This is a genomic window from Nocardia sp. CC201C, assembly GCF_030010695.1.
In the GTDB taxonomy this organism is placed as follows: domain Bacteria; phylum Actinomycetota; class Actinomycetes; order Mycobacteriales; family Mycobacteriaceae; genus Nocardia; species Nocardia otitidiscaviarum.
In genome coordinates this window covers 1-43,225 of sequence record NZ_JASCXP010000009.1, presented here as the reverse complement: position 1 = coordinate 43,225, position 43,225 = coordinate 1, and the positions used below count along the sequence as shown (strand labels likewise).

At 70.1% G+C, this 43,225-nt stretch carries 26 protein-coding genes; 10 read left to right on the top strand and 16 right to left on the bottom strand.

Features of this window, described 5'->3' with window-relative positions:
* The first annotated feature begins 25 nt into the window (after window positions 1–25).
* The 4 genes from QK444_RS02225 (at window position 26) to QK444_RS02210 (ending at window position 19,609) form a co-directional block, all read left to right on the top strand.
* Window positions 26–15,298 carry an amino acid adenylation domain-containing protein gene (locus QK444_RS02225; RefSeq protein WP_349239507.1) on the top strand — a complete coding sequence of 5,091 codons (15,273 nt, stop codon included), beginning with the start codon at window positions 26–28 and terminating at the stop codon, window positions 15,296–15,298.
* A 379-nt stretch (window positions 15,299–15,677) separates the two neighbouring features.
* Complete coding sequence (locus tag QK444_RS02220) at window positions 15,678–16,442, top strand: ABC transporter ATP-binding protein (RefSeq protein WP_029930180.1); 765 nt, start codon at window positions 15,678–15,680, stop codon at window positions 16,440–16,442.
* Window positions 16,430–18,004: a hypothetical protein gene (locus QK444_RS02215; RefSeq protein ID WP_282776526.1), complete on the top strand. Its 1,575-nt coding sequence runs from the start codon at window positions 16,430–16,432 to the stop codon at window positions 18,002–18,004. The genes QK444_RS02220 and QK444_RS02215 overlap by 13 nt, the downstream gene beginning before the upstream one ends.
* Window positions 18,005–18,190: 186 nt before the next feature.
* On the top strand, window positions 18,191–19,609 hold the full coding sequence (locus QK444_RS02210; RefSeq protein WP_282776524.1) for a vanadium-dependent haloperoxidase: 1,419 nt from the start codon (window positions 18,191–18,193) through the stop codon (window positions 19,607–19,609).
* Here QK444_RS02210 and QK444_RS02205 read toward each other — a convergent pair.
* Window positions 19,582–20,721 (bottom strand): GDSL-type esterase/lipase family protein, encoded by a 1,140-nt coding sequence (locus QK444_RS02205; RefSeq protein WP_282776522.1) that lies wholly within the window; start codon window positions 20,719–20,721, stop codon window positions 19,582–19,584. The two genes, QK444_RS02210 and QK444_RS02205, sit on opposite strands and share 28 nt — an antisense overlap.
* A gap of 111 nt (window positions 20,722–20,832) precedes the next feature.
* On the opposite strand from QK444_RS02205, the gene QK444_RS02200 reads away from it, so the two are divergent.
* Window positions 20,833–21,315: a MarR family transcriptional regulator gene (locus QK444_RS02200; RefSeq protein ID WP_282776520.1), complete on the top strand. Its 483-nt coding sequence runs from the start codon at window positions 20,833–20,835 to the stop codon at window positions 21,313–21,315.
* Here the strand turns inward: QK444_RS02200 and QK444_RS02195 are convergent.
* Complete coding sequence (locus QK444_RS02195; protein WP_282776518.1) at window positions 21,312–22,262, bottom strand: YafY family protein; 951 nt, start codon at window positions 22,260–22,262, stop codon at window positions 21,312–21,314. The genes QK444_RS02200 and QK444_RS02195 overlap by 4 nt on opposite strands.
* A gap of 63 nt (window positions 22,263–22,325) precedes the next feature.
* On the opposite strand from QK444_RS02195, the gene QK444_RS02190 reads away from it, so the two are divergent.
* Window positions 22,326–23,489, top strand: coding sequence for an epoxide hydrolase family protein (locus QK444_RS02190; protein ID WP_282776516.1), 1,164 nt, complete (start codon window positions 22,326–22,328; stop codon window positions 23,487–23,489).
* 11 nt (window positions 23,490–23,500) lie between these two features.
* Here QK444_RS02190 and atzF read toward each other — a convergent pair whose 3' ends face one another.
* The 6 genes from atzF to QK444_RS02160 form a co-directional block, all read right to left on the bottom strand.
* Entirely contained in the window at window positions 23,501–25,114 is a 1,614-nt protein-coding gene (gene atzF / locus QK444_RS02185; RefSeq protein WP_282776514.1) for an allophanate hydrolase, read from the bottom strand.
* The gene (locus QK444_RS02180; RefSeq protein ID WP_282776512.1) at window positions 25,111–27,219 is read right to left on the bottom strand and encodes a 5-oxoprolinase/urea amidolyase family protein; all 2,109 of its coding nucleotides are present in this window, start codon (window positions 27,217–27,219) and stop codon (window positions 25,111–25,113) included. The genes atzF and QK444_RS02180 overlap by 4 nt, the downstream gene beginning before the upstream one ends.
* A complete protein-coding gene (locus QK444_RS02175; protein WP_282776510.1) occupies window positions 27,216–27,833 on the bottom strand; it encodes an urea amidolyase associated protein UAAP2 in 618 nt (205 codons plus the stop codon). Before QK444_RS02175 ends, QK444_RS02180 begins: the two co-directional genes overlap by 4 nt.
* Window positions 27,834–27,900: 67 nt before the next feature.
* The gene (locus tag QK444_RS02170) at window positions 27,901–28,653 is read right to left on the bottom strand and encodes a DUF1989 domain-containing protein (protein WP_282776508.1); all 753 of its coding nucleotides are present in this window, start codon (window positions 28,651–28,653) and stop codon (window positions 27,901–27,903) included.
* 62 nt (window positions 28,654–28,715) lie between these two features.
* Window positions 28,716–28,871 (bottom strand): hypothetical protein, encoded by a 156-nt coding sequence (locus QK444_RS02165; RefSeq protein WP_282776506.1) that lies wholly within the window; start codon window positions 28,869–28,871, stop codon window positions 28,716–28,718.
* A complete protein-coding gene (locus QK444_RS02160; RefSeq protein WP_282776504.1) occupies window positions 28,868–30,400 on the bottom strand; it encodes a sodium:solute symporter family protein in 1,533 nt (510 codons plus the stop codon). Before QK444_RS02160 ends, QK444_RS02165 begins: the two co-directional genes overlap by 4 nt.
* A gap of 258 nt (window positions 30,401–30,658) precedes the next feature.
* Here QK444_RS02160 and QK444_RS02155 point away from each other — a divergent pair, with 258 nt between their 5' ends.
* The gene (locus tag QK444_RS02155; RefSeq protein ID WP_029930169.1) at window positions 30,659–31,315 is read left to right on the top strand and encodes a TetR/AcrR family transcriptional regulator; all 657 of its coding nucleotides are present in this window, start codon (window positions 30,659–30,661) and stop codon (window positions 31,313–31,315) included.
* Between the two features lies 1 nt (window position 31,316).
* Here QK444_RS02155 and QK444_RS02150 read toward each other — a convergent pair whose 3' ends face one another.
* Window positions 31,317–33,062 (bottom strand): TerD family protein, encoded by a 1,746-nt coding sequence (locus QK444_RS02150; RefSeq protein WP_282776533.1) that lies wholly within the window; start codon window positions 33,060–33,062, stop codon window positions 31,317–31,319.
* A 251-nt stretch (window positions 33,063–33,313) separates the two neighbouring features.
* Here QK444_RS02150 and QK444_RS02145 point away from each other — a divergent pair, with 251 nt between their 5' ends.
* Window positions 33,314–34,936, top strand: coding sequence for a DHA2 family efflux MFS transporter permease subunit (locus QK444_RS02145; protein WP_282776502.1), 1,623 nt, complete (start codon window positions 33,314–33,316; stop codon window positions 34,934–34,936).
* Here the strand turns inward: QK444_RS02145 and QK444_RS02140 are convergent.
* From QK444_RS02140 to QK444_RS02110, 7 genes are all read right to left on the bottom strand, one after another.
* The gene (locus QK444_RS02140) at window positions 34,926–35,321 is read right to left on the bottom strand and encodes an NUDIX domain-containing protein (RefSeq protein WP_282776501.1); all 396 of its coding nucleotides are present in this window, start codon (window positions 35,319–35,321) and stop codon (window positions 34,926–34,928) included. The two genes, QK444_RS02145 and QK444_RS02140, sit on opposite strands and share 11 nt — an antisense overlap.
* A 28-nt stretch (window positions 35,322–35,349) precedes the next feature.
* The gene (locus QK444_RS02135; protein WP_282776500.1) at window positions 35,350–35,883 is read right to left on the bottom strand and encodes a hypothetical protein; all 534 of its coding nucleotides are present in this window, start codon (window positions 35,881–35,883) and stop codon (window positions 35,350–35,352) included.
* A gap of 248 nt (window positions 35,884–36,131) precedes the next feature.
* Window positions 36,132–36,929, bottom strand: a complete 798-nt coding sequence (locus tag QK444_RS02130; protein ID WP_282776498.1) for a family 1 encapsulin nanocompartment shell protein — start codon at window positions 36,927–36,929, stop codon at window positions 36,132–36,134.
* A 3-nt stretch (window positions 36,930–36,932) separates the two neighbouring features.
* Entirely contained in the window at window positions 36,933–37,937 is a 1,005-nt protein-coding gene (locus QK444_RS02125; protein WP_282776495.1) for a Dyp-type peroxidase, read from the bottom strand.
* A 95-nt stretch (window positions 37,938–38,032) separates the two neighbouring features.
* A complete protein-coding gene (locus QK444_RS02120) occupies window positions 38,033–38,359 on the bottom strand; it encodes a cupin domain-containing protein (protein ID WP_282776493.1) in 327 nt (108 codons plus the stop codon).
* A 117-nt stretch (window positions 38,360–38,476) separates the two neighbouring features.
* Window positions 38,477–38,965 (bottom strand): dihydrofolate reductase, encoded by a 489-nt coding sequence (locus QK444_RS02115; RefSeq protein ID WP_282776531.1) that lies wholly within the window; start codon window positions 38,963–38,965, stop codon window positions 38,477–38,479.
* Window positions 38,966–38,979: 14 nt separating this feature from the next.
* The gene (locus tag QK444_RS02110) at window positions 38,980–39,783 is read right to left on the bottom strand and encodes a thymidylate synthase (RefSeq protein WP_282776529.1); all 804 of its coding nucleotides are present in this window, start codon (window positions 39,781–39,783) and stop codon (window positions 38,980–38,982) included.
* A 62-nt stretch (window positions 39,784–39,845) separates the two neighbouring features.
* On the opposite strand from QK444_RS02110, the gene cobF reads away from it, so the two are divergent.
* Together cobF and QK444_RS02100 are read left to right on the top strand one after the other, a co-directional pair.
* A complete protein-coding gene (gene cobF, locus QK444_RS02105) occupies window positions 39,846–40,607 on the top strand; it encodes a precorrin-6A synthase (deacetylating) (RefSeq protein WP_282776492.1) in 762 nt (253 codons plus the stop codon).
* A gap of 71 nt (window positions 40,608–40,678) precedes the next feature.
* The coding region (locus QK444_RS02100) for an ATP-binding protein (RefSeq protein ID WP_282776490.1) at window positions 40,679–43,225 on the top strand (2,547 nt) is incomplete at its 3' end.

The following is a 43,225-nucleotide window of genomic DNA, read 5'->3' as shown; positions in this document are numbered from 1 at the left end:
GCCCGGAGCGCAGCGGAGGGCAAATATACACAGCATCGACCGCCTGGATCTGTCGGCCTACAGCGACGCCCCGCTGACCGACGCGGAACGCCGTGCGCCGCTGGCCCCGTCGAATATCGCGTACGTGATCTTCACCTCCGGTTCCACCGGTCGCCCCAAGGGCGTCGCGGTGAGCCACGAGGCCATCGTCAACCGCCTCGTCTGGATGCAGGCCGCCTACGGCCTCACCCCGGACGACGTGGTGCTCCAGAAGACCCCGGCCACCTTCGACGTGTCGGTGTGGGAATTCTTCTGGCCCTTGCAGATCGGCGCGACCCTGGTCGTCGCCAAGCCGGACGGCCACCGCGACCCCGCGTACCTGGCCGAACTCGTCACCGCGCACGGCGTCACCACGGCGCACTTCGTGCCGTCCATGCTGTCGGTCTTCGTGGCCGAGGATCGTGCCGCCGAATGCACCAGTCTGCGCCAGGTTTTCGCCTCCGGTGAGGCGCTGCCCGCGCCGACCGCGCAGAAGTTGCGCGAGCTGACCGGTGCGAAGCTGCACAACCTGTACGGCCCCACCGAGGCCGCGGTCGACGTCACCTTCCACGAGGTGACCGACGCCGACATCGCCTCGGTGCCGATCGGTGCGCCGGTCTTCAATACCCGGGTGTACGTGCTGGATTCGCGGCTGCACCCGGTCGCCCCGGGTATCGCGGGTGAGCTCTACCTCGCGGGCGTGCAGTTGGCGCGCGGCTACGTCGGCCGCCCGGATCTGACCGCCGACCGTTTCGTGGCCGATCCGTTCGGCACCGGTGAGCGCATGTACCGCACCGGCGACCTGGTGAAGTGGACCGACGTCGGCGAGCTGGAATACCTGGGCCGCACCGACTTCCAGGTGAAGCTGCGCGGTCTGCGCATCGAATTGGGCGAGATCGAATCCGCGCTCACCGCGCTGGACGCCATCGCGCAGGCGGTGGTCGTGGTGCGCCACGACGACCGCCTCGGCGATCAGCTGGTCGGCTATGTCATCCCGGCCGCGGGCCAGGTCGTCGACAGTGAATCGGTGCGCGCGGCCCTGGGCGACGAGCTGCCCGGCTACATGGTGCCGTCCGCCTACGTGGTGCTGGACGCCTTCCCGCTCAACGCCTCCGGCAAGCTGGACCGCAAGGCGCTGCCCGCGCCGGTGTTCGAGGCCAAGGTGTTCCGGGCCCCGTCCACCCCGATCGAGGAGATCGTCGCCAACACCTTCTCCGACGTGCTCGGCCTCGGCCGGGTCGGCGTGGACGACGACTTCTTCGAACTCGGCGGCAACTCGCTGATCGCCACCCAGGTCACCGCCCGCATCGGTGCGGCCCTGGACACCCGGCTCGCGGTGCGCGACCTGTTCGAGGCGTCCACCGTGGCGGCGCTGGCCGCTCGCGTGGAACGCAATGCCGGATCCGGACGTGCCCGCCCGCGCCTGGTGGCGGGGGAACGGCCGCAGTCGATTCCGCTGTCCCCGGCACAGCAGCGCTACTGGTTCCTCAATCAGTTCGACACCAGCACCTCGGCGGTGGACAACATCCCGCTGGCGGTGCGACTCACCGGCACCCTGGATCTCACCGCGCTGGAGGAGGCCATCGGGGATGTCATCGCCCGCCACGAGGTGCTGCGCACCATCTACCCGGGCGGTGCGGCCGGACCGCGGCAGGAGATCCTGCCGGCCTCGCAGACCGATCTCATGCTCGTCCCCGAGGGCGTGCGTGAGGAGGGCCTACTAGGCAAGATCGTCGAATTCGCCATGACCACCTTCGATGTCACCATCGAGGTGCCCATCGCGGTGCGGCTGTTCCGCATCACCGATGCCCCGGCCGAAGAACACGTACTGGCCTTCACCGTCCATCACGTCTCCGCCGACGGCTCCTCCATGGGCCCGCTGGCACGCGATGTCATGGCCGCCTATATGGCGCGCGTGGAGGGCGACGCCCCGAGCTGGGCTCCGCTGCCGGTGCAGTACGCCGACTACGCGCTGTGGCAGCGCGAGGTGCTCGGCTCCGAGGACGACGCCGAATCGCTTGCCGCACAGCAGGTCGCCTACTGGAAGCAGGCCCTGGCCGAGCTGCCCGACCAGCTGGAGTTGCCCACCGACCGCCCGCGCCCGCCCGCCCAGTCCTTCCACGGCAAGGCGCTGCGCTTCGATATCGACCCGGAGCGGCACGCCCGCCTGCACGAACTGGCCCGCGCCAACAACGCGTCGCTGTTCATGGTCGTGCACGCCGCGCTGGCGGTGCTGCTGTCGCGCCTGTCCGGCACCGACGACATCGCGGTCGGCACCCCGATCGCGGGCCGTGGTGAGCGGGAACTCGACGATCTCATCGGCATGTTCGTCAACACCCTGGTGTTCCGCACCAGGGTGGACGGCGGCGCGACCTTCGCCGAGCTGCTGGCCGAGGTGCGCGAACGCGACCTGGAAGCCTTCGCCCATGCCGACGTGCCGTTCGAACGGCTCGTCGAGGTGCTGAACCCGGTGCGCTCCACCGCCCGCAACCCGCTGTTCCAGGTGGGCCTGTCCTTCCAGAACCTGGCCGAGACCAGCTTCCAGCTGCCCGGTCTGCACGTGGCCCCGGTCCAGTTCGAATCGCAGCTGGCCAAGACCGATCTGCACGTGACGCTCTACGACCGGTACGCCGAGGACGGCACCCCGGCCGAGATCCTCACCGAATTCGGTTACGCCACCGATCTGTTCGACGAATCCACGGTGCGCGGCTTCGCCGACCGGTTCCTGCGGGTGCTCGACGCCGTGCTCGCCGACACCGCGGTGCCGGTCGGGGAGATCGACCTGCTGGACGCGGCCGAGAGCGAGCGCATCCTGCGGGCGTGGAACGACACCGCGCAGCCGGTGGACCGCGACGCCACCCTGGTGTCGCTGCTCGATGCCAGCGTGGCCGCCGATCCGAAGTCGGACGCCATCGTGGCCGACACCGCCGAAGGCACCGTCACACTGACCTACGCCGAACTCGACGCGCGGGTCAACACCCTGGCCCGCCACCTCATCGAGCGCGGCATCGGCACCGAAGACCGGGTGGCCCTGGCCATTCGGCGCTCGGTGGACCTGGTCGTCGCCATGTACGCGGTCGCCAAGAGCGGTGCCGCCTATGTGCCGGTCGACCCGGACCAGCCCGCCGAACGCGTCGGCTACATCCTGGAGACGGCCGCCCCCGCCGCCGTACTCACCACGGGCCGTGAGGGTTTCACCACCGACGTGACCGACGTGGTGCGCATCGACGAGATCGACCTGTCCGCCTACCCGACCGCGCCGATCACCGATGGCGAGCGGGTGCGCGCGCTGACCGCCGCCAACACCGCCTACGTCATCTTCACCTCCGGTTCGACCGGCCGCCCCAAGGGCGTCGCGGTGCCGCACGGTGCGGTGGTCAACCAGCTGCTCTGGAAGAACACCGAATTCGGGCTCGACCCGGCCGACGCGGTGCTGCTCAAGACCGCCGCCACCTTCGACCTGTCGGTGTGGGAGTTCTGGTCCGCCGCGGCCTGCGGTGGCCGACTCGTCATCGCACTGCCCGACGGGCACAAGGATCCGGCGTACCTGAACGAACTCATGGCCCGGGAGTGGGTCACCACGCTGCATGTGGTGCCGTCCATGCTCGACGCCCTGCTCACGGCGGGCTCCGGGACGCCGCATCCGGAGGCCGCGAGCGGCGACGCGCAGCGAGTCGGGCTGCCGGATTCGCTGTGGCGGGTGCTCGCCATCGGTGAGGCGCTGCCCGGTTCGGTCGCGCAGCGGGTGCGCCGCGCCTGCCCGCGCACCGAGCTGTTCAACCTGTACGGCCCCACCGAGGCCGCGGTGTCCATCACCAGCCACCGGGTCACCGACGCCGACGAGATGTCGGTGTCCATCGGTGCGCCGGAATGGAACAGCCGGGTGTACGTGCTGGACGCGCGACTGCGGCCGGTGCCGGTGGGCGTCTCCGGTGAGCTGTACCTCGCCGGTGACCAGCTGGCGCGCGGCTACTTCGCGCGACCTGATCTCACCGCCGACCGCTTCGTGGCGAATCCGTTCGAGGACAACGGCTCCCGCATGTACCGCACCGGCGACCTGGTCGCCTGGACGGAGAACGGCGAGCTGGAGTACCGGGGCCGCACCGACTTCCAGGTGAAGATCCGCGGCTTCCGCATCGAACTCGGCGATATCGAGGCCGCGCTGCTGCGCCAGGACGTCGTCGCGTCCGCCGCCGTCGTCGCCCACCACGATCCGAGCGTCGGCGACCGCCTGGTGGCCTACCTGGTGAGCGCTGCGTCGAGTACGGCGTCCACGGGACCCTCCGTGGTTACGCAGGCTGCCTCCTCCGGGTCCGTCGTTACCGCCGGTGGCGAGATCGACAAGCGCGCCCTGCAATCCGCACTGTCGGCCGAACTGCCGTCGTACATGGTGCCGTCGGTGTTCATGCAGCTGGATGTGCTGCCGCTGAACGCCAATGGCAAGCTCGACCGCAAGGCGCTGCCGGAACCCACCTTCGAGAAGGCGGTCTTCCGCGCCCCGGTCACTCCGATCGAGCAGATCGTGGCCGCGGTGTTCACCGAGGTGCTGCGCGTCGAGGGCACCGCCCGCATCGGCCTGGACGACGACTTCTTCGCCTGGGGCGGAAACTCCCTGCTCGCCACCCAGGTGGCTGCCCGTCTCGGCGAGGCGCTCAACACGCGGGTGCCGGTGCGGCTGCTGTTCGAGGCGTCCACCGTGGCCGCGCTGGCGGCCCGGGTGGAACTCGACGCCGGGGCCGGTGGCCGCAAGGCGCTCACGGCCGGGCCGCGCCCGGAGCACATCCCGCTGTCGCTGGCGCAGCAGCGCATGTGGTTCCTCAACCGGTTCGACACCTCGTCGGCCGCCTACAACGTGCCCGTGGCGGTGCGGCTGTCCGGCGCGCTCGATGTGGACGCGCTGCGCACTGCCGTCGCGGATGTCGTTGCCCGCCACGAGATCCTGCGCACCGTCTACCCGCAGACCGACCAGGGTCCGGTGCAGGTCATCCTGCCGCCCGCCCAGGCGGTGCCGCAGCTCGAGGTGCGCAGCGTCGATATCGAGGATGTCGCCGCCGCCGTGGTGGAGCTGACCTCCACCATCTTCGACGTCACCACCCAGGTGCCGTTGCGGGTGGCGCTGTTCGAGATCGGCGGTGTCGATACGGCGTACACGGCGCCCTCCGTGGTTACGCAGGCTGCCTCCTCCGGGCGCGTCGCTCCCGCCGACGGCGAATACGTCCTCGCCATGGTCGTGCACCACATCTCCGGTGACGGCTCGTCGGTCGGCCCGCTGACCCGGGATCTCATGACCGCGTACGCCTCGCGCGCCATGGGCTCCGAGCCCGCGTGGGCTCCGCTGGCGGTGCAGTACGCCGACTACTCCATCTGGCAGCGCGAACTGCTCGGCAGCGAGGACGATCCGAACTCGCTGGCCACCAAGCAGGTCGCGTACTGGAAGCAGGCCCTCGCCGGGCTGCCGGACCAACTCGACCTGCCCTCGGACCGGCCGCGGCCCGCCGTGCAGTCCTTCCAGGGCGGTCGGGTCGAGATCCACGTCGACGCCGACACCCACCGCGCGCTGGTCGAATTGGCGCGCACCGAGGGCGCCACCCTGTTCATGGTCGTGCACACCGCGCTCGCGGTGCTGCTGGCCCGACTGTCCGGCACCGACGACATCGCCATCGGCACCCCGATGGCCGGTCGCGGCGAGGCCGTCCTGGACGACCTGATCGGCATGTTCGTCAACACCCTCGTCTTCCGCACCCAGGTGGCGGCCGACGAGCCGTTCACCGACCTGCTGCGTCGCCAGCGCGAAACCGATATCCAGGCCTTCGCGCACGCCGACGTGCCATTCGAGCGTCTGGTCGAGGTGCTCAACCCGGTGCGCTCCACCGCCCGGCACCCGCTGTTCCAGGTCGGCCTGTCCTTCCAGAACCTGGCCCAGTCCAGCCTGGAACTGCCCGGCCTGACCGTGTCCGGACTGGATATCGACACCGAGCTGTCCCAGTTCGACCTGCACCTCATCGCCACCGACCGCTACGACGAAACCGGTGCGCCCGAGGGCATTACCGGCTTCTTCACCTACGCGACCGATATGTTCGAGCGCGACACGGTGCAGAGCTTCGTCGACCGCTTCACCCGACTGCTCGGCGAGATCATCGCCGCGCCGCGCACCCCCGTCGGCGACATCGACCTGCTGGCCCCGGCCGAGCGCGCCGAGTCGCTGACTGTGCGCAATGCCACCGCGCACGACACCGATACGGTGGCGACGCTGGCCTCCATGCTGGAGGCGACGGTAGCGGCCAAGCCCACCGCGGTGGCACTCATCGGCCCCGACGGCGAGGCATTGACCTACGCCGAACTCGGCCGCCGGGTGAATCGCCTGGCGCGGCACCTGATCTCGCAGGGTGTCGGTCCGGAGACGCGGGTGGCGCTGGCACTGCGGCGCTCGGTGGACCTGGTGGTGGCGATGTACGCGGTCTCGGTCGCCGGTGGCGCGTACGTGCCGGTCGATCCGGATCAGCCCGCCGAGCGCACCGGCTACATCCTGGAGACCGCCGCGCCGGTGTGCGTGGTCACCAACGCGGCAGCGGAATTCACGACCGAGGTCGCGCCGCTCATCTCGCTGGACGAGCTGGACCTGTCGATGCTGGACGGCGCGGCCGTCACCGCCGCCGAGCGGGTCGCCCCGCTGCGCCCGCACCACACGGCGTATGTCATCTTCACTTCGGGTTCGACCGGCCGCCCCAAGGGTGTGGCGGTGCCACACGCCGCCATCGTCAACCAGTTGCAGTGGAAGACCGCCGAGTTCGATCTCGGTGCCGATGACGCGGTGTTGCTCAAGACGGCTGCGACATTCGATTTGTCGGTGTGGGAGTTCTGGTCGGCGGCGGTCTCCGGTGGGCGTTTGGTGATCGCGTCGGCCGACGGTCATCGTGATCCGGCGTATCTGAACGAGTTGATGGCCCGCGAGCAGGTCACCACCCTGCACGTGGTGCCGTCCATGCTGGACGCGCTACTCACCGAATCCGGTGGCACCCTGGCGGGTTCGCTGCGCCGTGTGCTGGCCATCGGTGAGGCCCTGCCCGCGGCGGTGGCGCAGCGTTTCCGCACCGCCAACGCTCAGGCTCAGCTGTTCAATCTCTACGGCCCGACCGAGGCGGCGGTGTCGATCACCACGCACCTGGTGACCGACGCCGACACCGGTTCGGTGTCGATCGGTGTTCCGGAGTGGAACAGCCAGGTCTATGTCCTGGATGCGCGTTTGCATCCGGTGCCCGATGGTGTCGCGGGTGAGCTGTACCTCGCGGGTGCGCAGTTAGCGCGTGGTTATTTCGCTCGCCCGGATTTGACGGCGGATCGTTTCGTGGCGAATCCGTTCGCGGCTGATGGTTCGCGGATGTATCGCACGGGTGACTTGGTGGCCTGGAACACTGCCGGTGAGTTGGAGTATCGGGGTCGTACGGATTTCCAGGTGAAGATCCGTGGTTTCCGTATCGAGCTCGGTGAGATCGAGTCGGCCCTGCTGGCGTTGCCGGAGGTGGCTCAGGCGGCGGTGTTGGCGAAGTCGGATGCCCGCACGGGTGACCGTTTGGTGGCGTACGTGGTCCCCGCGTCGGGGGAGCGGAACATGTCCACCGAGTCGCTCGCGCTCGGTACGTCGGATGCGTCCGCCGCGTGGGACGCGTTCGATGAGTCCGATGTGGTTGGTGGGTCGTCCTCGGGCCGGGAGCCCTCGGTCGCGCTTGGGCAGTCTGCGCCAGGGGCGCGGGGTGGGCAAGCGCAGCCGCGCACCCCGGGCGCGGATGTGTCTTCCGCGACTGGTCCGGGCGTCCCGGAGCCCGCGCGTGTGGATGTCGCTGGGTTGAAGCAGGCGTTGGCGGCGGCGTTGCCGTCCTATATGGTCCCGTCGGCGTTCGTGGTGTTGGACGCGCTGCCGTTGAATGTCAACGGCAAGCTGGATCGTAAGGCGTTGCCGGAGCCGGAGTTCGAGTCCACGGCGTTCCGTGCGCCGGCGACCCCGATCGAGGAGATCGTGGCGGGTGTGTTCGCCGAGGTCTTGGGTGTCGATCGCGTGGGCGCGGATGATGATTTCTTCGCCCTGGGCGGTAACTCGCTGCTGGCGACCCAGGTCGCGGCCCGGATCGGTGCGGCGTTGGATGCCCGCGTCCCAGTGCGTGTGTTGTTCGAGGCGTCGACGGTCGCGGGTTTGGCGGCGAAGGTGGAGCAGCATGCGGGTGCGGGCGATCGCACGGCGTTGACCGCGCAGGAGCGTCCGGAGCGGGTTCCGTTGTCGTTGGCGCAGCAGCGGATGTGGTTCTTGAACCAGTTCGATACGGCGTCGGCGGCGTACAACATTCCGGTCGCGGTCCGTTTGACCGGCGACCTGGATGTGGAGGCGTTGCAGCAGGCGGTGGCGGATGTGATCTCCCGCCACGAAACCCTGCGCACCATCTACCCCCAGACAGACGGCACGGCGACCCAGCTCATCGTCCCCGCCGCACAGGCGGTCCCGGACCTGACCCCGATCCCGGTCGACGCGACCGAGATCCGCGACCGCATCGCCGCCGTCATCGCGACCGGCTTCGACGTCACAACGGAAGTCCCGTTGCGCGCCAAGCTGTTCCGCGTCGAAACCCCCGAAGAGGTGGGCGAACACGAGGCATCCGCCCTCGGCATCCTGGACGCGGTCGAAGCCGCCACCCGCCGCGCGGTAGGCCCGGACGCCACCGCCGCCCTGAGCGGCGGCCGGACGGCCGAGCCCACCACGGTCGAGCACGTGCTCGTCTTCGTGGCCCACCACATCAGCGCCGACGGCTGGTCCATGGGCCCGCTGACCCGCGACGTGATGATCGCCTACGCCGCCCGCACCAGCGGTGTGGCCCCCGGCTGGGCGCCGATGCCGGTGCAGTACGCGGACTACAGCATCTGGCAGCGCCAGGTGCTGGGCTCCGAGGACGACCCGCAGAGCCTCATCTCCGCACAGGCCGCGTTCTGGAAGACCACCCTCGCGGACCTCCCGGACGAGCTGAACCTCCCGGCGGACCGCCCGCGGCCGACCGCGCAGTCCTTCCGTGGCGGCCGGGTGCTGTTCCCGATCGGCGCCGACCTGCATCAGGGACTGCGGCGCATCGCGCGGGAGCAGAACGCGACCATGTTCATGGTCGTGCACACCGCCCTGGCGGTGTTCCTGTCGCGCCTGTCGGGCACCTCGGATATCGCCATCGGCACCCCGATCGCGGGCCGCGGCGAGGCCGAACTCGACGATGTGATCGGCATGTTCGTCAACACCCTGGTGCTGCGCACCGAGGTGGACGCGCAGCGGGGCTTCGCCGAACTGCTCGCCCACGCCAAGGACGCCGACCTGGCGGCCTTCGCGCACGCCGACATTCCGTTCGAGCGGCTGGTCGAGCTGATCAACCCGGAGCGCTCCACCTCGCGGCACCCGCTGTTCCAGGTGGTGCTGTCGTTCGAGAATCTGCCGGACACCAGTTTCGAACTGCCCGGGCTACGGGTCTCCGCCGTCGATTTCGACAACGACACCGCCAAGTTCGATCTGTCGCTGACCATCCGGGAAGCGTCCGATGACGCGGGCATGTACGCCGAATTCGCCTTCGCGCGTGACCTGTTCGACGAGGCCACGGTGCAGGTGTTCGCGCAGCGCTTCACCCGCCTGCTCGAACAGCTCACCGCGCGGCCGCAGCGGCCGGTCGGCGATCTCGACCTGCTCGCCGAAGCCGAGCGCACCGACCTGCTCACCCGCACCGGCGGCGCACCGGTGGCCCCGGCCACCCTGCCGGAGCTGATGAGCACTGCCGCCCAGGGCAATCCGAACGGCGCGGCCGTGGTGTTCGAGGGCCGGACCCTCAGCTACGCCGAACTCGACGCGGCGTCCTCGCGGTTGGCGCGACTGCTCATCGAACGCGGCGCCGGACCGGATGTGCTGGTGGCCGTCGCCGTACCACGCTCGATCGAGTCGGTGCTGGCGGTGTGGGCGGTGGCCAAGTCGGGTGCGGCCTTCGTGCCGATCGACCCGGCCTACCCGGCCGACCGCATCGCGCACATGGTGTCGGATTCCGGTGCGGTGCTGGGCCTGACCGTCACGGCCGAGGCCGAGAAGCTGCCGCCGGTCAAGAGCCTGGCGGGCTGGCTGTCCCTCGACGACGCCGGGGTGCAGGCGCAAGCCGAGGGCTACGCGGCCGATCCGGTGACCGACGCCGACCGCTGGGCTCCGATCCGGGCCGAGCACGCCGCGTACGTCATCTACACCTCCGGCACCACCGGCATGCCCAAGGGCGTCGTGGTCACCCACGCGGGTCTGGCCAACTTCAGCCTGGAGCAGGTGGTGCGCTACGGACTCGATTCCGGTTCGCGCGCACTGCACTTCGCCTCGCCGTCGTTCGACGCGTCGGTGCTGGAACTGCTGCTCGCGGTCGGCGCGGCCGGTGCGCTCGTGGTGGTGCCCCCGGGCACCTACGGCGGGGACGAGCTGGGCGAGCTGATCTCCCGCGAGCGGGTGTCGGTCGGCCTCATCACGCCGTCGGTGCTGGCCTCGCTGGACCCCGCGCAGCTGTCCGGCATGGAGGTGATCATCGCCGGCGGCGAGGCCGTCTCCGCAGATCTGGTGGCCAAGTGGTCGGAGAACCCGGGTGCGCCGCGGCGCTTCCACAACGCCTACGGTCCCACCGAGGCGACCATCGCCACCAATATCTCCGATCCGCTGTCGGCCGGTGATCCGGTCGTCATCGGTGGACCGGTGCGCGGTATGCGGGCCATGGTGCTCGACGCCCGCCTGCACCCGGTGCCCGAGGGCGTGGCCGGTGAGCTCTACGTGGCCGGTGTGCAACTGGCGCGCGGCTACCACGCGCGCCCGGGTCTCACCGCCGAGCGCTTCGTCGCCGACCCGTACGGTGCGCCGGGCGACCGGCTCTACCGCACCGGTGACGTGGTGCGCTGGCGGCGCGACGCGCTCGACCGCGCCGTGGTGGAGTACGTGGGCCGCAACGACTTCCAGGTGAAGGTGCGCGGCTTCCGGATCGAACTCGGCGAGATCGACGCCGCGCTCACGGCGTTCGAGAGCGTGGACTTCGCGGTCACCCTCGGTCACAAGACCGAGGCCGGAACCACCATCCTCGCCTCGTATGTGAAGCCGGTGGCCGGTGCCACCATCGATATCGCCGCGCTCACCGAACATGCCGCCGCGCGACTGCCGGAATACATGGTGCCGACCGCGATCACGGTCATCGACGAGATTCCGTTGACCGGCGCGGGCAAGCTCGACCGGCGCGCGCTGCCCGAACCGGTGCTCGCTCCGCGCGAATTCCGGGCTCCCGTCAGCGATCTGGAGGGTGAGTTGGCCGCCGTCTTCGCCGAGGTGCTCGGCGTGGAGCAGGTGGGTGCGGACGATTCGTTCTTCGCACTCGGCGGCGACTCCATCCTGTCCATCCAGCTGGTGTCGCGGGCCAAGGCGCGCGGCATCGTGTTCAGCCCGCGCGATGTGTTCGAGCAGCGCAGCGTGGCCGGACTGGCCGAGGTGGCCGTGCGCGGTGGGGACGCCGAACAGCAGCAGCTCGCGGAACTGCCCGGCGGCGGAGTCGGCGACATCCCGCTGACGCCGATCATGACGGCCATTCTGTCGAGTGGTTCGAGCTACGAGCGGTTCTCGCAGTCCATGGCGCTGCGGCTGCCGGACGGCATCGACCGGGAGGCGCTGGTCGGCACCCTCGGGGCGGTCTTCGACCACCACGAGGTGCTGCGCGCGCGCCTGCGCGGAAACGCCACGGACGGTTGGGCTTTCGAGGCGCTGGAACGCGGTGCCGTGGATGTCGACGCGCTGGTGCAGAAGGTCATGGTGCCCGCCGACATCTCCGACGCGGAGCTGTCGCGGGTGGCGTCGGCCGAACTCGACGGTGCGCTGGGCCGCCTCGATCCGGCCAATGCCGCGATGGTGCAGTTCGTGTGGTTCGCGTTCGAGGGTGAACGCCGCGACGTGCTGCTCATCGCCGCCCACCACTTCGTGGTCGACGGCGTGTCCTGGCGCATCCTGATCCCGGACTTCGCCACGGCCTGGTCGCAGCTGGCCTTCGGGCAGCCGGTCGCGCTGCCCGAGAACGGCACCTCCATGCGACGGTGGGCGCACGCCCTGGTGGACGCGGCGTCCGCGCCGGAGCGGGTGGCGGAACTCGAGTTCTGGCAGGGTGTCACGGAGACGCCGGATCCGCTGCTGGGTTCGCGTGCCTTCGATCCGGCCGTGGACACCTTCGCCACGGTCGAGCGGGTCGAGGTCACCATTCCGGCCGAGGTCACCGATGCGGTGCTGACCGCCATCCCGGGCCTGTACCGGGGCGGTGTCAACGACGGTCTGCTGTCGGCGCTGGCCATGGCCGTATCGCGTTGGCGCGGTACGGGTTCGGCATCCCTCGCCCACCCGTCGCCCGCCCACCACCCCGCACCGAGTCGCTCCGCGACGCTGGCCCACCCGTCGCCCGACCACCACCCCTCATGGGGTCGCTCCGCGACGCTGATCAAGTTGGAGGGTCACGGTCGCGAAGAAGGCGTCGTCGCGGGCGCGGACCTCTCGCGCACCGTCGGCTGGTTCACCAGCGCCTACCCGGTGCGCCTGGATCTGGGCGAGGCCGATCTCGACGATGCCTTCGCGGGTGGAAAAGCCCTGGGCGACATCGTCAAATCGGTGAAGGAGCAGCTGCTCGCCGTGCCCGACAAGGGCCTCGGCTTCGGTCTGCTGCGCCATCTCAACCCCGAGACCCGGGACCGGTTGCGCGATGTGGGCCAGATCAGCTTCAACTACCTGGGCCGCGTCTCCACCGGTGAGGTGCCCGAACAGCTCGCCGAACTGGGCTGGGTGCCGGTGGCCGACCTCGGGCAGCTGGACGCGGACATGGATCGCGACATGCCCGCCAACGCCACCCTGGACATCAATGCCATCGTCACCGACGGCGAGGACGGCCCGCAGCTGGGCGCGGCCTTCGCCTTCCCGACGGGGCTGCTCAGCGTGGAACGGGTACGGGAGTTCGCGGACCTGTTCGTGGCGGCGCTGACCGCGCTCGCCACCCACGCCCAGCGCGCCGACGCCGGCGGCTTCACGCCGTCGGATATGAACCTGGTCTCGATCGACCAGGCCGATATCGAGGTGTGGGAGCGCGACTACCCGGCGCTGGCCGATGTCTGGCCGCTGTCGCCGCTGCAGGGCGGCCTGCTCTTCCAGGCCATGATCGCCCAGAGCCAGCAAACCCTGGACGTCTACACCATGCAGGCCGTGCTCGACCTCGGCGGCACGGTGGATGTGGCGCGGCTGCACGCCGCCGCCCAGGGTGTGGTGGACCGGTACCCGAACCTGCGCACGGCCTTCGTCACCGATACCGACGGCAAGCCGGTGCAGGTGGTGCTGGACCGGGCCGAAGCGCCGTGGCGGGAGGTCGACCTCACGGATCTGCCGGAGGACGAGCGGGTGTCGCGCATGCGCGAACTCATCGAGGACGACCGCGCGACGCACTTCGACCTGACCGCACCGCCGCTCATGCGGTTCACCCTGTTCCGGACCGACACCCAACAGTGGCACCTGGTGATCACCACCCACCACATCCTGGTGGACGGCTGGTCCATGCCGCTGCTCATGCAGGACCTGCTGGTGCTGTACGCGGTGCGCGGCGACACCTCGGCGCTGCCGCGGGTCACCTCGTACCGGAACTTCCTCGCCTGGCTCTCCGGTCGCGACCGGGACGCCTCGCTCCAGGCGTGGACCAGGGCGCTGTCCGGCGTCACCGAGCCGACCCAGCTCGCGCCGCAGCCGCGCGGCGAGGAGACCTACGAGATCGGCCGCCACGTCACCGAGATCGACGCCGACCGCACCCGCGCGCTCACCAAGCGCGCCGGTGAACTGGGCGTCACGGTGAACACGGTGGTGCAGACCGCGTGGGCCATCCTGGTCGGCCGGCTCACCGGTCGCGGGGATGTGGTGTTCGGCGCGACCGTCTCCGGCCGCCCGGCGGATCTGCCCGGGGTGGAGACCATGGTGGGTCTGTTCATCAACACCCTGCCGGTGCGCATCCGCATCGACGACCGCCTGAGCGTCGAGGGCATGCTGGAGAAGGTGCAGCGCGAGCAGGCCGATCTGCTCGACCACCACTACATCGGGCTCACCGATATCCAGCGGGCCACCGGCATCGGCAGCCAGTTCGACACCCTGATGGTGTTCGAGTCGTATCCGATGGACAAGGATGCGGTCGCCGCGGCCAGCTCCATCGACGGCATGTCGGTCACCGGTGTGGGCGTCAACGACAACACCCACTACCCGATGACGCTGGTGGTGATGGCCGAGGAGACCATCGAGATCGCCATGCGGTACCTGACCAGCCGGTTCACCGCCGACGAGGTGGCGACGCTGGCGGCGCGCCTGAACCGCGTGCTGGACGCGCTGCTGGGCGATCCGACCGGCCTGATCGGTGACATCGACATCCTCGACGACACCGAGCGCGCCCGCATCCTCGCCGAGAGCACGGCTCCCGCGGTGGAGACCGCCCCGGAGACCACCCGCCTCGGCGACCGCACGGTGGCCAAGGCACTGGCGGCCGTGGTGGAGGAGGACCCGCAGGCTCCGGCGCTGCTGGCCGACGGCAAGGAGATCGCCTACCACGAGCTCGACCGCCGCTCCTCCCAGCTGGCGCGGGTGCTCATCGACCGCGGTGCGGGCCCCGGCGATATCGTCGCCATCGCCCTGCCGCGCTCGGCGGACAGTGTGGTGGCGGCCTGGGCCGTGCAGAAGGCGGGTGCCGCGGCACTGTTCGCGGACGGGCTTTCCTTCGGCGAGATCCTCGCCGCCGGAGCCGGTTTCGGCATCGCCGAGGAACCGGCCGCCAAGAACATCCGCTGGCTGGTCCCCACCGACCCGCAGGTGCGGGCGGATATCGCCGCCGCGGCCACCCACCCGGTCTCCTACGCCGACCGCGTGCGCCCGCTCACCGAGGACACCCCGGCCTTCGTCACCCGCGAAGCCGACGGCACCTGGGCCACCCTCACCCAGACCGACGCCCTCGACCGCGCCGACCGCCTCCGCGAGGTGCACGAGATCGACTACGAGTCGACCCTCTACACCACCGCCGCCACTGGCCCGGCCGCCGTGGACGAGTTCCTCACCGCGGCCACCGCGGGCGCGCTGTCGGTGCTCCCGGGTGAGGACGGTCCGGAGGCCGATCTCGAGGAAGAGGTCACGCACTGGTTCGCCGCGCCGGGCGAGGACACCGCCGCCGCGGGCGACGAGATCCGAGTCGTGGCAACCGACTAGGCCGCGATCCGCCGGTGTGGTGTGAGCTCACCGCACCGGCGGACCCGTCGTCAGCTCGGACCTGAGATCCGGACCGGTTCCTCGGTGCGCGGCCCACGGATTCGTCGTCGATCGGACCTGAGGGCCTCGCGAACTCGCGGACGTGAGGCTGCCGCGAGCCGCGGCACCGGATAGCCCCGATTGCCGGTGTCCGGCGGCCCTCGTCTCGAGAACGCGGCAGTCCACGCACCACCTGGGACACGGACTGGGCAGTCGATAGCCTCTGGGTCGGGGGGTCGGGCCACGCGGCGTACGGGCTGCGGCCTGCGGCGTTCGTCACCGTCGACGGTGGTCGCGCCTATATTCGTGATGGGCGAGCAGCGCCCGGGAGAGGGGCACCATGGAGGCGAACGGGCGACCGGCGCTCGAGCTGGACGGGCTGTACAAGAAGTTCGGCGGGCCCTGGGTGGTGGAGGGCGTGAGCCTGGCCGTGCCGCCCGGGTCCTTCTTCGGGCTGGTGGGGCCGAACGGGGCCGGTAAGACGACCACCCTGTCGATGGCGGTGGGGCTGCTGCGGCCCGACCACGGGGCGGCCCGGATCTTCGGCACCGAGGTGTGGACCGATCCGGTGCGGGCCAAGACCATGGTCGGGGTGCTGCCGGACGGGCTGTCGCTGCCGGAACGGCTCACCGGACGAGAGCTGTTGAACTACACCGGATTACTGCGCGGGATGCCGCAGGCGACGGTGGTGGAGCGCACCGACGAACTGCTGCACGTGCTCGAACTCGACGGCGCGGAGAACACCGTGGTGGTGGACTATTCGGCCGGTATGCGCAAGAAGATCGGGCTCGCCACCGCCCTGCTGCACGCACCGAAACTGCTGGTGCTCGACGAACCGTTCGAAGCGGTCGATCCGGTGTCGGCCTCGACCATCCGCACCATTCTCCAGCGGTTCGTGGCCGCCGGGGGATCGGTGGTGCTCTCCAGCCATGTGATGGCGCTGGTGGAGAACCTGTGCGATCAGGTCGCGGTGATCAGCCACGGCCGGGTGGTGGCGGGCGGCAGCGTCGCGGAGGTGCGCGGCGAGGGCACCCTCGAGGAGGCGTTCGTGCGGCTGGTCGGCGGCCGGGTGGCTGGAGACGAGGGGCTGTCGTGGTTGGCGTGATGATCCGCATGCGGCTGCGGCTCACCGCACGCGGCATGCGCAGCGGGCGCGGGGCCATCGGCTTCTGGCTCGGTATCGTCTTCGGCCTCATCGCCGCCGCGATCACCCTGCTGCTGGTCGGTTTCGGCGCGCCCGACAATCTCTACGGGGCGACGAATATCGCCGCCGCCCTGTACACCGCCTGGACGCTGGGCTGGCTGTGCGGGCCCATTCTCACCGGCAGCAGTGACGAGACGCTGCAACCCGAGCACTTCCGCCTGCTGCCGCTGAGCAACCGGCAACTCGCCTACGGTCTGGCGGCTGCCGCCTTCGTCGGCCCGGCGGTGCTGGTGAATCTGCTTGCCTTCTCCGGATTGGTGCTGATCGCGGCGCGATACAGCATCGGCGCGGTGCTGGTGGCCGTGGTCGGCGTCGTGCTGCAACTGGCCTTCGTGGTGCTGCTGTCCCGAGCGCTCACGGGGTGGATCGGGGCGGCCATGCGCTCGCGCCGCGGCCGCGATCTCGGCGTGCTGCTGGCCGGACTGCTCGGGCTGGCCTACTACCCGCTCAATCTGATCGTCGGCAGTCTCGGCCCGAAACTGCGCGACGCCCCGGAGGGCGTGGGCACCCTGCTGCGCGCGGTCCCGTCCGGATGGGCCGCCTACGCGGTGGAGTCCGCCGCCTCCGGCCACTGGTTGCGGGCACTGCTGCCGCTGGCCGGTCTGGCCGCGCTGTCGCTGCTGCTGTGGGAGGCGTGGGCGTGGCTGCTCGGCCGCCGCCTCACCACCCCGCCCGCACCCGCCGAGGAGGTGCGCGCGAGCGGGCGGGCCGGGTTGCTGGACCGCCTGCTGCCCATCAGTCCGACCGGTGCCGTCATCCGCAAGGAACTGCGCACCTGGTGGCGCGACGGCCGCCGCCGGGCCACCCTGCTGCCGCTGCTGCTCATCGGTTTCGCGCTGCCGGTCTTCCTGGCCATCCAGAACGGGAGCACCACCTTCCTGCCGTTCGCGGGTGCGTTCGTGGTGTGGCTGGCCGCCATGTCGGCCACCAATCTGTACGGCTTCGACGGCACCGCCCTCTGGCAGACACTGGTCACACCGGATGCGGCGCGCGCGGATGTACGCGGCCGGGTGCTGGCGTGGTTGTTGCTGGTCGCGCCGGTCGCCGTGATCGCCGCCGTGGTGCTGCCGGGCGCGGTCGGGCAAACGAATATGTACCCGTGGGCGCTGTCCACGCTGCCGGTCCTGCTCGGGGTGGGCGCGGCCGCGGTGATCTTCCTGTCGGTCTATGCCCCCTATCCGATGCCGCCGAACCGCGGCAATCCCTTCGCGTCCTCCGGCAATCCGGGCTGCGCGAAGATTCTCATGCAGTTGGCGGTGGGGCTGGGGCAGCTGGTGGCATCGCTTCCCGTCATCGCCCTGCTGGGAATCGGTGCGAGCCTGGATAATTCGTTTCTGCTGTGGTCGGCCCTGCCGGTGGGGGTCGCGGTCGGGATCGGGTTCGGGCTGCTGGGCCTCTCGCTGGCGACCAAGCGGCTGGAGGCTCGCGGGCCGGAGCTGCTCGCCGAGGTCAAACCCCGCTGACCCGACCCGAAACGCCGGGGACGTGGGACACGCGGGCTACTCGGAGGCCGTCCCATCGCCCCCGTGAATTCGGGTAGCCGACTACTGCCGCGACTCGCAGGAAACCAGCGCATGCTGACAGCGCCGGGCGAGAGATGCCGATCTCCGTCCGCCCGTCGCAGTCGATTCCCCTGGGAGGCAGGACAAGTGGACCAGATTCTGTACTGGAATGCGGTGGCGCTCGAATCGGACCGGATCGCGCACACCGAACCGAAGCAGGCCGAACGCGGAGTGCGCGGCCCGATCGGCAGTTCACGGGCCTTCGCCATCGTGCACCTGGCCATGCACGACGCGTACTTCTCCATCGTCGGTGCGCCGCACGGCACCTGGCTCACCGCACCGCCGGTGGCGGCCAATGGCTCATCGGTGGCGGCGGCCGTCGCGGTGGCCGCGCACACCGCCCTCTCGGTGCTGTATCCGGCGCAGACCGGTCGCTTGGACCGGGCCCTGCGCGAGGCCGCCCTGCCGGGTCCGGGCGTCGGTCGCGGCACCGCACACGGACAGGCCGTCGCGCGCGCGGTGCTCCGGGCCCGCAAGGGCGATCCGGGTACCGACGACAAGGACTACGCACCCGATACCGCTCCGCCCAATCACCGCCCGGACCCAGTGAATCCGGCCCAGGGGTATTACGCGCCCGACTACGGCGCTCGTTCGCGGTGTTTCGCGGTGACCACCCGCTACACCCTGGACCCGCCGCCGAAGGGGAACGATCCGCGCTATCTCGACGCATTGCGCGAGGTGCGCGGGAAGGGCATCGCGCCCGAGGCCGCCGCCACACTGCCGCCCGGCGTCGCCGCGCGCACGGCCGCCGAAACCCTGGTGGGGCTGTTCTGGGCCTACGACGGAGCCAAGGGGCTCGGCACCCCGCCCCGCTTCTTCAATCAGATCGTGCGCGACCTCGCGGCGGCGCGGAACAACACGGCCGATCAGAACGCCCGGCTGTTCGCGCTGGTCAACACCGCGCTCGCCGATGCCGGAATTCTGGCCTGGGACGACAAGTACCGGCACAACCTCTGGCGTCCGATCCTCGGCATTCGCGAGTTCGATCCGTCGATGGGGCCGGACGGCACCGCGGGGGACGCCCTGGACGCCGACTGCGACCCCTGCTGGCGGCCCTACGGCGCACCGCGCAGCAATGTGGTCGCCTTCAACTTCAGCCCGCCGTTCCCGGCCTACCCCTCCGGGCACGCCACCTTCGGCGCGGCCGCCTTCCAGATGGTCCGCCGCTTCTACGGCGTCGATGCCGACGGCCCCGACACCCTCACCGAAGGAATGGGTTTCGTTTCCGGGGAACTCGACGGTCACACCACGGACAACGACGGCGTGGTCCGCCCCCGGCACATCCGCCGCTTCCCGGGCGGTCTCTGGCAGATGATGGAGGAGAACGGCCGCAGCCGCGTCTATCTCGGTGTGCACTGGTCCTTCGACGCCTTCGCCACCGGGCCGGATGGCGGGATGGATCTGTCCCGGAATATCGGTGGCGTGCGACTCGGCCGCGATATCGCCGACGACCTGTGGACGGGCGGCCTGAAACAGTGTCAGGCGGCAGGTCCCAGAACGCCCTGAATCGTGGGCACCGCCATGACCGCGGCCATAGCGCGCGCCCCGGCGTCGTTGAGATGCATACCGTCACTGTCGAATTCGGGCCGGATGAAATTCGGCCGCGCCGGATCCTCCACTGCCGCGGCGACATCGAAGACGCCGTCGAAGACATCCGTGCCGCGCAGCCATGCGTTCACCTGCCGCCGTACGGGCAGCCCGGTCGCGACGGCGAGACCGGGGTAGTAGGCCCCGCCGAACGGGCCGATGGTGTTGGCGTACACGGGTAGCCCCGCCGCGTGCGAGCGCCGGGCCAGCTCGGTGAATCCGGCGATCAGCTCGTCCGCCGGGGTGGTGTACTCATCGAGAATCAGGTCGTTGACGCCGAAGTTCACCAGCACCCCGGCGACGCCGGGCACCGCGAGCACATCGCACTCGAAGCGGGCCAGTCCGGATTCGCCGATCTGCTCGGTGAGCAGCCGATTTCCGCCGATGCCCTGGTTCACCACCCAGCCGTGTGCCAGTCGCTCGTTGAGCACGTCCACCGACCGGCGGTTCGCTCCGTGCGTAGAACCGGTGCCCTGGAACCAGGAGTCACCGAACGCCACGAGTACGGGCGTATTCGCCGGTGCCAGCACATCGATCCCGGTGACGAAGAACTGCGACGTGACCTCGTGCGCGTCGGGGAGGGCGGGGGCCGCGGTGTGGTCACCGGTCGTCACCCAGGCGGACTCGCCGGGCAACTGCGCGTACGCGGCGAGTCCGGTGTTCTCGGGCAGGTACAGGCTCAGGACCAGATCCGTCCGGGCCGCCACCGGCAGCGCGACCGGGTCACTGATGAGCTCGCCGCGAGCGGGAATCCGTACCGCCGCGGCTCCTCCGAAGCGCACGACCCGGTCGGTCTCCCGCGCGATCTCCGCGCCCTGCGCGCGCACCGCGATACGCGCGGCGCCGATCACGAGCTCCCGATCGGAGTAGCGGTTGGTCAACCGCACCCGGAGCTGATCGCCACCGCCCGCCAGGTGCAGTACCTGCCGCACCGTCTCGTCGGCGAAACGGCGCGGTTCGGCCAGCCTGATCGCCTCGGTCGGATTCACCGTCGCCATCCGGAAACCCGCCACCCACTGCCTTGCCGCCACCGGAACCTCCAAGTAGTTGTTGTGAGGAATATTGCTGAGGCAAGTATTAGCTCCGAATGTTCCGCGTGTCAACTATCCGCGATGCAGTGAAGGCGGTTAGGCTCTGCTGTCGTGGACCCCAAACGCCTCTTCGAAGATCCCCGGCTCACCACCATCGGCCTGTTCCTGGAGGTGCACGAGGGCCTGCTGGCGAAGCTGGAGCCGACCTGGCGGGAGTACGGGCTCTCGGGGCTGGATCTCAATGCGCTCATGCGGTTGAGCCGGTCGCCGGGGCGCAAGCTGCGGATGATCGATCTGGCCGCGCAGACGGGCCTGTCGACCAGTGGTGTCACCCGGCTCGTGGACCGGTTGGAGCGCAATGGATTCGTGCGGCGGGAATCCGCGCCGGGCGATCGGCGCAGCTTCTTCGCGGTGTTGACCGCCGCCGGGGCGACCCGGGTGGCCCGGGTGCTGCCCGCCTACCTCGACGCGGTGGACGAGTGGTTCATCGGGCGGCTCAGTGCCGAGCAACTCGATGCCATGGTGGCCGGGTTGCGGGTGATCCGGGACGCGGTGCATCCCGACGCCGAGCGGACCTCGGACGGCTCGCGCTAGCCGGTGGCCGCCGCGAGCCGGGCGGTGAGGGTTCGGATGTGGTCGACGAGTTCCGTCGGTTCGTGGATGCGGCAGTCGAAACCGAAAACGCCCACATAGACGGCTAATTCGTCGAGGGAGTCGGAACCGGTGTGCAGCACACAGGTGTCCGCGTCGACCGCCTCGATCACGCCGACCGTCGGCGCGATCCGGTCGGCGGCCACCGCCGCGGGCGCGAACAGCGTGATCCGCGCCTGGTAGCGATACGGCGCGGTGCTCACGCCGCGCGAGACGAACCCCGCCGGATCGATTTCCGGTGCGTCGCGCGGGGTGAAGCGCGGGCCGGTCGGGATGCGCGGAGTGAGGCGGTCTACGCGGTAGGTGCGCCAGTCGTCGCGGTCGATATCCCAGCCGAGCAGATACCAGTGCCGCCCGGTGTGGACCAGTCGGTGCGGTTCGACGGAGCGACGGCTCTCGGTGCCCTGATGGGTGCGGTAGTCGAAGCGCAGGCGCTCGTGATCGCGGATGACGGCGGCCAGTGTGGTCAGCACATCCGGGTCGACTCGGGCGGTCCCGGCGGGCACGGTGACCGTGGCCGCCTCCAATGCCGCGACCCGATGCCGCAATCGCGACGGCAGCACCCGTTCGAGTTTGGCGAGGGCGCGCAGCGAGCTCTCCTCGATGCCGGCGATGGTGCCGCCCGCCGCGGTGCGGAGCCCGACGGCCACGGCGATGGCCTCGTCGTCGTCGAGCAGCAGGGGCGGCAGTTTCGCGCCCGCGCCCAGCCGATATCCGGCCACGCCCGCGACGGCGTCCACCGGATAGCCGAGGGTGCGCAGCTTGTCGATATCGCGGCGGACCGTGCGCACATCCACCTCGAGGCGTTCCGCCAGCTCGGAACCGGTCCAGTCGCGCGGTGTCTGGAGCAGCGACAGCAGTCGCAGCAGTCGCGCGGAAGTTTCCAACACAATCCGAAGTCTGCCGTACAGCTAGGGCGGAAACTGTCCTAGGTGTCTCATAACGTAGTTCTCATGAGCAACCAGAGCACCGACATCACCCCCTTCCGGATCGATATTCCGCAGCACCAGCTCGACGATCTGCGTGCCCGACTCGACGCGGCCCGGCTGCCCGCACCGCTGCCCGGCGACGACTGGGACACCGGCGTGCCCACGCACTGGCTGCGCGAACTGGTCGACTACTGGCGCACCGAATACGACTGGCAAGCCGCCGAGGACCGGATCAACCGGCACCCGCAGTTCACCACCGAGATCGACGGACAGCGCATCCACTTCCTGCACGTGCGCTCGCCCGAGCCGGACGCGGTGCCGCTGCTCATGACGCACGGCTGGCCCGGCTCGATCGTCGAATTCCTCGATGTGATCGGTCCGCTCACCGATCCCCGCGCCCACGGCGGGAATCCCGAAGACGCCTTCCACCTGGTGATTCCGTCGCTGCCCGGCTTCGGATTCTCCGGCCCGGTGGCCGACTCCGGCTGGGATGTCGAACGCATCGCCCGCACCTGGGCCGAGCTCATGCGACGTCTCGGCTACGACCGCTACGGCGTCCAGGGCGGCGATATCGGCGCGGCGGTCAGCCCCGAGGTCGGCCGGGTGGCGACCGAGCATGTGATCGGCGTGCACATGAACGGACCGGGGCCGCTTCCGGAACTGCCGCTGTCCGAGGCGGAGCTGGCCTCCCTCACCGATCTCGAGCGCGACCGCATCCACCGGATCGAGGCGTTCATGAACGAGGAGTTCGGCTATATCGCCATCCAGTCCACCCGGCCGCAGGCCCTGGCCTACGGGTTGGTGGACTCGCCGGTGGGGCAGCTGGCGTGGATCATGGACAAGTTCCGGGAGTGGACGCATCCGCGGCCCGTGGCACCGGACAAGATCATCGACCGGGATCGGCTGCTCACCAATGTGATGATCTACTGGCTCACCGGCACCGCGGGCTCGGCGGCGTATGTCGGCTACGCGCAGGACCAGGCGTGGGGTCGGCAGCCGGTCAACTCCGGCGTGCCCACCGGCGCGATCGTGTTCGCGCACGACATCGGCATCCGCAAATTCGCGGAGGCCGAGCACACGATCACGCACTGGGTGGACGTCGCCGATCGCGGCGGGCACTTCGCCGCCATGGAGGAGCCGCAGCTGCTGACCGAGGATATCCGGGAGTTCTTCCGCGGCCTGCGGTGAGCGCCCCGGAGTCAGCCGACCGCGCCCGCGCGCAGGGCCACGCGCCAGTCCCCGTACTCGCTGATGTCCTTGCCGGCGGCCGCGGCCGCCGCGTCGCAGCCGAAACCGGTTGTCCAGGAACCGTCCTCGAGTTCCACCGCGCCGAGCTGCATGGGTGCGGGCAGGGCGCTCAGAAAACGGCCCAGGGCGGCGGGAGCGAGCAACCACCGTTCCCCCGCCACCGCGACACCCGCCTCGCCCTCGGGCAGGCGGGTCACCCCGGGCTTGGGCGGGGTGGTGTCCAGGGCGGCCAGCCGATAGCGCGGGGAGGTCCGCACCGGACCGGCCCAGCGCGCACCGAGATCGTCGAGCTGGAATGCGAGCGGCTGACCGCGCAGGTGCGCGCCGAACACCACGAGTTCGGTGCTGGCCGCGGCCGCCATCGGCCAGGCGGATTCGGGCGGCCGCCGGTGCAGCACCAGGGCGGCGATATCCAGGGCCACCGCGTCCTCGAAGGCGCGCGCCACCACCGATACCCCGAACTGGGCGGCACCCGCTGTCCCGGCCGGAACGGCCACCGCGCACAGGTCGAACAGATTGCAGAAGTTGGTGTAGGTGCCGAGCCGGGAGTTCACCCCGACCGGGTCGGCGGCCACCTCCGCGATACTGGGGTGGTCGGGCGCGGTGGGGATGAGCAGGGCATCGGCTCCGGTCATACTCGCCATGGCAAGCCCGCGCAGCCGCTCCAGTTCGGCCAGATCGGTGACCAGCCGGTGGGCGGGCAGGTCGCGGGCGGCGCGAATGATGGAGCCCACCGTCGGATCGGTCGACTCGAGATGCGTGTCCACGAATTCTCCGACAGCGGAGTATCTTTCGGCCACCAGCGCACCGTCGTACAGCAGGCGGGCGGCGGCCAGGAACGGGGCCGGATCGATCTCGACAATGGTGACCCCGCGCTCCCGCAGGGCCGCGACCGTGCGCGCGAAGGCCGCCCGCCACACCTCGTCGAGTTCCGGGAGCTCGCTGAAGACCGCGACCACGGGCGCGGGCGGCGCGGCCAGCCGGATGTCGCTGGGCCAGGGCCGGTCCGGCGCACCGGCCGCCATCACCGCCATGGCGCGATTCGCCAGGTCCAGATCGGCGGCGAAGACGGTCACGCAATCGTAGGAGCGGCAGGCGGGCACCACGCCCGCGGTGGACACCACGCCCACGGTCGGTTTGACGCCGACGATCCCGTTGAGCGCGGCGGGAATCCGGCCGGAGCCCGCGGTATCGGTGCCGACGGCGATATCCGCCTCACCCCGTGCGACGGCCACCGCCGAGCCGGAACTCGAACCGCCCGAGATGAATTCGGGCCGCAGCGCGCTGGGCACCGGGCCGTAGGGGGAGCGGGTGCCGACCAGCCCGGTGGCGAATTGATCGAGATTGGTCTTGCCGACCACCACCGCACCGGCCGCCCGCAGGGCCGCGACCGCGGGTGCGTCGGCGGCGGGGGCGTAGGCGAAGTCGGGGCAGCCCGCCGTGGTGGGCAGTCCGGCGACATCGACATTGTCCTTGACCGCCAGCCGCAGCCCGCGCAGCGGGCCGTCCGGCACGGGGTCGGCGGCGATCTCGGCCTCGGTACGTCGTCGAATCCACACCGTCATGTCGTGCTCTCCTTCGTCTCCGCGAATTCTCCCGCCGCACGCCACGATTCGCGTTCGGCCGCGAACGCCTCCGCCTGGCGCGCCCGGAAATCCGCGATGGAGTCGGCGTTCTCGTCCAGGAAGGCGCGATGGTCGGCGAGCCGGAACTCGCCCGCCTCGGTGCGCAGCGCTCCGCGTCCGGCCGCGAAATCCGCGCGCAGGTCCAGCAGTTCCGCCGCCGACACCGGATACCAGCGAATGCGGTCGAAGAAGCGCAGCAGCCAGGGCTCCTCGCCGATACCGGACGAGGCGTGGTTCCACACCTGCGTGGTGCGGCCGACGAACTGGTAGCCGCCCGGCCCCTCCATGCCGTAGACACACAGGTAGGCACCGCCGATGCCGACGGCGTTCTCCGGTGTCCAGGTGCGGGCGGGGTTGTACTTGGTGGTGACCAGGCGGTGGCGCGGATCGGTCGGGGTGGCCACGGGCGCGCCCAGATACACGTCACCCAGGCCGAGCACCAGATACTCCGCCGCGAAGACCGTATCGAAAACCTTGTCCACCGACGCCAATCCGTTCATGCGCCGGATGAATTCGATATTCCACGGGCACCAGGGCGCGTCGGCGCGCACGCCGTGCATGTACCGGGTGATGGCCTCCCGGGTGGCGGGATCGTCCCAGGACAGCGGCATGTGCACGGTGCGGCTGGGCACCACGAGTTCCCCGGCGCCCGGCAGCACCGTCTGGGCCTCGGCGAGTAGGTCCAGCAGCGCGGCCGTGGGCAGCCGGTCCGGGTCGGTGCGCACCTGGAGGGAGCGAATGCCCGGGGTGAGTTCGGTGATGCCGGGCTCGGCGCGCTCCAGCAGGTGCTCGTGCAGGGCGTGCACCCGCGCCCGCAGCCCGAGATCCAGGGTCATCTCGCCGTATTCGATGAGTACGCCGTCGTTTCCGGCGCGCCGGTAGGTGATGGCGGTGCCGTCCTCGCTCTCCCGCCGCGCCAGGACGCCGTCATCGCCGTCGCCGCCGCCGGAGAGCACCATGGGCCAGTCGGCCCGGCGGCCCGGCCCGATCGCGTGCAGCGAGGCGGCCCGATCGGCGCGCACCGGAACGAAGCGCACGGTGTCGCCCGGGGTGAGCTGGCCCAGCTTCCAGCGGTCGGCGGCCACCACGGTCACCGGGCAGACGAAGCCGCCCAGGCTCGGGCCGTCGGGGCCGAGCAGGATCGGGGTGTCGCCCGTGAAGTCCAGGGCGCCGACGGAGTACGCGGTGTCGTGGATGTTGGACGGATGCAGCCCGGCCTCACCGCCGTCCAGACGCGCCCATTGCGGCCTGGGGCCGATGAGGCGCACGCCGGTGCGGTCGGAGTTGAAATGCACCTCGTAGTCGGTGCCGACAATGGCGTCGATATCGGCGCGGGTGAAGAACTCCGGCGCACCGTGCGGCCCCTCGGTGACCGCGAGTTCCCAGCGGCGGGTGAGCACCGGCTGTTCGTCGCCCGGCACGCCCGCGCTCCCGCGGCCGATCGGTGCGCCGAAGGTGAGCACATCACCGGCCATGAGTGCGCGGCCTCGCGGTCCGCCGAACTTGCCGAGGGTGAATGTCGCACGGCTGCCGAGGTATTCGGGCGCTTGGATGCCGCCCGCGATGAGCAGATAGCTGCGCATGCCGGGTCCGCGCACCGCACCGATGTCCAGGACTCCTCCGGCGGGCACCCGGACACTGCGCCACTGCCGGACCGGTTGGCCGTTCACCGTCACCGTCACCGGTGCGCCGGTGACGCACACCCGGGTCGGTGCGTCGAAACGCAGTGCGGGGCCGCCGAGCGTGCATTCCAGTCCGGCCGCACCCTCCGGATTGCCCAGCGCCCGGTTGCCCAGGCGGAACGACAGATCGTCCATGGGGCCCGAGGGCGGTACGCCCACGTGCCAGTAGCCCACCCGCCCCGGCCAGTCCTGCACCGTGGACTGCATGCCGGGGCGCAGCACTGTCGCGGCACCCGGGCTGGGCGAATCCGGTTGCACCGGTGCGGAATCCGCCGCTTCGGCTCGGCCACCGGATGCCGCCGTTTCGGCTGGGCGACCGGATGCGCCCGGTGCGGCCGTCGCGCGGGTCACCGCCGCCGTCATCGGCTCACCACCATGCGCACCGGGGTGGGGGCGAAACCATTGCAGGGGTTGTTGATCTGCGGGCAATTCGAGACCAGCACCAGGGTGTCGATCTCGGCGCGCAGGCTGATCTTCTTCCCCGGCGCGGAGCGCCCGTCCACGATGCCCAGCGTGCCGTCGGCCTCCACCGGAACATTCATGAACCAGTTGATATTCGAGACCAGGTCGCGTTTGCCCAGGCCCCACTTCATGCCCTCGGCGAGGAAGTTCTCCACGCAGGCGTGCTGGTGGCGGGTGTGGTGGCCGTAGCGCAGGGTATTGGATTCCTGGGAGCAGGCGCCCGCCACGGTGTCGTGATTGCCCACCTCGTCCGCGACGACGGTCATGAGCGTGGTGCCGGAATCGGTGCGCAGGGCGCTGCCGGTGGTGAGGAAGATGTTGCGCTGGGCGGCGACGGTGGCCTGGGCGCTGTAGCGCTCGGTGTGATCGGACGCCGAGTACAGTAGGCAGTCCACCGCCTGATTGCCGTGCAGGTCGATGATGTCGAGCCGGTCACCGGCGCGGACCACCGCGGACCAGCCGACGCGGGCGGGGACGGTCTCGTCCAGGACGACGGTGCGTTCGAGGGTGCTCATGCTGTGTCCTTTCGCACATGATCGGGGCGCTGTGTGGCCGCGCCGAGTCGGCTGCTCACCCGGCCGCTCATGCGATCGCCTCCAGTGGATGTGCGGCGCGCCAAGCGGTTTCGGTGTTCTCCACCGCGCGCCGGTATTCCGGGTCGGGGTTGTGGACCCGGGGCAGATCGTCGGGGGCCGACCAGGCGACGACATCCAGGTCGGTGACCGGGGTGTCGTCCAGCGGATGCGCGGCGGCGGCGATCAACAGCGTCACCGGCAGATGGATGAGCAGGTCGACGGCCGCGCCCGCGCCCGCGCCGCCGGTGGCGGTCAACGCGCCGTCCGCTGCCACGCGCACGCCCCGGAAGAACGACACCGTCGGGCCGAGATCGCGCGGGGACAGGCCGTGTTTGGCCGCCGCCAGGCGAAGTTGCTGCCGTGCCGCGTCATTCGGTCCGCACAGGGTGTCGTGGTGGCCGGAGCTGTCGGACACGACGGTCGCCAGCACCCGGCCCTGGTCCGACAGCAGGGGATGCCCGGCACCCAGGTACGCCTGCCACGGCACCTTCACCGTATCCGCGACATTCAGCCGCTCCCACGGTGATTCGGCGCGCAGCAGGAACAGGTGGGCACAGGCCGCGCCCGCCGGATCGGCCAGTCGCAGGCGGGTGCCCCGGCCGAGCACCGCCGTGGCGTATCCGCCCGGTGGAATACGCGCGGCGAAGGTGACTGTCCTGCCGTCGATTCCTTCCGGCAGGTCGGGTCCAGCGGTGGCCGCGCTCGCCGCCTGTGATCGGGCGTGTGCCCGTGCCTCGGTGGTGGATGCGGTGCCTGTCATATCGGTTCCCTTCGCGAGTCGGGATGGCTGCCCACCCCGGATGACAGCCGGGGTGGGCGGAATCAGTTGGTGGGTCTGGGATGTCGCCGCTCCGACGGCGGTGTGCCCGATGCCCGGTGGACCGCCCACACGAGTAGCCGCTCCAGCAGCGCGGTGATGATGACGGCGAGGGCGGGGCGGCCCGGCTGGGCGCCGTCCGGCGTGCTCACGCGCCTCATATCGTCGGCACCGTGGCGGGCTGCGCGGCCGCGTCCGCCGGGACCGGCGGCGAGTCGGCCGATCGCGGGTCTGCCGGATGCGGTGCGGTCGCCGCGGCAACCGGTTCCCGGCGGGCCGGGAAGACCGCCAGGGCCACCAGGAAGGTCACCAGCGCCGCCAGGAAGGCGATGAAGGTCGGCCAGCCGTCGAAACTCGCGGTGATGAGGTCATTGTCGATATGCCACAGCGTGTTCTCCGCGCCGTACACGGTCGGGGTGAGCACGAACAGCACCAGCCGGGTGCCGAGGCCGACGATGATGGACGCGGCCGCCGCCGCGCTGCTCACCCGATCGGTGATGTGCGCCGCCACGAACGGCACGATCAGACCGGCCAGCATGAGATCGAAGGCGAGCGTCAGCAGAATGCCGGTCTGCGGCACCTGCACCGCGAACAGCACCGCCACCGCGACCACCGGGATCATGGTGAAGCGCACATGCCGCAGCAGGGTGTCGTGTCCGGCCGCGTCGGTGGCCCGGCGTCGACCGGCCACATTGCGGGTGGCCACCGAGGCGGTGCCGAGGATCGCCCCGTTCGCCGTCGAACAGGAGGCCGCGACAATGGCCGACAGCACCAGGATGGCGAGTCCGGCCGGAGCCTGGTCGGCCAGCAGGCGCAGCAGGATCGGCCCGTCGCCGTCGCCGACCACGCCCGAGATGGACAGGGCCACAATGGCGTACGGCACGCCGACGACGGCGGTGCCCGCGGCGGCGACGAAGCAGGCCCGCCGGGCGATCCGCGGCGACCGCGCCGAGAAGATGCGCTGCATGAAGTCGATGGCGACGATATCGCCGATGCCCAGCGAGATCAGGGTCGCCCAGTTGATCGGCGCGCCTTCGGAGGTGTTCGTCAGCTGGCCGAAGTCGAAGGGGCCCATGCCCTCCGGAATGGTGATGCCCATGGTGGAGCCGACCCAGATGAGCAGGGCCAGCGAGCCGATGATGGTGATCAGCATCTGCGCCAGCGCGGTGTAGGCGTCGCTGAACATGCCGCCGACCACGGTGTAGGACAGCACGATGGTCACGATGAGCAGCACGCCCGCGGTGTAGGGGATGCCGAGGAACCGCTCGAAGATGTAGCCGCCGGCCACCAGGTTGCCCGCCAGCAGAATGCAGAAGCTGAAGATCATCAGCAGCGACGAGGTCAGCTCGATGCCGCGGCCGTACTTGATGCGGAAGAAGTCGGGCAGGGTGAGCAGGCCCATGCGGTTCATCGGCGCGGCGAAGAAGATGCCGGTGATGAGCAGGCACAGGCCCAGGCCCAGTGGCAGCGAGGCCCCGGCCCAGAAGCCCAGGGAACTGGTGAGGTCGGTATTGCCCAGGGTCGCATTGGAATCGACGGCCTGGCCCATCAGGCCGGCCGCCACCAGAGGCAGCGCCAGGGAGCGTCCGGCGACCAGGAAGTTGGTGCTGTCGCCGTCCACCTTGCGGGCCACGAACAGGCCGATGGCGATGACGGCGACCACGCTGATCGCGATACCGGTGACGATCATGCTCGGCCCCCTCCGGTGGACGGGGCGCAGGACGGATGGGGTGGCTCTGGGAACGATCGGGCGGCCATCGGCGGGTCCTTCATCGAGGCGAATACCTATCGACTGAGAGTTTTCGCCGTGCGATGGCATCGGCGGTGACGGCGGTGTATCCGTCTCGTGGCCGCCGGTAACTTCTGCGTTGCGTGTATTTCTATCGAATGACAGAAACCTCTCACCTGGTGAAATGGGCTACGAGTCCGGATAGGACAGAATGAGGCCGTGACCAATATCGGACCCGGGCGTCCCCGCCTCGAGCCCCGCCGCCGACAGGGCACGACGCCGCGCGCCGAGATCCTCGACGCCGCCGCCGAGCTGTTCACCGCCAACGGCTACGGCAGCACCTCCACCCGGGGCATCGCCGACGCGGTCGGGATCAGGCAGGCGTCGCTGTACCACCACTTCGCCGCCAAGGACGACATCCTCGACGCTCTGCTGGCCGAAACCATCACGGCGGCATTGGAACTCGCGGAGCGGCTGGCGCGGCGGCCGGAGCCCGCAGTGGTGCGCCTGTACGCGCTGGCCTGGTTCGACGTGCGGCAGCTGTGCGCGGCCCGATGGAATCTCGGGGCGCTGTACCTGCTGCCGGAACTACGCTCGCCTCGGTTCGCGGCCTTCCGGGAGCGCCGCGATGAGCTGCGCCGCCACTACGAGGCACTGGCCGCGCGCGTGGTGTCGGAATCGGGCGACGCCGCACCCGGCAGCGAACTGCTGCCCTTCCGACTCGTCGAATCGGTGATCAATATCCGCTCCGACGAAGGAGCGTCACCCGCCTACGCCGAGCGGTTGATCCCCGACGCCATCCTGCACCTGCTGGGCTGGCACGGCGACGCGGACGAGATCCGCGCCGCCGCCATCGACCTGGTCGAGCAGCCCTGACTCAGGACTTGCCCTTGGAGGTGCCCCACTTGAGCTCCCAGCGGTACGCCTGATCCACCGCCAGCTTGCCCCAGTACTTGCGGCCCTGCGGCGGGCGGACGAAGACGCCCTCGCGGCGAACCACCAACTCGCCGTTGATGTTCTCGATCAGGGCGAGCACCATTTCGCGGGAATCGTCCACGCAGCCGTCCACCGTCATCTCGATCGGCGGGGAGCCCACCGGGTAGAGGGTGGCGGTGGCGTGCACGCCGCGGAAGTCGTTCGCGCCCTCGTACAGCGAGGCGAAGACCAGGATGCGGCGGAACTGGGCGGTGTGGTCGAGATTGATGGACAGGTTCTCGCCACCGGCGCTGGCGCCGCTGCGGTCGTCCTGATCCAGCTCGATGAACGGGGCGCGGTGCAGATTGCCCATGGTGTCGAGCGGGCTGATGCAGCCCTTGGAGCCGTCGGTGAGCTCCCAGAAGCAGCACAGATCCAGATCCAGGCCGCCGCTGCCGCCGCGACGGCGGCCGAACAGGCCGGTCGGGGCGTTCGGGACGGTCCAGTTCAGATTCACCCGCATCACACCGGAATTCGCGCCCTGCTTGGTCAGCGAGACCGCCGGGGCCTCCTTGGTCAACGAGATCTTGCCCAGGTTGACCGACGGCGTGGGCGCGGACTGACCCGGGGCTGGTGCCGACGGCGGTTGGTGCTGGCCGGGATTCGGCGGCGGGTACTGGCCGGGCGGGGCCGGATAGCCCTGCGGGCCTGTCTGCTGCTGGCCCGGGGGTGTCGGGTAGCCCTGTGGGCCGGTGTGGTGTTGGCCGGGCGGTGCGGGGTAGCCCTGCGGGCCGGTGTGATGTTGGCCGGGCGGTGCGGGGTAGCCCTGCGGGCCGGACTGATGCTGCCCCGGCATGGGGTAGCCGGGCTGGCCGGGCGGCGGATAGCCGGGGGCCTGGCCGGGCGGTCCGTGCGGGTCGGAGGGGTAGCCCGGTGGCGGCGGCGACGGGTACTGCTGGCCGTGGCCGGGCGGCGGGGGGTACTGCTGGCCCGGCGGTACCGGCTGCTGGCCCGGCGGCGGGTAGCCCGGAGCGGCGGCGGGCGTAAACGGCTGGGGCGGTGGGGTGTTGAACTGGGGCGGCTGCGGAGGAAGTCCGGACTGGGATGCCGGGTCCGGTTGCGGCTGTGTCGGGATCGGTGGTGGCTGCGCCGGAGTCGATTGCGGCTGCGTGGTGCCCGGTTGCGCTGGGGCATCGTCGACGGAGATCCCGAAATCCGTTGCCAGACCGGCGAGTCCGGCCGCATAACCCTGTCCGACCGCGCGGAACTTCCACGCGCCCTGGCGGCGGTACAGCTCGCCGAGGACGAAGGCGGTTTCGGAGGTGGCGTCGGTGCTGTCGAAACGGGCCACCTCCGCACCGGAATCGGCGTCCACCACCCGCACGTGCAGGCCGCGCAGCTGGGAGAAGGTGCCGCCGTCGGAGGAGGCGGCGATGACGATCTTCTCGATTTGCGGCTCCACCTGGGTCAGTCGCACCGAGAGCACATCGGTGACCTGCGTCCCCTGCTGCTTGCCCTCGTGGTTGACCGCACCCGACGGATGCTGCCGCTGGTTGTAGAACACGAAATCGGCATCGGAGCGCACCTTGCCCGATGACATCAGGAGCAGGGCCGATGCGTCGGCATCCGGTACCCCGGGACCCGACTGCCACCCCAACTCCACGCGGACCGCGGAACTCGGCACCGGAACATTGGCGCCCTTCATCATCGACACGTCTCTCAACGTATCCGATCGACGGGTGCGCTGTCCCTGGAGAAGTCGGGCGCAACCTTCCGGCACCATCCCGACCTGTCGGTGGGTGTTCTGGCAAATGTGCAGCACAACGCGTTCGGAATCGTTATCAAAGCTCTTGAATGGGACTTTTCGCCGCTACACTGGACCGGGTTCCGTCGCCGCCTGGAGTGAGTGGCGAACCATCAGCACGACTACACGACTTGCCCGACCCTGGGGAGCGACGAATGTCGGAAGTGGAGCTGGAGGCCGCGACGCCAGCGGGTGCGCGGAAATGGCTGGCGCTGGCGGTGCTGGCGCTGGGACTGTCCATGGTGGTGCTGGACGGCACCATCGTGGCGGTCTCGCTGCCGGTGATCATCGCCGATCTGCACCTGAATTTCACTCAGGCGCAATGGATCACCAGCGTCTACGCGGTGGTGCTGGCCGCGCTGCTGATCACCGGCGGACGGCTCGGTGACCGGCTCGGCCGTCGACGGCTCTTCGCCCTCGGTGTGGTGATCTTCGTGGCGGGCAGTCTGCTCGCCGCCGCCGCGACCAGCGCCGGGCCGCTCATCTGGGGACGCATCGTGCAGGGCGTCGGCGCGGCGGCGGTGCTGCCCGGCACCCTGGCCACCATGAACGCGATCTTCCGTGGGCGGGATCGGGTGATCGCGTTCGCGGTGTGGGGATCGGTCATCTCCGGAGTGGCCGCCATCGGGCCGCTGCTCGGCGGCTGGCTGACCACCGACCACACCTGGCCGTGGATCTTCCTGGTCAACATTCCGTTCGGGGCGGTGGTGCTGGTCGGGCTGCTGCTGTTCGTTCCCGAGACCCGGATGGGTAAGTCCGCGCCCGGCCTCGATGTCGACGGATTCCTGCTCAGCGCGGCGGGTTTCGCGCTCGTGGTGTTCGCCCTCATCGAAGGACAGAGCTACGGGTGGTGGCGGCCGCTGCGAGAGTTCCCGTTGCCGGGGTTCACCTGGTCGGCCGATGCGCCGGTATCGCCGGTTCCGGTGCTGCTGGCCCTGGGCGTGCTGGCGCTGGGGCTGTTCGTGCGCTGGGAGCGGCATCGCATCCTGATCGGTCGCTCGGCGCTGCTGGACCCCGCGCTGTTCCGGATTCCGAGTTTCCGGTGGGGCAATGTCGCCGCCTTCGCGGTGGCGCTGGGCGAATTCGGTCTGCTGTTCGTGCTGCCGCTGTTCATGGTGAATGTGTTGGGGCTGTCCACACTCCAGGCCGGTTATGTGCTCGCGGGCATGGCGGCCGGTGCGTTCCTGGCCGCCGGGATCGCCGAAGGACTGGTGCGTCGGTACGGGCCGGTGCGGGTGGTACAGATCGGGCTGGGGTTGGAGGCGGTCGCGGTGGCGGCGACCGCGTTGTTCGTGACGCCGGATATTTCGGCGTGGTGGCTGGCGGGCATGCTCGCCGTCTACGGCATCGGGCTCGGTATGGCGTCGGCGCAGCTCACCGGGACGGTGCTGGGGGAGGTGCCGCCGGAGAACTCCGGGCAGGGATCGGCCACCCAGAGCACGGTGCGCCAGGTCGGCTCGGCGTTCGGCACGGCCGTGGTGGGCGGTCTGCTGTCGGTGGCGCTCGGCCACGATCTGGCCGAACGGCTGGCCGCGGTGCCGAACCTGCCCGAGGAGGCCGCCGACACCATCGCCACCGCCACCCGGGAATCGGCGGGCGGTGCCATCGCGGGCGTCCGCGAACACGAAGGCGTCACCGAGGTGCTGAACGCCCTGCTCCAAGGTTTCACCGACGCCACCCGCACCACCCTGCTGGCCGCCACGATCTTCCTCCTGCTGGGCCTGGCCGCCGCCACCCTGATCCCGCACCGGCCGCCCGAGACTCCGGTCAGTCGATGAGGCCGAGGTCGCGCAGGTGGTGGAAGACCAGGAGGGAGCCGGGGGCGACGTGCGGCATGGCGGCGTATTCGGCGACCGTGAAGTAGCGGATCTCGGCGATTTCGCTGCTGGGCCGCGGATCGTCGGTGAGTTCGGCGGTGAAGCAGGTCATGTGCAGTCGGGTGCCCGGCGTGTGGCCGTACGCCTCCGCGCGGAAGACGCCGAGTTCGTTCACCGCCGTCACGCCCACACCGAGTTCCTCGCGGATCTCGCGGTGCAATGCGGCCTCCGGCGTCTCGCCCGGATCGATCTTGCCGCCCGCCATGTAGAAGACATCCTTGCCGACCGATCGGGCCTGAATGAGACGGCGATCGCGGATATGGGCCAGGGCAGCGGTGCGAATCACCCGAACCAGCTTAGGGAGTGCCGACGGCTCACTGCGTGGGCGGGGCCAACTTCCAGTGCCGGGTCAGCGCGTCGGCGATCTCGGGCAGGACGGTCACCGGAATACGCTTGTGCCGCAGCATGGTTCGGATCTCGCCGACCTGCTCGCGCTTGCGCATGTCGTAGGCGCTGGCAATGGGCCGCACCACCGGGGGAATCGACAGCAACACCAGTTCACCGTGCGGCTCCTCGCCCCCGTTGAGATCCAGTGCCAGCGCCCAGCGGCCGTGCTCGTCGAGTGCGAAACGGCCCGCCACCACCCGATCCCAGGCGATGGTCTCCGCCGACCACGGCGTCCGCCGCACGATGGCGTCCGCGCCGAGCACCACCCCGTCGCGCTTGAACAGCGCCAGCAGCAGGGCGACGGCCGCGACGGCTCCCACCGCGATACCGGTGAACACCCGGTTCAACCCGAAGGCCGCCACCGTCGCCCCGCACACCGCCAGCAGCGTCAGCGCCCCCACCGACCCGTACGTGGCCGCGCGCCCGCGCGGCACCACCCCGGCCCGCACCACCGTGGTCATAGCGCCTCCCGCATCCGTCGTTCCGCGCCACGGTACCGGGACTTCGTCGAACCCGGCTGACCGGTTTTCCGTCGCACCCCGACGCCGCAGCGCACTGGTCCCGGCCTGTCGCCGGAACGGCTCGGAAATCGGCGCGCTGCCGGGGATCGGCGGCGCACTGGCGCTCGCGGCCGCTGGTCTGGTGACACGCTCGTGACCAGCGAAATCTACGACGACGGCCCCGTACGGGGCACGACCGGTGTATCGGGTCAGGCTTCCAGTGGGACCGCGGCCTCGGCGGTGTACACCAGGAAGGTCAGGCTCTCCTGGAAGTACAGCTCGACCTGGTTGGCGTCGTGGGACAGGTAGCCGATCGAGAGGTCCTGGCCCAGTTGCAGATCGAAGTCGCCGCCGCGGGTGGTCAGGACGAAGGCCCCGTCGATGGCGGGGGCCCAGATGATCTGGCCGTCGATGAGGCGTTCGATATGGGTGCGGATCGGGTGGCCGTGGTCGGAGGTCTCGCTGACCGCCGTGTAGAGGTCGGCCGACAGCAGCACCGAGTACGGGCCGTCCACCCCGCCCAGGCGTAGCTTGCTCAGCGCCTGCGCGATCGTCTCCGGGACCAGGCGCGGGTCGCCGGGCAACTTCACCGGCTCATTGGAGGTACTGGACCGGATGCCGGTGATGGCGGCGGCCGGGTAGCCCTCGAAGATGGCGCGGTCCTCGGCGAAGGCGATCTTCTTGGCGGCGTCCTTCACCGCGTCCAGGTCGGTGTCGTTCGCACCGCGTTCCACATTGTCGAGTTCCTCGCGGGTCAGGCTGAACGGCACGCGCAGCTCCACCAGCGGGGCCACCAGCCGCTGCCGCGCCTGCACACCCTCGTCGGGCGGGTTGATGACGGTGGTGCGGCCCAGGCCGACCGCGTTGAAATCGGCCCCGTGCGGACCCGACAGATCGACCACGCGGCGACCGGCGATGTGCCGCTTGAAGGTTCGTGTCGCCTCCTCCTCGATGGCCGCCCAGGCCGCGGAGGTGATCGGCGCGAGTTCGCGATGGAGGTTGTTCATGCCTTAGCTCCTTTTCAACGTGCCGATACCGAGGGAACCGTTACCGGATATGTCAACATCGTCCGCCTCCGGAGATTCCCGCGCCGCCGGTGCGGGTGCGTCCGGCAGCTCATCGAAAAAGCTTGTGGCGGGCGCGAAGAACGCGGTACCGGTGACGGCCGTGGAGAAATCGAGAATGCGGTCGTAGGCGGCCTCGTCGCTGCCGAGGAACATGCGCTCGAGCATGGTCTCGATCACGGTCGGGTCGGCCGCGTAGGCGATGTAGTACGTGCCGAACTCTCCGGCCGCCACACTGCCGAAGGGCATATTGGCCCGGGTGATCTGACCCAGGTCGTCCTGATCGTTCACGGCGATATGGGCGTCCGCGGGTTTGTCGGCGTCGTCGAGTTCGAAGTCGTCGACCTTGGTGCGGCCGATCACCCGCTCCTGCTCGGGGACCGACAGCGCCCGCCAGGCGTCCATGTCGTGCAGGTACTTCTGCACGTACACGTAACTGCCCCCGGTGAATTCGGCGTCCTCCGGGCCGACCAGAGTGGCGGAGCGGGCCAGTTGCCCCTCGGGGTTCTCGGTGCCGTCCACGAAGCCGAGCAGGTCGCGTTGCTCGAAGTAGCGGAAGCCCTGGGTCTCGTCCACGATGGTGGCCGCCCCGGCCAGCCGTTCCCCGATCTTCATGGCGAGCTCGAAGCAGGCGTCCTGATTCTCGGCCTTGAGGTGGAACAGCAGGTCGCCGGGCGTGGCGGGGGCCTGGTGCCTGTCGCCCTCGTAGCCCGGGAATTCGTGCAGCCGAGCGGGTTTCGGCCCGGCGAAGAGGCGATCCCAGGCGGCGGACCCGATGGCGGCCACGCAGGTCAGTCCCGAGCCGGGTACCCGGAATCCGACGGACCGGCGTAATCCGGGCAGGTCTGCGAGTAGATCGCGCACCACCGCCTCGCCCCCCTCGTCGATGGTGGCGACGAGGAAGATCGCGGCGGGTGTCAGCGGGTCGAGTATCGGCTGCGGCTCACCCATGGGCTCCAGCCTAGAACCACGATCGAGTGCGGCGGTCCTCCGGTTGCCCTGTGTCTGCCGGTGAGCTGTACCGACCAGCAGGTTTGCTCCGGCGTCTACTTCGCCACAGTGAGCAGGAAGGCCACATCGTCCACGGCCTTCACGCTGTGCCGGGCGTCGGGGATGACCAGCAGGTCACCGGCCGAACCCTTCCACTCGTTGGTCCCGCTGATCAGGGTCAGGGTGCCGCTGAGCACGACCATGGTGGCCTCACCCGGATTCTCGTGCTCGGCCAGGCTCTGACCGGCCGTCAGGGCGATCACGGTCTGGCGCAGGGAGTGGGCGTGCCCCCCGTAGATCGTCTGCGAACTGCGCCCGCTCGAGGCGGTGGCGGCGATCTTCAATTGCTGGCGGGCGACCGCGGTCAGCGATTTCTTGTCCATGGACTGCCTTTCGCCGGGCTGATATCCGTGAGTATGCCCGACGGCCTCGAACCGCTCGGCTATTTCGCCGGTTCGTGTGCGGGAATTGCCGTACACGCGATATTCGCGTGATCCGTGTTACCGCGTATAGCGCCGAAAGCGATACCGCAGACCCGTGGTGGATTCGCGCCACGGTTCGGATTCGGCCGACCACTCCGGGCCGATGGCGGGGGCGTAGCAGTCGCCGGCGATATCCGCGTCCACCTCGGTGACCATCAGTTCGGTCGCCGAAGGCAGTGCGGCACGGTAGATTTCACCGCCACCCATCACCCATACCGGCTCGTCGCCGGCCAGGGCGAACGCCTGCTCCAGCGACCCGGCGCGCTCGGCACCCGTCGCCGCCCACTCCGGATCGCGGGTCACCACGATATTGCGGCGGCCCGCCAGCGGGCGGAAGCGCGCGGGCAGCGAATCCCAGGTGCGACGGCCCATGATCACCGGGTGTCCCCAGGTCACATCCTTGAAATGCGCCATATCCTCCGGAATTCGCCACGGAATGGTGTTGTCCACCCCGATGACGCCGTCCAGGGTCTGCGCCCAGATGAGCCCGACGGTCCGCACCCGCACCGCGCTGTCCGCGCTCACACCGCCACCGGGGCCTTGATGGCCGGATGATGCTGGTAGTCCAGCACTTCCACATCCTGGTAGCGGTACTCGAACAGGGTCGGGGCCTGCCGCAGCCGCAGCCGCGGGAACGGATACGGTTCCCGGCTCAACTGCTCGCGCACCTGGTCCACGTGGTTGTCGTAGATATGGCAGTCGCCGCCGGTCCAGATGAAATCACCCGGTTCCAGGTCGGCCTGCTGCGCCACCATGTGGGTGAGCAGGGCATAACTCGCGATATTGAACGGCACGCCCAGGAACAGGTCCGCGCTGCGCTGATACAGCTGGCAGGAGAGCCTGCCGTCGGCCACGTAGAACTGGAAGAAGGCGTGGCAGGGGGCCAGCGCCATGCGGTTCAGCTCCGCCACGTTCCAGGACGAGACGATGATGCGGCGCGAATCCGGATCGGTGCGCAGCGTCTCGAGCACCTGCGCGAGCTGGTCGATATGGCCGCCGTCCGGGGTCGGCCAGGAACGCCACTGCACGCCGTAGACCGGCCCCAGCTCGCCGTCGGCATCGGCCCACTCGTCCCAGATGCTGACGCCGTGCTCCTGCAACCAGCGCACATTGGAGTCGCCGCGCAAGAACCACAGCAGCTCGTAGACGATGGACTTGAGGTGCACCTTCTTCGTGGTGACCAGCGGAAAGCCGCGCGACAGGTCGTAGCGCAGCTGATGGCCGAAGATGCTGCGGGTGCCGGTGCCCGTCCGATCCGATTTCGGGGTGCCGCTGTCCAGCACCAGCCGCAGCAGGTCCTCGTACTGGGTGTCTCGGTGCTGGATGTCTCGGGGGGCGTCCACGCCTGGCAAGCCTACCCACTCCGCACCTGGCAAGCTTACGCAGTGTGCGGCAGCTCTATGTGATCGGAATCGGCGCCGGGGATCCGGACCAGGTCACCGTGCAGGCCATCAAGGCGCTGCGTCGGGTGGACGTGTTCTTCGTCATCGGCAAGGGAGCCGAGAAGCGGGAACTGGTGGATGTGCGCACCGCCATTCTCGAGGAGCACGCGCGGCGGCCGTATCGGATCGTGGAGATCCCCGACCCGCCGCGCGACCGGTCGGTGCCCGCCGCCGGTGCGGACGACGCCTACCGCGGGGTGGTGGCGGACTGGCACGAACGGCGCAGCGAACTGCTGGAGGCGGCCTTCGCCGCGACCGAGGGCGTGGGCGGCATTCTGGTCTGGGGTGACCCCTCGCTCTACGACAGCACCCTGCGCATGGTCGAACGGGTGCTCGACCGGGGGCGGGTGCGGTTCGAGTACACGGTCATCCCCGGCATCACCAGCCCGCAGGCGCTCGCCGCCGGACATCGCATGGTGCTGCACGAGATCGGCGCACCCGTGCAGATCACCACCGGTCGGCGGTTGCGCGAGGAGGGTGTGCCGTCGGATCGATCCACCCTCGTCATGCTCGACGGCGACTGCTCCTTCACGTCCGTACCGGGCGACGACGTGCACATCTGGTGGGGGGCCTACCTCGGTATGCCCGATGAGACTCTCATCGCGGGGCCGCTGCGAAAAGTGGAGCAGGAGATCGTGACCCGGCGCGCCGAGCTGCGCGCGGCCAAGGGCTGGATCATGGACATCTATCTGCTGCGCCGTAGCTGAATCATCCGCCGAGTTGCCCGGCGACGAGCTCCCGACCTGCGGGAACGGTCCGCCGGGTTAGGCTGCCGGTGGTGGGATCGGAAGGTGGTGCGGGTTCGGTGACGCTCATCGGCCGGGAGGAGTCGGCGGCGGTGCTGCGCGAGCACCTGCGCCGCACGCTGACCAGCCACGGCGGGCTGATCCTCGTCGCCGGTGAGGCCGGAATCGGCAAGACCGCGCTCATGACGCAGGTGCTCGGGGAGTTCACCGACGCGGCGCTGGTGCTGGCGGCCACCGCCTGGAGCGGGGACGGCGTGCCCGGGTACTGGCCGTGGGTGCAGATTCTGCGGCGGCTGCGGGATCGTTGTGACGCCGACGAGTGGGCCGCGGTCGTCGATTCCGCCGGAGCGGCGCTGGTCGCGCTGACGGAGGGGACGCCCGGAGCGGATGCCAGGGGGCAACCGGGTGCCAGGAGCCGTCCGGTTGCTGCCGCGCGGCCAGGGGCTGGGGGAGCCTCGGACGCTCCCAGGGCCTCGCAGGGGGGAGCGGACTCGGACGATGCGGGGGCCTCGCAGAGGGCGGGGGCCTCGGGCGTCGCGGGGGCCTCGGGCGTGGTAGGAGCCTCGGACGAGGCGGGACCTGCTGAGGGCGACGGAGTTTCAGGCGTTCCCGGATCGGGGGTTACGGAGGCTTCGGGCTCGGCGCGGACCACGCGGGCCGCTGGATTCTCGGCGGTTGCGGGATACATCGACGCTGCGGGTTTCTCGGATTCAGCGGGCTTCTCGGATGCAGTGGAGTTCCCGAATAGTGCGGGGTTATCGGATGGTGCGGGGATGTCGGACGCGGCGGGCAGGGCGGGCGTCACGGGTACTTCGGACACTGCGGTGCCCGCGGATGTCGCTGGACTTGGTGGCATGCGCTCGGGCCAAGCGGTGCAGGGGAATTGGGCGCTGTTCGAGATCGGGGATGCGATCACCGCCGCACTGGTGAGCGCGGCGCGGCAGCGTCCGGTCTTCGTGGTGATCGATGATCTGCACCATGCCGATCCGGAGTCGGTGCGGGTGCTGACCTTTCTCGCGCGCCATGCCTGGTTCGAGCGGATCGCCGTGGTTGCCGCGGTGCGCGATACCGAGCTCGCCGCCGAACAGCATCCGCTGCGTGAGGTTTTCCCGGAGGTGTGGGCGGCCGCGCAGACGGTGGAGCTGTCGGGGCTGTCGGGGGTCGAGACCGCCGCCCTGGCCGCCCGGCTGACCGGGAGCACACCGCCGCCCGAGATCGCGTGGCGCATCGCGAGCGCCAGCGGCGGCAATCCCTTTCTGGCGGAACAGGCCACGCGGCTGTGGCATGGCGGCGGGTCCATCGACACCCTGACTCCGGGCGTGCGCCAGACCCTGGACGCGCGACTGGCACCGCTCCCGGAGCGAGTGGTGGCGGCGCTCGGTGTTGCGGCGGTGGTGGGACGCGAATTCGCCGTTCCCGTGGTCGCCGCCGCGCTCGACACCACCCCGGCCGAACTGGCCGACACTCTCGCCCAGGCGGTGCGCGCACGTCTGGTCGGCCGCACCGGCGCCACCCTCGGTGGGCCGAGCGGCGACCGGTTCGTCTTCGTACACGACCTGATTCGCGAAACCCTGCTGGCGCGGCTGGACGCGGCGGACCTGCACCGGCGGCACGCCGACGTCCTCACCGCCCTGGAGCGCCTGCCCCGCGATGTAACCGGCGCGACCGCAAGCGATTTCGCCCACCACGCCTACCAGCTGACCCGATCCGGCGACCCCTCCGCTGCCGCCCGCACCCTGCACTACCTGCTCAGCGCGGCCGCCGACGCCGACACCCGCTCGGCCGCCGGGGAAGCCGCCCACCACTACCGCCGAGCCCTCACCCTGCTGCCCCCCGACAACCTCCCCCGCCGTGGCCGCCTCGGCCTCGCCCTGGCCGCCGCCGCCCACCGCGCGGGCGAACTCCCGGAAGCCCGCGCGGCATACGAAACCGTCCTCATCGAATCCCGTGCGGCACACCGCGAATCGGCTGACCGGCCCGATCCGAAACGGTTGACGGACAGGCGAGAGCTCGACACGGACCGCGAAATGGGTGGAGGTCGCGGCGGCGAGGGTACGGACGTTGAGATGGATGCGGCAGGGAGGAGCGGCGCAGCGGAGCTCGGGTACGGCGCGCGTGTGTGCGGGAGCGGTGGAGAGGGAGCGCGTACCGGTGCGGACCAAGCGGATGGTGCTCCGGCGGACGGTGGGCTGGCACCCGTGGGTGACACGCGAGAGACAACTGGCGACATGCGGCCGGAGTCGGTGTCCGCTGGGGTGGAGTCGTGTCCCGGCGGGGGTGAGTCGGCAAAAGGAGCGATGGAGTCGTGTCCCGGCGCGGGCGAGTCGGCAAATGTACGGGTGGAGGGGTGTCCTGGTGACATGGAGTCCACTCCTGATGGAGTGGAGTCGGTGCCCGGTGCAATGAATTCGGTTACCGACGCGGTGAATTCGGTGCCGAGGGTGGCGGCGGAGTTGTTCGCGCGGGCCGTGCTCGGGTTGCAGGGGCTCGGGATGACGGATCCGGAGGGGGCGGCCGCGCGGGAGGTCGAGCTCATCGACGAGGCGCATCGGAGGCTGGTGCGGGAGCGGGCGGAGGGG

Bases quoted from the DNA above. Each gene is read 5' to 3' on its own strand.
- QK444_RS02220 (WP_029930180.1), top strand. From the start codon at position 15,678: ATGGAGGCGAACGGGCGACCGGCGCTCGAGCTGGACGGGCTGTACAAG.
- QK444_RS02190 (WP_282776516.1), top strand. From the start codon at position 22,326: ATGAGCAACCAGAGCACCGACATCACCCCCTTCCGGATCGATATTCCG.
- atzF (WP_282776514.1), bottom strand. From the start codon at position 25,114: ATGACGGTGTGGATTCGACGACGTACCGAGGCCGAGATCGCCGCCGAC.
- QK444_RS02180 (WP_282776512.1), bottom strand. From the start codon at position 27,219: ATGACGGCGGCGGTGACCCGCGCGACGGCCGCACCGGGCGCATCCGGT.
- QK444_RS02175 (WP_282776510.1), bottom strand. From the start codon at position 27,833: ATGAGCACCCTCGAACGCACCGTCGTCCTGGACGAGACCGTCCCCGCC.
- QK444_RS02170 (WP_282776508.1), bottom strand. From the start codon at position 28,653: ATGACAGGCACCGCATCCACCACCGAGGCACGGGCACACGCCCGATCA.
- QK444_RS02165 (WP_282776506.1), bottom strand. From the start codon at position 28,871: ATGAGGCGCGTGAGCACGCCGGACGGCGCCCAGCCGGGCCGCCCCGCC.
- QK444_RS02160 (WP_282776504.1), bottom strand. From the start codon at position 30,400: ATGATCGTCACCGGTATCGCGATCAGCGTGGTCGCCGTCATCGCCATC.
- QK444_RS02150 (WP_282776533.1), bottom strand. From the start codon at position 33,062: ATGATGAAGGGCGCCAATGTTCCGGTGCCGAGTTCCGCGGTCCGCGTG.
- QK444_RS02145 (WP_282776502.1), top strand. From the start codon at position 33,314: ATGTCGGAAGTGGAGCTGGAGGCCGCGACGCCAGCGGGTGCGCGGAAA.
- QK444_RS02135 (WP_282776500.1), bottom strand. From the start codon at position 35,883: ATGACCACGGTGGTGCGGGCCGGGGTGGTGCCGCGCGGGCGCGCGGCC.
- QK444_RS02130 (WP_282776498.1), bottom strand. From the start codon at position 36,929: ATGAACAACCTCCATCGCGAACTCGCGCCGATCACCTCCGCGGCCTGG.
- QK444_RS02125 (WP_282776495.1), bottom strand. From the start codon at position 37,937: ATGGGTGAGCCGCAGCCGATACTCGACCCGCTGACACCCGCCGCGATC.
- QK444_RS02120 (WP_282776493.1), bottom strand. From the start codon at position 38,359: ATGGACAAGAAATCGCTGACCGCGGTCGCCCGCCAGCAATTGAAGATC.